48 protein-coding genes and 1 pseudogene (1 of these 49 only partly in view) are annotated in these 56,568 nt (G+C 72.1%); 22 read left to right on the top strand and 27 right to left on the bottom strand.

What is annotated here, in order from left to right; genetic code table 11:
* The 4 genes from AB0924_RS19610 to AB0924_RS19595 form a co-directional block, all read left to right on the top strand.
* Window positions 1-207, top strand: the 3' portion of a protein-coding gene (locus tag AB0924_RS19610) for a Wzz/FepE/Etk N-terminal domain-containing protein (RefSeq protein ID WP_366912029.1). It extends 666 nt beyond the left edge of the window; 207 of the gene's 873 nt are visible here — the last part of the coding sequence; its start codon lies off the left edge, out of view; its stop codon occupies window positions 205-207.
* Window positions 170-1,657: an oligosaccharide flippase family protein gene (locus tag AB0924_RS19605; RefSeq protein WP_366912028.1), complete on the top strand. Its 1,488-nt coding sequence runs from the start codon at window positions 170-172 to the stop codon at window positions 1,655-1,657. Before AB0924_RS19610 ends, AB0924_RS19605 begins: the two co-directional genes overlap by 38 nt.
* Window positions 1,658-1,968: 311 nt before the next feature.
* Complete coding sequence (locus AB0924_RS19600) at window positions 1,969-2,703, top strand: hypothetical protein (RefSeq protein WP_358929330.1); 735 nt, start codon at window positions 1,969-1,971, stop codon at window positions 2,701-2,703.
* 11 nt (window positions 2,704-2,714) lie between these two features.
* Window positions 2,715-3,506, top strand: coding sequence for a glycosyltransferase family 2 protein (locus AB0924_RS19595; RefSeq protein WP_366912027.1), 792 nt, complete (start codon window positions 2,715-2,717; stop codon window positions 3,504-3,506).
* 19 nt (window positions 3,507-3,525) lie between these two features.
* Here AB0924_RS19595 and AB0924_RS19590 read toward each other — a convergent pair whose 3' ends face one another.
* Together AB0924_RS19590 and AB0924_RS19585 are read right to left on the bottom strand one after the other, a co-directional pair.
* Window positions 3,526-4,437, bottom strand: a complete 912-nt coding sequence (locus AB0924_RS19590; protein WP_358929326.1) for a glycosyltransferase family 2 protein — start codon at window positions 4,435-4,437, stop codon at window positions 3,526-3,528.
* Window positions 4,434-6,461, bottom strand: coding sequence for an O-antigen ligase family protein (locus tag AB0924_RS19585; protein WP_358929324.1), 2,028 nt, complete (start codon window positions 6,459-6,461; stop codon window positions 4,434-4,436). Before AB0924_RS19585 ends, AB0924_RS19590 begins: the two co-directional genes overlap by 4 nt.
* A 71-nt stretch (window positions 6,462-6,532) precedes the next feature.
* On the opposite strand from AB0924_RS19585, the gene AB0924_RS19580 reads away from it, so the two are divergent.
* Window positions 6,533-7,189 (top strand): hypothetical protein, encoded by a 657-nt coding sequence (locus tag AB0924_RS19580; protein WP_358929322.1) that lies wholly within the window; start codon window positions 6,533-6,535, stop codon window positions 7,187-7,189.
* 17 nt (window positions 7,190-7,206) lie between these two features.
* On the opposite strand, the gene AB0924_RS19575 is transcribed toward AB0924_RS19580, so the two are convergent.
* From AB0924_RS19575 to AB0924_RS19540, 8 genes are all read right to left on the bottom strand, one after another.
* Window positions 7,207-8,253, bottom strand: a complete 1,047-nt coding sequence (locus AB0924_RS19575; RefSeq protein WP_358929320.1) for a glycosyltransferase — start codon at window positions 8,251-8,253, stop codon at window positions 7,207-7,209.
* A 70-nt stretch (window positions 8,254-8,323) separates the two neighbouring features.
* The gene (locus AB0924_RS19570) at window positions 8,324-11,929 is read right to left on the bottom strand and encodes a DUF4082 domain-containing protein (protein WP_366912025.1); all 3,606 of its coding nucleotides are present in this window, start codon (window positions 11,927-11,929) and stop codon (window positions 8,324-8,326) included.
* Between the two features lie 69 nt (window positions 11,930-11,998).
* Window positions 11,999-13,117, bottom strand: a complete 1,119-nt coding sequence (locus tag AB0924_RS19565; protein WP_358929316.1) for a DegT/DnrJ/EryC1/StrS family aminotransferase — start codon at window positions 13,115-13,117, stop codon at window positions 11,999-12,001.
* Window positions 13,114-13,824, bottom strand: coding sequence for an acetyltransferase (locus tag AB0924_RS19560; protein ID WP_358929314.1), 711 nt, complete (start codon window positions 13,822-13,824; stop codon window positions 13,114-13,116). The genes AB0924_RS19565 and AB0924_RS19560 overlap by 4 nt, the downstream gene beginning before the upstream one ends.
* A complete protein-coding gene (locus AB0924_RS19555) occupies window positions 13,821-14,960 on the bottom strand; it encodes a DegT/DnrJ/EryC1/StrS family aminotransferase (RefSeq protein ID WP_358929312.1) in 1,140 nt (379 codons plus the stop codon). Before AB0924_RS19555 ends, AB0924_RS19560 begins: the two co-directional genes overlap by 4 nt.
* Window positions 14,957-15,958 (bottom strand): NAD-dependent epimerase/dehydratase family protein, encoded by a 1,002-nt coding sequence (locus tag AB0924_RS19550; protein ID WP_366912023.1) that lies wholly within the window; start codon window positions 15,956-15,958, stop codon window positions 14,957-14,959. The genes AB0924_RS19555 and AB0924_RS19550 overlap by 4 nt, the downstream gene beginning before the upstream one ends.
* An 11-nt stretch (window positions 15,959-15,969) precedes the next feature.
* Entirely contained in the window at window positions 15,970-17,025 is a 1,056-nt protein-coding gene (locus tag AB0924_RS19545; RefSeq protein ID WP_358929308.1) for a Gfo/Idh/MocA family oxidoreductase, read from the bottom strand.
* Window positions 17,026-17,048: 23 nt separating this feature from the next.
* Window positions 17,049-18,356: an exopolysaccharide biosynthesis polyprenyl glycosylphosphotransferase gene (locus tag AB0924_RS19540; RefSeq protein ID WP_358929306.1), complete on the bottom strand. Its 1,308-nt coding sequence runs from the start codon at window positions 18,354-18,356 to the stop codon at window positions 17,049-17,051.
* A 478-nt stretch (window positions 18,357-18,834) separates the two neighbouring features.
* Between AB0924_RS19540 and AB0924_RS19535 the strand changes: the two genes are divergently transcribed.
* The 5 genes from AB0924_RS19535 (at window position 18,835) to AB0924_RS19515 (ending at window position 24,311) form a co-directional block, all read left to right on the top strand.
* Complete coding sequence (locus tag AB0924_RS19535) at window positions 18,835-19,683, top strand: glycosyltransferase family 2 protein (protein WP_358929304.1); 849 nt, start codon at window positions 18,835-18,837, stop codon at window positions 19,681-19,683.
* 26 nt (window positions 19,684-19,709) lie between these two features.
* Window positions 19,710-20,981 (top strand): MFS transporter, encoded by a 1,272-nt coding sequence (locus AB0924_RS19530; protein ID WP_358929302.1) that lies wholly within the window; start codon window positions 19,710-19,712, stop codon window positions 20,979-20,981.
* A gap of 23 nt (window positions 20,982-21,004) precedes the next feature.
* Window positions 21,005-22,027 carry a TolB-like translocation protein gene (locus AB0924_RS19525; protein WP_366912021.1) on the top strand — a complete coding sequence of 341 codons (1,023 nt, stop codon included), beginning with the start codon at window positions 21,005-21,007 and terminating at the stop codon, window positions 22,025-22,027.
* Window positions 22,028-22,242: 215 nt separating this feature from the next.
* Complete coding sequence (locus AB0924_RS19520; RefSeq protein ID WP_358929298.1) at window positions 22,243-22,698, top strand: DUF485 domain-containing protein; 456 nt, start codon at window positions 22,243-22,245, stop codon at window positions 22,696-22,698.
* Window positions 22,695-24,311, top strand: coding sequence for a cation acetate symporter (locus AB0924_RS19515; protein ID WP_358929296.1), 1,617 nt, complete (start codon window positions 22,695-22,697; stop codon window positions 24,309-24,311). Before AB0924_RS19520 ends, AB0924_RS19515 begins: the two co-directional genes overlap by 4 nt.
* A gap of 36 nt (window positions 24,312-24,347) precedes the next feature.
* On the opposite strand, the gene AB0924_RS19510 is transcribed toward AB0924_RS19515, so the two are convergent.
* Together AB0924_RS19510 and AB0924_RS19505 are read right to left on the bottom strand one after the other, a co-directional pair.
* Window positions 24,348-26,768, bottom strand: a complete 2,421-nt coding sequence (locus AB0924_RS19510; RefSeq protein WP_366912020.1) for a SpoIIE family protein phosphatase — start codon at window positions 26,766-26,768, stop codon at window positions 24,348-24,350.
* 240 nt (window positions 26,769-27,008) lie between these two features.
* Window positions 27,009-27,353 carry a helix-turn-helix domain-containing protein gene (locus tag AB0924_RS19505; protein ID WP_358929292.1) on the bottom strand — a complete coding sequence of 115 codons (345 nt, stop codon included), beginning with the start codon at window positions 27,351-27,353 and terminating at the stop codon, window positions 27,009-27,011.
* On the opposite strand from AB0924_RS19505, the gene AB0924_RS19500 reads away from it, so the two are divergent.
* Entirely contained in the window at window positions 27,339-27,821 is a 483-nt protein-coding gene (locus tag AB0924_RS19500; RefSeq protein ID WP_358929290.1) for an SDR family oxidoreductase, read from the top strand. The genes AB0924_RS19505 and AB0924_RS19500 overlap by 15 nt on opposite strands.
* A gap of 78 nt (window positions 27,822-27,899) precedes the next feature.
* Here AB0924_RS19500 and AB0924_RS19495 read toward each other — a convergent pair whose 3' ends face one another.
* Genes AB0924_RS19495 through AB0924_RS19475 form a run of 5 tightly spaced genes read right to left on the bottom strand, consistent with a single transcriptional unit; the run spans window position 27,900 to window position 32,767 of the window.
* Window positions 27,900-29,168, bottom strand: coding sequence for an ABC transporter substrate-binding protein (locus tag AB0924_RS19495; RefSeq protein WP_358929288.1), 1,269 nt, complete (start codon window positions 29,166-29,168; stop codon window positions 27,900-27,902).
* Window positions 29,169-29,173: 5 nt separating this feature from the next.
* Window positions 29,174-30,322, bottom strand: a complete 1,149-nt coding sequence (locus AB0924_RS19490) for a branched-chain amino acid ABC transporter permease (RefSeq protein ID WP_358929286.1) — start codon at window positions 30,320-30,322, stop codon at window positions 29,174-29,176.
* Window positions 30,319-31,200 (bottom strand): branched-chain amino acid ABC transporter permease, encoded by an 882-nt coding sequence (locus AB0924_RS19485; RefSeq protein ID WP_366912019.1) that lies wholly within the window; start codon window positions 31,198-31,200, stop codon window positions 30,319-30,321. Before AB0924_RS19485 ends, AB0924_RS19490 begins: the two co-directional genes overlap by 4 nt.
* 5 nt (window positions 31,201-31,205) lie before the next feature.
* A complete protein-coding gene (locus tag AB0924_RS19480) occupies window positions 31,206-32,012 on the bottom strand; it encodes an ABC transporter ATP-binding protein (protein ID WP_358929282.1) in 807 nt (268 codons plus the stop codon).
* Entirely contained in the window at window positions 32,009-32,767 is a 759-nt protein-coding gene (locus tag AB0924_RS19475; RefSeq protein ID WP_358929280.1) for an ABC transporter ATP-binding protein, read from the bottom strand. The genes AB0924_RS19480 and AB0924_RS19475 overlap by 4 nt, the downstream gene beginning before the upstream one ends.
* A 188-nt stretch (window positions 32,768-32,955) precedes the next feature.
* On the opposite strand from AB0924_RS19475, the gene AB0924_RS19470 reads away from it, so the two are divergent.
* The 3 genes from AB0924_RS19470 (at window position 32,956) to AB0924_RS19460 (ending at window position 37,442) form a co-directional block, all read left to right on the top strand.
* Window positions 32,956-34,251, top strand: coding sequence for a helix-turn-helix domain-containing protein (locus tag AB0924_RS19470; protein ID WP_358929278.1), 1,296 nt, complete (start codon window positions 32,956-32,958; stop codon window positions 34,249-34,251).
* Complete coding sequence (locus AB0924_RS19465) at window positions 34,248-34,913, top strand: TetR/AcrR family transcriptional regulator (RefSeq protein WP_358929276.1); 666 nt, start codon at window positions 34,248-34,250, stop codon at window positions 34,911-34,913. The genes AB0924_RS19470 and AB0924_RS19465 overlap by 4 nt, the downstream gene beginning before the upstream one ends.
* 1,638 nt (window positions 34,914-36,551) lie before the next feature.
* Window positions 36,552-37,442 carry a glycoside hydrolase family 19 protein gene (locus AB0924_RS19460; protein ID WP_366912018.1) on the top strand — a complete coding sequence of 297 codons (891 nt, stop codon included), beginning with the start codon at window positions 36,552-36,554 and terminating at the stop codon, window positions 37,440-37,442.
* 199 nt (window positions 37,443-37,641) lie between these two features.
* Here the strand turns inward: AB0924_RS19460 and AB0924_RS19455 are convergent, their stop codons facing one another.
* The 3 genes from AB0924_RS19455 to AB0924_RS19445 all read right to left on the bottom strand — a co-directional run bounded on the left by AB0924_RS19455 (window position 37,642) and on the right by AB0924_RS19445 (window position 40,525).
* Window positions 37,642-38,334 (bottom strand): TetR/AcrR family transcriptional regulator, encoded by a 693-nt coding sequence (locus AB0924_RS19455; protein WP_358929272.1) that lies wholly within the window; start codon window positions 38,332-38,334, stop codon window positions 37,642-37,644.
* 274 nt (window positions 38,335-38,608) lie between these two features.
* Entirely contained in the window at window positions 38,609-39,226 is a 618-nt protein-coding gene (locus AB0924_RS19450) for an HAD family phosphatase (protein ID WP_358929270.1), read from the bottom strand.
* Window positions 39,227-39,325: 99 nt separating this feature from the next.
* Window positions 39,326-40,525 carry an acetyl-CoA C-acyltransferase gene (locus AB0924_RS19445; protein ID WP_358929268.1) on the bottom strand — a complete coding sequence of 400 codons (1,200 nt, stop codon included), beginning with the start codon at window positions 40,523-40,525 and terminating at the stop codon, window positions 39,326-39,328.
* Window positions 40,526-40,833: 308 nt separating this feature from the next.
* On the opposite strand from AB0924_RS19445, the gene AB0924_RS19440 reads away from it, so the two are divergent.
* The 3 genes from AB0924_RS19440 (at window position 40,834) to AB0924_RS19430 (ending at window position 44,237) form a co-directional block, all read left to right on the top strand.
* Window positions 40,834-41,667: an alpha/beta hydrolase gene (locus tag AB0924_RS19440; protein ID WP_358929266.1), complete on the top strand. Its 834-nt coding sequence runs from the start codon at window positions 40,834-40,836 to the stop codon at window positions 41,665-41,667.
* 51 nt (window positions 41,668-41,718) lie between these two features.
* Entirely contained in the window at window positions 41,719-42,540 is an 822-nt protein-coding gene (locus AB0924_RS19435; RefSeq protein ID WP_366912017.1) for a hypothetical protein, read from the top strand.
* Between the two features lie 317 nt (window positions 42,541-42,857).
* Entirely contained in the window at window positions 42,858-44,237 is a 1,380-nt protein-coding gene (locus tag AB0924_RS19430) for an MFS transporter (protein WP_366912016.1), read from the top strand.
* A 53-nt stretch (window positions 44,238-44,290) separates the two neighbouring features.
* Here the strand turns inward: AB0924_RS19430 and AB0924_RS19425 are convergent, their stop codons facing one another.
* The 4 genes from AB0924_RS19425 to lnt all read right to left on the bottom strand — a co-directional run bounded on the left by AB0924_RS19425 (window position 44,291) and on the right by lnt (window position 49,353).
* Window positions 44,291-46,243: a helix-turn-helix domain-containing protein gene (locus AB0924_RS19425; protein WP_358929260.1), complete on the bottom strand. Its 1,953-nt coding sequence runs from the start codon at window positions 46,241-46,243 to the stop codon at window positions 44,291-44,293.
* A gap of 76 nt (window positions 46,244-46,319) precedes the next feature.
* Entirely contained in the window at window positions 46,320-47,141 is an 822-nt protein-coding gene (locus AB0924_RS19420) for a 3-hydroxybutyrate dehydrogenase (protein ID WP_366912015.1), read from the bottom strand.
* 55 nt (window positions 47,142-47,196) lie between these two features.
* Entirely contained in the window at window positions 47,197-47,676 is a 480-nt protein-coding gene (locus AB0924_RS19415) for an NUDIX domain-containing protein (protein WP_358929256.1), read from the bottom strand.
* Between the two features lie 66 nt (window positions 47,677-47,742).
* Window positions 47,743-49,353: an apolipoprotein N-acyltransferase gene (gene lnt, locus AB0924_RS19410; protein ID WP_366912014.1), complete on the bottom strand. Its 1,611-nt coding sequence runs from the start codon at window positions 49,351-49,353 to the stop codon at window positions 47,743-47,745.
* A 306-nt stretch (window positions 49,354-49,659) separates the two neighbouring features.
* Between lnt and AB0924_RS19405 the strand changes: the two genes are divergently transcribed.
* Window positions 49,660-50,625 (top strand): O-antigen polymerase, encoded by a 966-nt coding sequence (locus AB0924_RS19405; RefSeq protein WP_366912013.1) that lies wholly within the window; start codon window positions 49,660-49,662, stop codon window positions 50,623-50,625.
* 30 nt (window positions 50,626-50,655) lie between these two features.
* On the opposite strand, the gene AB0924_RS19400 is transcribed toward AB0924_RS19405, so the two are convergent.
* Entirely contained in the window at window positions 50,656-51,201 is a 546-nt protein-coding gene (locus tag AB0924_RS19400; protein ID WP_358929250.1) for a hypothetical protein, read from the bottom strand.
* Window positions 51,202-51,294: 93 nt separating this feature from the next.
* Window positions 51,295-52,089, bottom strand: a complete 795-nt coding sequence (locus tag AB0924_RS19395; protein ID WP_358929248.1) for an aspartate/glutamate racemase family protein — start codon at window positions 52,087-52,089, stop codon at window positions 51,295-51,297.
* A gap of 57 nt (window positions 52,090-52,146) precedes the next feature.
* Here AB0924_RS19395 and AB0924_RS19390 point away from each other — a divergent pair, with 57 nt between their 5' ends.
* Window positions 52,147-53,322, top strand: coding sequence for a glycosyltransferase (locus AB0924_RS19390; protein WP_366912011.1), 1,176 nt, complete (start codon window positions 52,147-52,149; stop codon window positions 53,320-53,322).
* A gap of 6 nt (window positions 53,323-53,328) precedes the next feature.
* Here the strand turns inward: AB0924_RS19390 and AB0924_RS19385 are convergent, their stop codons facing one another.
* Entirely contained in the window at window positions 53,329-54,624 is a 1,296-nt protein-coding gene (locus AB0924_RS19385) for a TerD family protein (protein WP_366912082.1), read from the bottom strand.
* Window positions 54,625-54,924: 300 nt separating this feature from the next.
* Here AB0924_RS19385 and AB0924_RS19380 point away from each other — a divergent pair, with 300 nt between their 5' ends.
* From AB0924_RS19380 to AB0924_RS19370, 3 genes and pseudogenes are all read left to right on the top strand, one after another.
* Window positions 54,925-55,362: a DUF6643 family protein gene (locus AB0924_RS19380; RefSeq protein ID WP_358929242.1), complete on the top strand. Its 438-nt coding sequence runs from the start codon at window positions 54,925-54,927 to the stop codon at window positions 55,360-55,362.
* A gap of 42 nt (window positions 55,363-55,404) precedes the next feature.
* Entirely contained in the window at window positions 55,405-56,229 is an 825-nt protein-coding gene (locus AB0924_RS19375; protein ID WP_366912010.1) for an MOSC N-terminal beta barrel domain-containing protein, read from the top strand.
* 154 nt (window positions 56,230-56,383) lie between these two features.
* A pseudogene (locus AB0924_RS19370) lies at window positions 56,384-56,568 on the top strand (hypothetical protein); the annotation flags it as partial.

The following is a 56,568-nucleotide window of genomic DNA, read 5'->3' as shown; positions in this document are numbered from 1 at the left end:
GCCGCCGGGCCCGCGGCCGAGGAATCGGCCGTGGAACGGACGATCGCACTCAGGACGCCGCCCAGCTGGTCGCGGTCCGCCGAGAACAGGCCCGCCGCGGAGCCGGGGGCCGGACGCGCCGCCATGGCCGTGGCGCCCGCCGCCGAGCCGCTCGACGAGGAGTCGACTCATGGACAGCGTTCGCACACCGGACAGCGAGACCGCTGAGCCGAGCGACACCCCCGCCTCCCCCTCTCTCGGGCGCAAGGTCCGTTCCGCGGCCCGGTGGAGTCTGATCAACACCGTGGTGATGCGCCTCGGCAACTTCGCCACCGGCATCCTGCTGGCGCGTTTCGCCCTCGGCCCCGCCGAATGGGGCGTCTACGGCATCGCCCAGACCGTGCTCCTGGTGCTGCTCTCCGCGAACGAGCTGGGCGTCGGCCTGGCCATCGTCCGCTGGGACGGCGACCCGCGCCGTTTCGCGCCGACCGTGCTGACCCTGGGCACCGCGTCCAGCGTCCTGCTGTACGCCGCCATCTTCGTCTCGGCGCCCACGGTGGCCGGGCTGCTGGACTCGCCCGGGGCCACGGGCGTGCTGCGGGTGATGTGCCTGTGCCTGGTGCTGGACGGGGTGGCCCAGGTCCCCGCCGGCTATCTGACCCGCGAGTTCGCCCAGGGCAAGCGGATGGTGATCGACGCGCTCAACTTCGTCCTCAGCACCACCGTGACGCTGGTGCTGGCCTTCGCCGGCTGGGGCGCGATGAGCTTCGCCTGGGGAGCGGTGGCCGGCAACGTCGCCGCGCTCCTCGGCTGCGCGCTCGCCGCCCCCGGCATGCTGCGGTTCGGCTGGGACCCCGGCCAGGCCCGCGCCCTGCTCAGGTTCGGCCTCCCGCTGGCCGGCGCGAGCCTGCTCGCGCTCGCCGTCGTCAACGTGGACACCATGGTCGTCGGTTCGTCCCTCGGCTCCGTCGCCCTCGGTTTCTACGTCCTGGCGTTCAACATGTCGGGCTGGCCGGTGCGCATCATCTCCGAGGCGGCCCGCCGCGTCTCCTTCGCCGGCTTCTCCCGCCTGGCAACCTCCCCGGAGGCCCTCGCCCAGGGCTTCAGCCGTGCCCTCGGCGTGCTGGTCACCGGCACCGTCCCGCTGTGCGTGCTGCTCGGCGGACTGGCCGCGCCGGTCGTCCGTCTCGTCTACGGGAGCACATGGGTGCCCGCCGCCTCGGCGCTGCCCTGGCTGATGGCCCTGGGCCTGGTCCGCATCGGCTGCGAACTCGCCTACGACTGCCTCGTCGCCGCCGGCCGGCGCCGCTCCCTCATCCTCGTCCAGGGCCTGTGGGTCATCGCTCTCGTCCCCGTCCTCGTCGCCGGCGCCCGCCTCGACGGCATCGTCGGCGTCTCCCAGGGACACGTCATCGTCGCGGCCGGACTTGTCGTCCCCGCATTTGTGTACGCCCTCGGCCGGGCCGGGATCGGCCCCGCCCACATCGTCAGGGCCTGCACGTGGCCCTTCCTCGGCGGAGCCGTGATGACCGTGGTGACCCTCGCCGCGAAGCGGCTCCTCGGCGACGGCATCGTCGCCCTCTTCGTCATCGGCGCCACCGCCCTGGCCTGTTATGTGGTGTGCGTCCTGCCCAGCCGCCGCTTCCTGCTCGGCGCCCGAACCCCGGAGGCCGCGTGACCAGGCTCCGTCAACTACTCGCCGTACTGTCCCTCTTACTCTGCGCCGCGTGTGCCTCGGGCGCCGACGCCGCACCGTCCGTCCACGGCACGTCCCGCGGCACCGCTCACCCGCCTCCCCCGGCGTCGGAGGCCCCCTCGTCATCGGAAGCCCGCTCACCGTCCCCGGCCGGCTCGTCGTCCGGGAGCCCCGTGCCCCGCGGGGCGTCGTCCCCGCGGCCCGCGGCGCCGGCGGCGCAAGCCGAAGCGGGCTTCCCCGACGCCCGCTCCACCGGCCCCCGCATCCCGCTCAAGCCGCACTCCACCGGGAACATGAGCGTCAAGACCGACGGCACCGTCATCCGGGGGTGGGACATCACCGGATCGCTCGACATCTACGCGGACGACGTCACCATCATCGACTCGAGGATCACCTCCACCAACTGGTGGGGGGTCAACCTGCGTCCGGGGCACAGCGGTCTGCGGATCCTGCACAGCACCATCACCGCCGTCCCCGGCAAGGGCCCCGACAACGGGGGCGTGGACTACGCGGTCTCCAACATGGGCGTCAGCCCCGTCGAGGTCGGCTGGTGCGACGTCTCCGTCTTCGGCAACGCCCTCTCCATGGGACAGGGCGACCTCCACGACAACTACGTCCACGACCTGGTGCCCTTCCGCAACGCCGGCGGCGAGTGGCAGCACACCGACGCCGTGATCAGCGGCGGCAGCAACAAGGGCAGCCTGGTCATCCGGCACAACACGCTGCTCAACTCCGTCCCCGTCGACCAGGGGGCCTCGGCCGCCATCGGGCTCTTCGCCGACACCGGCCCCGTCTCCAACACCGTCATCGACGGCAATCTGCTGGCCGGCGGCGCCTACGCCCTGTACGGGGGCGGCGAGGGCGCCACCGGCATCCAGGTCACGAACAACGTCTTCTCCACCCGGTACCACCGCAACTCCGGCCACTACGGCGCCGTCACCGCCTGGAACGCCGGTGGTGCCGGCAACGTCTGGCGCGGCAACCGGTTCACCCACGGGCACTCGATCGCCCCCGAGCCGGCCGGCTGAGGAAGAGGACCATGAGACGTATCGCCCGCGCCCCCTGGGAACTGCTCAAAGGCGCATTCGGCTGGCTCGTCCTGTTCGAGCTCCGCAACAAGGTCCTCCTCGCCCCCTCCGCGCTGCGACTGCGCCGCGTCGAGAGCGCCGAGACCCGTCGCCTCGCGGCCGCCACCGCTCCCCCGCCGGCCGCCCTCGTCGCGACGGTGATCGCCACCCACCGCCGCCCCGAGGAACTGCGGGCGGCCGTCCGCTCGGCGCTGGACCAGACCGTCCGCGACCAGGTCGTCATCGTCGTCGACGACGGCGCGGGCCTCCCCGGACTCCCGGACGACCCGCGGCTGTTCGCCGTATCGCTGGCGCGGAACACCGGAGTCGCCGGGGTGGTGCGCAACGTGGGCATCCGCCTGACCCGCTCGCGGTACGTGGCCTTCCTGGACGACGACAACCTGTGGGAGCCCGACCATCTGGAGCGGGCGCTGGCGGTGCTGGAGGCCCCCGGCGGGCCGGACGGCGTCTACACGGCGCTGCGCCGCGTCCTGCCGGACGGGACCGAACGGGACGTCCTGTCCGTGCCGTTCGACCGCCGCCGGGCCGCCCGCGAGTCCTTCCTGGACACCAACGCCTTCGTCGGGCGGCGCGACAGGGCCCTGCGCTTCAGCCGGCTGCGCCGCACCCCGGAGGTGATGCCCCGTGAGGACTGGGAGCTGGTCCACCGCTACAGCCGCCGCCACACCGTGCGCCACGTGCCGCACGCCACCGTGCGGTATCTGGTGAACCCCGGGAGTTTCTACACCACTTGGTCCGGCTGAGCACGAGGCCGGCCGCGCCTCACGGCCCGGGCGTGACCCGCAGCGCGCCCGGCCTGAGCAGCGCGGCCGCAGCGGCCCGGCTGGCCCGCCTGCCGAGGGCGGCGCGGGACGCCTCGCGCAGGAACACGGCCGCCCGGAAGCACACCGTCGCGCCGGGCCCGTGGCGCCGCCCGTACAGGCGCACACGGTTGAGTGTGAGCAGGGTCCACAGCCGGGGCGAGACCCGGGAGTCGCCGCCCAGGTGAACGGCCTCGGCCGTCGGCTCGAGCTGGGTGGCGTAGCCGCGGTCCCCCGCGCGCAGGCAGTACTCGGTCTCCTCGGAGTAGAGGAAGAAGGACTCGTCCCACGGCCCGCAGGCGGCCAGGCAGTCGGCCGAGAGGGCCATGAGCGCGCCGGTCGCCCAGTCCGCGCGCGTGGGCCGCGCGTAGGCGGCGGGGTCGGTGACCAGCTCGCTCAGGGCCGGGAAGCGCCCGGCCCGGCGGTTGCCGATGAGGGCCTCGCCGAGGGCCCGGGTCACGCTCGACTCGCGGCGCAGCGAGTGCAGGGGCGCCGCCCGGCCCTCCTCGTACAGGAGGGGGACGGCGATGCCCACCTGGGCACCGAGGGTGTCCACGAGGCGCTTGGCGCAGCCCTGCCGCATCCGGATGTCCGGGTTGCAGACCAGTACGGCAGCGTATCCGCCCTCCCACTCGCCGGCCGCCTTCAGTGCCGCGTTGACCCCGGCGGCGTACCCGGCGTTACGGCCGGTCTGGACGACCGTGGCGTCCGGGGCGAGCGACCGGAGCACCTCGACGGTGTCGTCGGCGGAGTCGTTGTCGGCGACGACGAGCCGCCAGTCGAGTCCGGCCATGCCCTCGGGCAGCGCGGCGAGGAACCCGGGCAGCACCGACGCGCTGTTCCAGGTGACGGCGATGACGGCAACGGGGCTCATCGGGTCTCCACGAGTTGGGGGAGCTGGGGTTCGGAGGTCTTGACGGGAGCCGGCTCGGCGGCGCCGGCCGCCTCGCCCCGGACGAAGCCGAGCAGGCTGCCACCCGCTCCCAGCAGCAGGAAGAACAGGCCGGCGAACATCGGGAAGCTGAGTGAGTCGAAGGTGGCGCTGACGACGAGCGCGACCAGCGACGACGCGAAGAACGCCTGCCCCAGTTCGCGGTCGGCCTCGGTACGGGCCAGCCGCCGGACGGCACCGCCCTGGTGGATGCCGGCGACGAACAGGACGAGCATGGCGAGGAGTCCGAGTGCGCCCATCTCGGCCAGGGTCAGCATGTACTGGTTGTCGGTGAAGAAGTACCGGTCCGGGGTGAAGGTGCCGAAGCCCCGCCCGAACAGCGGATGTTCCTCCAGATAGGGCACGATCGCGCTGTACTTGACCGTGCGGGCCTGGGTGCTGCTGTCGGAGTTGGACAGGAACGACGCGAACAGGCCGGTGATCGTGCCGATCAGCCCGGGGACGAGCACCTTGAAGACGGCCACGGAGGCCGTCATCACGCCGATCGCGGCCCAGCGCCGGGCCGGCTTCCAGCGGGGCACCATCACCAGGGCGACGAGCAGCAGGCCGATGATCGAGGTCCGCGACACCGTCAGGGGCAGCGCGCCGGCGATCAGCAGCACCGGACCCCAGCGGCGGGTCCAGTGGAGGTGGCGGCGCACCGGGTCGAAGGCCTGCTGGATGGCGAACGGCAGCAGGATCGCGAGCATGCCGCCGAACTCGAGCGGCTGGGCGGTGGTGGCCCGGGGCCGGGTGAAGGCACCGCGGTCCATGACGCTCACCTGGGCGACGCTGGTCTGCAGGCCGGGGATGTGGATGGAGTCGGCGATGTTGGTGCCCGAGAAGAAGTCGTAGAAGCCGATCGCGGCGACGACCGAGCCCAGGACCACCACCCGGCGCATCAGCACGTCGAGCCGGCCGCGCTCCTGTATGCCCGCCGAGGTCAGGACGACCAGCGACACCCACACCAGGAACCCGATGAGACCGCGGTCGGCGCCCAGGACCTCCGCGTGCGAGCTCTCACGTGCCGCGTCCGAGATGTAGGCCGCCAGGACGGCCAGCCCGAGCACGCACATCGCGACGCGCGCCAGCCTGGTTCCCCGCGCGGGCAGGACGCGGCCGCCGAGCCAGGTCGCGAGGTACCACAACAGGCCGAGCAGGGCGAAGACGTTGGCGGGGGTGCCGACGCCGCCGAGGGCGGGCAGGGCCAGGTTCGACGGGATGAAGAGGGCCAGTACGAGGTAGACGGTGAGGACCGCCGTGGCGTCGACCCGCCGGCCGAGCAGTCCTCTCCGGCGCCGTCCGGGGGCGCGGGCGTCCCGGGCCTGCGGGACGGCGCTCCTCGCGGCGTGCCGCCGGCGGCGGACCACCGCGACGCCCTCCATCAGTATCGACAGCAGGAAGGCGCTGACGACTCCGAGGATGACGACGGCCGCGATGTCCTGGTAGCGGTTCTTCGACTTCGCCACCGGGGTCTGCGGCAGGACGACGGGCGCCGTCTGCACGAAGTACGCGGGCGGGACCTTGGCCGCGGCCTGCAGGGCCTTGAGCTGCTCGCCGGCGAACTCGGTCAGGGTGTTGGTCTCCCTCAGCACCTTGGCCCGGTCGGTCCCGGTCACGCTGAGCGTGAGCAGCGGGCTGTCGGCCGTCGGCGCGAAGCCGGCCGTGTACGGGTCCGTGACGCCCCGGCCGCGCAGTTCCTTGGCGGCGTCGTTCGACTCCAGGGTCCTGATCAGCACGTCGGCCGTGACGATCAGCGAACCGCCCGCGTTCGAGATGGGGTTGCCGAAAGTGGGAGGCAGCCGGGAGACCGCCGAGGAGTCCAGCAGGGTGACCGAGCTCTGCGACTGGTAGGAGACGGGGACGGTCACGTACAGGTATCCGCCACAGACCAGGCTGAGCAGCGTGAGGGGCACGACGAAGTACCAACGTCTGCGCAGAATGGCCCAGATCTCACCAAGACTCATGAACCATCCCCCCATTCGGTGGCATCCCGCCGCGCGTCCTGCCAGTATCGGGGCTGACGGAAGGATCTCGTATGTCGCCCGGGAACGTCGCCGACGCACTGCTCCGCCGCTGGTACGTGGTGCTGGTCGCGCTGCTGCTGACGGCCGCCGCGGCGTACCAGGTGGTGCGTCCGGCACCGCAGTACACCGGGTCCGCGGTCGTCGTCCTGAAGCCGCCGGTGACCCGGAACCAGCCCAACCAGCTCACCAATCTGCAGCCGCCGCTCGCCCTGGTCTCCTACGGGGTCGTGCAGCAGCTCGAATCCCCCACCGGGGAGGAGGAGTTGAGGGCGGCTGGAGTCCAGGGGACCTACCGCCTCGTCCCCCGCAACAGCGGGACCAGCGCCACGCCCCGCTATCTGATCCCCTCCCTGCAGATCCAGTCGCAGGCCGGCGGGCCGGATGCCGCAGTGACGGCGGTGCGCCGCATCATCGACGTCTACACCCGGCACGTCGACGCGATGCAGTCGGCCCAGCGGGTGCCCTCCGGTTCGCGGATCACCGCCTCCGTGCTGACTTCGCCGAGCGCCGCCGAGGTACGGGGCGACCGGATCCGGGGCCTGGCCGGCACCGGCTTGCTGGGCATGGCCGGCGGCGTTCTCGGCGCGTTGTGGCTCGACCGGTACGTGATGAGCCGTCGCGAGGCAGCGCCCGGCCGGCACGCCGGCCCGGTCCCCGCGGCCGGCTGAGACGAACTGTTCCCTCATCAGATACCGCGGCGCTTCCAGGACTCCCACCACAGCAACTCCCGGCCGCGTTCGGCCACGGCCGACCACACCAGCGGCTGGAGGTACGGCATCGCCTTGGGGCCGATGCGCCGTCTGAGCCGCAGCGCGCGGTACTCCGGCAGCTTGCCGTACTCCGGCAGGCACTCCGCGGCGAAGCCGACGCACTCGTCGACCGGAACCACCTCCGTACGCCCCCGGTCGTAGGCACGGTAGGCCCGGCGCAGCGCGAAGCGGGCCAGCCGGGTGTGGACCTCGTCGGCGAGGCGGTCGGCGTGCGGCAGCCGGTCGGCGCATTTGGCGAGCACCGAGTCGAAGGCGACGAGGCGCTGGCGCAGGTCGTCCAGCTGTCCGCCGAAGTCGGTCGTGGACATGTTCTTGCCGTGGACGCGGTAGAAGGCCTGGTCGGCCCCGCGTATGTAGCCGACGTCGGCGTGCGCGGCGAGCCGCATCCACATCTCGATGTCGCCGGCGTGCGGCAGCGCCGGGTCGTAGCCGCCGACCTCGCGCTGGAGGCTGGTGCGGACGACGACCTCCGGTGAGGTGATGCAGCCGGTGCCCTCACGGAAGCGCCGCTCCAGCCACCACTGCCCGGGATAGACCACGGAGCCGGTGCCGCGGGTACGGGCCGGCGGCAGCGGTCCGCCGTGCTGGAAGCGCAGGGGGCGCCCGTAGGCGAAGCCCGCCTCGGGGTGGGCGTCCAGCAGCGCGGCGGCCCGTACCAGGGCGCCCGGCACCAGCCGGTCGTCGGCGGAGAGCAGGGCGACGTAGGTGCCGTCGGCCCAGTCCAGCAGGCCCTCGTTGTAGGTGGCGATGTGGCCCTTGTTGGTCGCGTGGACGCGGACCTCGATCCGCGGGTCGGCGGCGGCCAGCTTGTGCGCGGTCTCCGCCGAGTCGTCGGGCGAGGCGTCGTCGATGATGAGGACCCGGACGTCGACGCCGTCCTGCTCGTCCAGAACGCTGCTCACGCAGTCGGCCAGGAAGTGGCCGTACTTGTAGCAGGGGATCACAACACTGACGCTGCTCATCGGTGGGAATGCCAATCCCCGGCGGTGGCCCCCGGGTTCGCGGGGGCCACCACCGGTGCGCTGTGACGGGTCAGTTCTTCTTCTTGTGGACGGTCCTGGCGGTCAGGGTCCAGGTACGGGACTTCACCGCGTGGCGGTGCTTGTCCCGGGCCGTGACCGTGACCTTGAACCGGGTGCCGTCGGGCAGCGGGGCCGACAGGTGCACGGACACCTTGTGACCCGCCCGGTCGTAGGAGGTGACGGCCGTGACATGGAGCTTCCTGGCCGCCGCCGCCCGGGGACCGGACAGGACGGTCACGGTCGCCTTGACGGACGACACCGCGGTCTTCGCCGGCAGGGTGGTGACGAGCGGGCTGCCCGCGTCGGCGGTGTGCGTCAGCGTGGCCGCGTTGTCCTCGGAGGCGCCGGGCGCCGCCAGGGACGCGCCCGGGTTGTCGGCGGTGAAGACCGGGCTCACCCAGTAGTTCGCGGATCCGTAGGAACCGTTCGGGAAGGCCGGGTCGGCGCCGTACCGGTAGAGCCCGTTGTGGTGCGCGGTGGTGTCGGCGGTGCCGGTGAGCGGATAGGACTGGTGGGCCGCGGCGAAGTAGCCGCCGTCGACCGCGTAGTGGCCGTTCGGCGCGTGGTAGGAGACGACGTACGGGGTGTCGGCGCTGATGGCCACCGGCGTGGTGAAGGTCATCCGCTGCCAGCCCGAGGCCGTCTCGCCGGTGAAGGTGCCGGTGGCGAGCAGCGTGCCGTCGTCGGACCACAGGCTGCCGGTGTGGGTGCCGGTGTTGCCGGTGCCCTTGTAGAAGGTGACACCGGTGACCCAGCCGCTCGTCGAGGACGTGAACCGGGTGCCCAGCTCGACCGAGTTGGTGTCGCCGGTCATGTCGGTGGTGGCGGGTACGGCCGAGGCGCCCCACAGGGTGCAGGGGCAGGTGACCGCCGGCGGAGTGGTGCTGGTGGTGAAGCTCCAGGTCACCGGGTCCGCCATGGCGTTGCCCCACAGGTCGGAGGCCTGGACGGAGGCGGTGTACGTGGTGTGCAGCGCCAGTTCCGTCGACGGGGTGAAGGTCGCCTTGTTGGACGCGGGGAGCGTCCAGGTCCCCGGCACGGTGTCGCCGCCCGGGTCCTTCACGGTGAAGGTCAGGTTGTCGGAGTCGACGGCCGAGCTGAAGACGGCCGACACCGGTGCCGTGATCGACACGCCGGTCGCCCCGGACGTCGGGGAGGTCGAGCTGACGGTGGGCGGGGTGGTGCTGGCCGTCGAGGTGTCCAGCACCACGTCGACCCAGTAGTTGCTGCCCGAGGACTGCGAGGACGGGAAGGCGCTGGTGGAGCCGTAGTGGTAGACGCCGTTGCCGCCGTCGGTACCGGACTTCAGGGCTGTGAGCGGGGCGAGGCCCGCGTCACCGCCGGAGAAGTAGCCGCCGTCGTAGGAGTATCCGCCGTTGGGGGCGAAGTACGAGGCGACGTAAGTGGTGTTGGCCTTGACACTCACCGGGGTGGAGAAGTTCAGCTGCTGCCAGCCGGAGGCCGTCTCGCCGGTGAAGGTGCCGGTGGCCAGGCGGGTGCCGGAGGCGCTCCACAGGCTTCCGGTGTGGGTGCCGGTGTTGACGGGCGACTTGTAGAAGCGGACCGCGGTGATCGAACCGGCGGCCGTGGTGCGGAACTTGACGCCGAGCTCCACCGAGCTGCCGTCACCGCCGTTGACGGTGCCGGGCACGGCCGAGGCCGGCCAGACGGTGCACGGGCAGGCCTGCGGGCCGACGGTGAGCGGGACGGTGCTGACGGCGCCGATGTTGACGCTGTCGTCCACCGCGCGGACCTTGACGGACACGGCGCCGGGGGCGGTCGGGGTCCAGGTGTACTTCCACGACGCGAGGCCGGTGGCGGCCTTCCAGGTCTGGCCGCCGTCCGTGGACACCTCCACCCGGGCCACCACACCGCCGCCGGAGTCGGTGGCGGTGCCGGTGACGGTGACCGGCTTCAGCGCCGGGACGGTGACTCCGGAGGCCGGGGCCGTCACGGTGACGGCCGGGCCGGTGGTGTCGGTCGTGGCCGTCGCGGCGACCAGGTTGCTCTGCCGGGTCAGCGGCTGGACGCCCATGTCGGCGAAGACGTTCAGGGTCGCCTGCTGCATGCGGGCGTCCTCGGTGACCACGGTGTCGTCGGGGTTGTACGTCGGGATGTTGGTCAGTCCCCACGACCACTGCACGGTGCCCGCCCCGAACACCAGGGCGCCGGAGTCCTGGTCGCGGAACTCGACGAGGTTGTGCGTCGCCGTGCCGTTGCCGTAGACGTTGCCCCAGTCCGTGCGGAGCTTGCCGTCGTTGATGTCCACCGTGGTGGACGACACGTCGATCGCCCCGGCGGGCCGGGTGCTGTTGTCGATGTCGCTGTCCCACTCGTAGCCGAGGGTGCCCGTGGGGAAGGTGGCGGTCTGGCTCGACGTCAGGCCGGCGACGGACGTGTTGCGCCAGATCCGGTTCTTCCCGTACGAGCCGGGGACGGTGATGGCGTCGCTGCGGTAGCCGTTCACGGTGAACATGGAGCCGGTGAGGATGTTCGGCGGCTGGTAGTCCTGCCCGTACTGGGTGCTGGCGGGGTCCATCCAGGTGCCGGTCCAGATACCGCTGGGGTCGGCGACGCCGTTGTTCTGCGCCATCTTGGTCATCTTGTAGCAGACCAGGGTGCGGTTGGCCGTGTTCGCGCCGTCGATGCTCGGGGTGAGCCGGGTCTTCCAGAAGACCTCGTTGCCGCTGAAGAAGCCCTGCCGGACGCCGGCCTTGCGGGCCGCGAGGACGTTGGAGTACTGGCTCTGCGTCCAGTACTCGTCATGGCCGGAGGACAGGTAGACCTTGTGCTTCTTCAGCAGGGTGGCGCCGTTGGCCGACACGTCGACGCCGGACAGATAGCTGACGTCGTAGCCGTTGCGTTCCAGCCAGGACAGCATCATGTACTCGGAGCCGTAGATGCCGTTGTCGCCGCCGATGTCCAGCGGACGGTTGTAGCTGACCTCGTAGGCGCGGCCGTCCGGAGCGGGGCCGGCGCCGCCGTAGAGGTCCTGGCCGCCGTAGTCGTTGTAGGCCTGCCAGGTCTGGTCGCTGGTCTGCACGACGATGTCGGAGGTGCTGGAGTCGTTGCGGACCACGAACGGGTACGGCATCAGGCCGTCGCCGTCCGTCTGGGTGAGGTTGGCGATGTACAGGCCGGAGACGGCGTTGCTGGGCACCGTCCAGGTGGCGGTCACCGGCCAGTTGCCGCAGTCGACCAGTCCGGTGCCGCTCTTCTTGGTGCAACCGGCGGGGTTGGTCAGGTAGTTGGCCGGATAGGTGACGGCGGCCTGGGCCGCGGTGGACATCTCGCGCGCGCCGTCGCCGCCGTACCAGCCCAGGCGGTAGATCTCGACGCGGTACGAAACCTTCGACTGCACCTTGAACTGCACGGTGTCACCGGCCTGGACGCTCTCCTTGGTGGAGAAGCCCTTGATGTCACCGTAGGCGTTGGGCGAGAACCAGTCGGACTTCGGGTTGCCCGGCTTGGAGTTCTCGCAGACGACGGGGTTCGAACCCGTTCCGCACGGATCGGAGGCCGCGAGGGCGGTCCCCGCCTGCGGGAGCACCGCCCAGATCAACGCTGCTACGACGGCGAGGCGGCTGCCCCGGATCCGTCTGCTCCATTTTTTCATGTGTACCTCTCACGGTGCTGTGCAGGACCGACCCGTGCGGTCGGGGTGAAGCCGTGAAGCCGTGACCGGTCAGCCGCGCAGGGCGTGGGCGAGTGCGTCCACGACACGCTGCTGCTGGTCGGGGGTGATGTGCGGGTGGAGCGGGAGCGACAGGATCCGCTCCGCCGTCCGTTCGGCGTTCGGGAAGTCGCCCCGGGAGTGGCCGAGATGGCGGTATGCCGGGGTCAGGTGGACCGGTGCCGGGTAGTGCACCCCGGCGCCGATGCCCTCCGCGTTGAGCTTGCCGACGATGTCGTCGCGGTCGGCCCCGTCGACCTGGAGGACGTAGAGGTGCCATACGTGGACGTTGCCGGGTGCCGTCACCGGGAGCACGACCCGGCCGGCCGCGGCGAGGCCGGCGAGCAGTTCGTCGTAGCGGGCCGCGGCCGCCCGGCGGGCCGCGTTGCCGGCCGCGAGGCGCTTCAGCTTGGCCCGCAGGACGACGGCCTGCAGTCCGTCCAGCCGGCTGTTGAAACCGGGCACGTCGTGGCGGTACTTGGCGACGCCGCCGTGGTTCGCGATGGCGCGCACCAGGCCGTCCCGCTCCTCGTCGTCGGTGAGCACCGCGCCCGCGTCGCCGTAGGCACCCAGGTTCTTGCCCGGGTAGAAGCTGGTCGCCGCGATGCCGCCGCTGCCCGGCGAGCGGCCGTCGCGGGTGGCGCCCTGGCACTGTGCGGCGTCCTCCACCACTTGGACGTGCCGGGGCAGTTGGGCGGTGAGTGCCGTCACGTCGGCCATCTGGCCGTAGAGGTGGACCGGTACGACCGCGCGGGTGGCCGGGCCGACCGCGTCCAGCGCGGCCCGCGGGTCGAGCAGGTAGGTGTCGGGCAGGCAGTCGGCGAGGACCGGCCGGGCGCCGGTGCGGGCCACCGCGCCCGCGGTGGCGATGAAGGTGTTGGCGGGCACCACGACCTCGTCGCCGGGGCCCACTCCGCCCGCGCGCAGCGCCAGTTCGACGGCGTCCGTGCCGTTGGCGACGCCCGCGCAGTGCGCGACGCCGCCGAAGTCCGCGTACTCGCGCTCGAACAGGCGGACCTCCTCGCCGCCGATGAACGCGGTGCCCGCCAGGACACGTTCGAAGCCTGCCCGTACCTCGTCGGCGACCTCCTCGTGGGCCGCCTTGAGGTCCACGAGCGGTATCTGGTTCATGTGACTGGTCCCCCCAGTGCGTGCGTCGCGAAGTCGTCGTCCCGCGACGCGAGTCGGTCGAGCGCGGGCGCATCCGCCGTGCGCAGCCGCCGGGCCGGGCTCCCCACCCAGACCTCGCCCGGCGGTACATCGCCGAGCACGGCGCTCCCCATCCCGATCAGCGACCAGGCGCCGACCGTCGTGCCTTCCCTGATCAGGGCCCCGGAGCCCAGATAGGCGCCCCGCTCCACCCGTACGCCCCCGCCCAGGCGGGCGCCGGAGGCGATGGTGGCGCAGTCCTCGACCACGTCGTCGTGGGTGAGGACGGCCTGCGGCATCACCGCCACATGCGCGCCCACCCGCACCGCGGCGGTCAGCGCGCAGTGCGCGAGCAGGACCGAGCCGGGTCCGACCTCGGACGTCCTCGACACCGAGGCCGTCGGGTGGACCACGGTGGCGTACCGGTCCGCGGGCAGGCCGAGCCTCGCGACCAGCCGGGCGCGGGACGCGTAGTCCCGCGGGTTGCCCACGCAGACGACCACCCGGGCCCGGGGCAGGTCGTGGACCAGGTCGCAGCCGCCGAGGACGGGGACGCCGTCCACCTCGGTGCCGTGCAGGGCGGGGTTGTCGTCGAGGTGCCCGAGCAGCTCGGTGCCGCCCGCGTCCCGTACGGCCTGCGCGGTCTCCCGGGCGAAGCCGCCGGCGCCGATGATCAGCAGCCCGTTCATCTTCGGGCCTGTTCACGCAGGGCCGTCACGACGCGGTCCTGCTGGGCCTCGGTCATCGTGTGGAACAGCGGCAGGATCAGCGAGTCGCGGCTGATCCGCTCGGTGACCGGAAGCGGCGCGCGCGGGTGGCCGGCGTAGGCGGGTTCGAGGTGGGCCGCCATGATCCCGCGCCGGGCGGAGACCCCGGTTGCGGCGAGCGCCGCCAGCAGGTCGTCCCGGCCGACGGGGAAGCCCTCGTCCAGGAGCACCCAGTAGGACTGGAAGTTGCTCTGCCCGTGCGCGGGGTCGCGGACCGGGGTGAGGCCGGGGACGTCCCGCAGCAACCGGGCGTAGCGGGCGGCCAGTTCGCGACGGCGGACGATCATCGTGTCGAGCTTGCCGAGCTGGACCAGGCCGACCGCGGCCTGGATGTCCGTCATCCGGTAGTTGTAGCCGACCTCGAGGTAGCTCTCCAGGACCGGCTTGGCGCTGGCGTGACGCTGGGCCGCCGAGGCGTTCATCCCGTGCTCGCGCAGCCGGCGCAGGCGCTCGGCCCACGCGGCGTCGTCGGTGGTGACCATGCCGCCCTCGCCGGTGGTGACGACCTTGCGGGGGTGGAAGGACCAGGCGGCGATCAGTGCGCCGTGCCCCACGGGCTTGCCGCCGACGGTCGAGCCGATGGCACAGGCCGCGTCCTCCACCAGCGGCAGGTCCCAGTCGGCGCAGGCGGCCCGCAGGGCGTGCACGTCGGCCGGTACGCCGCCCTGGTGGACGGCGAGGACGGCCCTGGTGCGGGGGGTGCGGACGGCGTCGACGGTGGCCGTGGTCAGGTTGCCGGTGGCGGGCTCGACGTCGGCGAACACGGGCTCGGCGCCGACGTAGCGCACGGCGTTGGCGGTGGCGATGAACGACAGCGAGGGCACCACGACCTCGTCGCCGGGCCCGACGCCGAGCGCGACGAGGGACAGGTGCAGGGCCGTGGTGCACGAGCTGACCGCGACGGCGTGCTCGGCGCCCACCCGCTCCGCGAAGGCCCGCTCGAACGCGGCGACCCGGGGGCCCTGGGCGACCCATCCGGAGAGCACCGCCTCGGAGGCGGCCCGGGCCTCCTCCTCGCCGAGCCAGGGGATCATCACCGGGATGCGGTCGGTGCTCACCGGGCGGCCTCCCCCGCCGCGCGCTCCGCACGCCACCAGTCCACCAGGTCCCTGAGCCCGGTGCGCAGGTCGATCCGCGCCGTGAAGCCGAGCCGCTCGGCGGCGCTCGTGGTGTCCGCGAGCCGCCGGACCACCCCGTTCACCGCGCGGGCCGGCCCGTGCTCCGGCTCCAGGCCCTCGGCGCCCATCGCCTCCAGCAGGCCCTGGGCCAGCTCCTTCAGCGAAGTCTCCGTACCGCTCGCGACGTTGAAGACCTCGTCGGTCAGGTCCGACTCGGCGGCCAGCACGTTGGCCCTCGCGATGTCCCGGACGTCGACGAAGTCCATGGTCTGGCTGCCGTCACCGAGGATCAGCGGCGGCTCGCCCGACTCGATGCGCTCCATCCAGCGGATGAGCACCTCGGTGTAGAGGCCGTGGATGTCCATCCGGGGGCCGTAGACGTTGAAGTACCGCAGCGCCACGTAGTCGAGGCCGTACATGGCGTGGAAGCTGCGCAGCATGCCCTCGTTGAAGGCCTTGGCCGCGCCGTAGAACGTGTCGTTGTTGTAGGGGTGGTGGCGCTCGGTCGTGGGGAAGTCCTCGGCCATGCCGTAGACGGAGGCCGAGGACGAGGCGATCACCTTGCCGACCCCTGCCCCGACCGCCGCCTCCAGGACGTTGAAGGTGCCGTCGACCATGACCTCGTTGGCGAGCCGGGGCTCCTCCGCGCACTGCGTGATGCGGATCGCGGCGAGGTGGAACACCAGGTCGGCGCCGTCGGTGGCCTTCCGCACGGCGGCGGCGTCGCGGATGTCGCCCTCGACGACCTCGACGACGCCGCTGGCCAGGGCCCTGGCCAGGTTGCCCATCCGCCCGCGGACGAAGTTGTCCAGCACGACGATCTCACGGGCACCGCCCTCGGCCAGGAGGTCGACGAGATTGGACCCGATGGTCCCCGCCCCTCCGGTGACCAGGATCTTCTTGCCCCGTACGCTGCTCAACTGAAGTGCCCTCTCCATCGGTGGAACTGTCAATGCCCGGCGCGCAGGCCGACGACCGCGCCCCGGAACTCCAGGCTCCGGGAGGCCGCTTCGAGGATGTCCAGCACGCGCAGACCCGCCCGGCCGTCGGTCAGCGGTGCCCGGCCGCCGCTGATCGCGTCGGCGAACTCGTCGACCATGCTGCGCAGTGCTTCCTTCTCGCCGATCGCGGGGGCGACCATGTCGCCCGAGCGGTAGGAGACGAGCATGTCCCGGCGTTCGTCCGCGCCGATCTCCTGCGGCGCGGCCAGGTCCACCCCGCGGTCGTAGACCGCGACGCGCTGCACCGGGTTGAGGTCGTCCCAGATGAGGGTGCGCTTGGAGCCTCCCACCATGGTGGTGCGCACCTTGGTCGGGGAGAGCCAGTTGACGTGCACGTGGGCGATGGCCCCCGTGTTGAGCTGCAGCGTCAGATAGGCCACGCAGGCCTGTCCCGCGCCGATCGGGTCGGCCCCGTGGGCGGCGACGGCGACCGGCTCGACGTTGTCGGGGAGGATGAAGTCCAGGATCGACAGGTCGTGGGGGGCCAGGTCCCACAGGACGTCGATGTCCTTCTGGACGAGGCCGAGGTTGATCCGCACGGAGTCGACGAAGTGGATCTCGCCGAGTTCGCCGGAGCGGACCATGTCGCGGATGCGGCCCACGGCGGGTGTGTAGCAGTAGGTGTGGTCGCACATCAGGGTGAGCCCGCGCTCCTCCGCCTCGGCCACCAGGCGCATCCCGTCGGCGTAGGTGGCGGCGAGCGGCTTCTCCACCAGGACGTGCTTGCCGGCGCGCAGGGCGGCCAGGGCGATGTCGAGGTGGGTCCCGGCGGGGGTGGCCACGGCGACGGCCGCGACGTCGGGGTCGGCCAGGACGGCCGCGTAGTCCGAGGTGGCCTGGACCGTCGAGTAGCCGCCGAGGACCCGCCGGGCCCGGTCCACGTCGAGGTCGCACAGCCAGCGCAGCCGGAACCGCTCGCTGGCCTGGAAGTTGCGTACGAGGTTGGGGCCCCAGTAGCCGGCCCCGACGACCGCGACCCCCAGCGGATCCGTGGTCTGCGTCACTGTGTTCCTCTTCCTTCGGTTCATCAGTAGGCCCCCGCTCCGCGCACCACGGCGGACCCGGTGCGCAGCAGGATGGTCATGTCGAGGCCCATCGACCAGTTGTCCACGTATCCGAGGTCGAGCCGGACCGCCTCGTCCCAGGGCAGGTCGGAACGGCCGCTCACCTGCCACAGCCCGGTGAGGCCGGGCTTCACCAGGAGCCGGCGTTTGATGTCCGGCGTGTACTCCTCGACCTCCTCGGGCAGCGAGGGGCGGGGGCCGACGAGCGACATGTGGCCCCGCACCACGTTGATCAGCTGCGGGATCTCGTCGAGCGAGCTGCGACGCAGCACCGACCCGACCCGGGTGATCCGCGGGTCCTCCTTCACCTTGAACAGCAGGCCGTCGCTGTTCTGGTTGAGGTGCTCCAGTTCCGCCCGCAGGGCCTCGGAGTCCTCCCGCATCGTGCGGAACTTCAGCATGGTGAAGTGGTTTCCGTAGCGGCCCACCCGGCGCTGCCGGAACAGCGCGGGACCGGTGCTGTCCAGCCGGACGACCAGGGCGATCACCAGCATGGGCGGCAGGAGCACCACCAGCAGCGCCGCGGCGAGCGCCCGGTCCAGCAGTTCCTTGGGCAGCCGGGAGGCCCGGGAGAGGTTGGGCGCCTGTACCCGCATCAGCGGGACCCCGTTGGTGGGCCGTATCACCAGCCGGGAGGCGGACACGTCGGTCAGCACGGGTGCCAGCAGGAAGTCGACGTCCTGCACGGCCGCCGTCCAGGACATCCGGCGCAGCACGGTGGCGTCGAACTCGGGCGCCGGCAGCGCCACGACGGTCCCGATGCCCATGGCCCGGACGACGTCGTTCATGTCGCCGATCCCGCCGAGGACGGGGAGCCCCAGCTCACGGATCGCGACCGCGTTCTCCGGGTCGCTCAGGCACACGCCGGCGACCTGCAGCTCCTGTGCGCCGCCTGCCCTGCGCAGCACGGCGACCAGTTCGACGACGCCGTGCGACGGCCCGACCAGGAGCGTCGCGGTGCGGTCCCGGCCCCGTGCCCAGCCCCGGCGCAGCCGGCGGCGGAGCGCGTACCGGACCGACAGGGCGATCGCCGCGGCCGGCACCGCGGCCGCGATCATGTCGTGCAGCAGCCCCAGGTCGCGTGCGAACAGCCAGTACGCGCAGGCGGCCAGCGCCGGCAGGGCGACGGCCCCGCGCAGCACCCGCAGGTACTCCTCGGTTCCCAGGCCCAGGGCGCCCCGGTCGTAGGAGCGATGGGCCAGCATCGCCACGATCCACATCGGCGGCAGCACCAGGGCCACCGTCCAGCGGCCGTAGGCCCCGTGAATCATTAAGGCCGCGGCTACGGCCGCCAGGCCGTCCGCGACCAACAGGACCGCACGGTACTTCCGTTCCCAAGGTCTTCGGCGCGCTTCTGGACTCCTGTGCTCCAGAACCACCTGCTCATGCGTGACCTCAATGGTCATGCCCCCCCCACCACATGCGCGGCTACCCCTGACCGAGCGATGCGGACATACGGTCGCAAGTCCGCGGCCAGGGCCGGAACGGCGCCGGTGCGTCTCCTCAACACAACGGCGCCGGAAAACCAGGGAGCGGTGAGCGGTTCCCCAACCGCCTGACGCGCCCTGCATGTTGGCTGTTGCCTGTGCCGTATCCGGCTTACGAATCCGCGACTTGACCTTCCGTCAAGTCGCGGATGTCCCTCCCAAACCGGCCCGGCGGACCTCAATCTAGACCACGGGACGCAGTCGCGGGAACAGTTGGACGAAACACACGGCGCAATGACGACACCGACGGCATACTGCCCGGGTGACGAGCATCGTGATCCCGGCCCACAACGAGGCGCGCGTCCTCGGCCGGCTCCTCGATTCGCTGCTGGCGGACCCCGCCGGGGACGAGACCGACATCGTGGTCGTGTGCAACGGCTGCACGGACGACACCGCCCGGATCGCGGCCCAACGCGGGCCGCGCGTGAGGGTGGTGGAGATTCCGGTCCCGTCCAAGCACGCGGCCCTGCGGGCGGGTGACGACCACGCGCGCGGCTTCCCGCGGATCTACGTGGACGCCGACGTCGTGATCACGGGCGCCGACGTGCGGGCGCTGACCGGGCCCCTCGACGACGAGACCTCCGGCATCCTCGCCACCGCACCCGAACGGCAGCTCCCGCTGGCCGCCTGCGCCTGGCCGGTGCGGGCCTACTACCGCGTGTGGCAGCGGCTCCCGGCCGTGCGCGAGGGGCTGTTCGGCCGGGGCGTCATCGCGGTCTCCAAGGCCGGGTACGCCCGGATCGCGGCGCTGCCGCCGCTGATGGCGGACGATCTGGCCGCGTCCCTGGCGTTCGCCCCCGGGGAGCGGCTCGTGGTCGGTGCGGCCCGGGTCGTGGTCCACCCGCCGCGCACCTGGCCGGATCTGGTCAGGCGGCGGATCCGCGCCGCGGTGTCCACCGCCCAGGTCGAGAGGCACCGGGACCCGCGAGAGGCGTCGGCACGCACCGGCAGGGCGGATCTGCTGGCCATGGTCCGCGCGGAACCGCGCCTCCTCGCGGACGTCGTGGTCTTCGTCGCCGCCGCGGTCGTCGCCCGGCGGCGGGCGCGAAAGGCCATCGAGGCGGAGGACTTCGGCACCTGGCTGCGGGACGAGAGCAGCCGGCAGAACTGAACGCACCGCACCTGGAGTCCCCGATCATGTACCTCACCGACCGCTCCACACCCGCCCGGGCGGACACCGAGCGGGGCCGGACACGCGGCCCCGGACGCGGGGTCGCCCCGGTCGTGCTCGTGCTCGGCACGGTCAGCCTGATCACCGACATCTCCTCGGAGATGGTCACCGCCGTCCTGCCGCTCTATCTGGTCAGCCGACTCGGCTTCAGCCCGCTGGGGTTCGGCACCCTCGACGGTGTCTACAACGGCGTCAGCGCCCTGGTCCAGCTCACCGGCGGCCACCTCGCCGACCGGGTGCGCAACCACAAGCTGATGGCCGGCCTCGGCTACGGCCTGTCCGCGCTCTGCAAGCCGCTGCTGCTGCTCGCCGGCAGCCTCGGCACGCTCGGCACGGTCCTGGCCCTGGAACGTACCGGCAAGGGCCTGCGCACCGCCCCGCGCGACGCGATGATCTCGCTGTCCACGCCGGCCGCGAGCCAGGGCCGGGCCTTCGGCGTGCACCGGGCGATGGACACCACCGGCGCGATGCTCGGCCCGCTCGCGGCCTTTCTCATCCTGCGCGCGGCGGCCGACGGCTACGACGCGGTGTTCGGGGTGAGCGCGTGCGTCGCCGTGCTCGGCGTGCTCGTGCTGGTGCTGTTCGTACCCGGCAGGCGGCGCGGGGCGCGGCCGGAGCAGGCGGGCGGGCCGGACGGCAGGCCGCCGGTCCGGGTGCGCGAGGCCCTGGCGCTGCTGCGCCTGCCGCGCCTGCGGGCGCTCGCCGGCTGCGCCGCGCTCCTCGGCCTGACCACCGTCAGCGACGCCTTCGTCTATCTGCTCCTGCAGCGCCGCGCGGGCGTCGGCGAGCAGTGGTTCACGCTGCTGCCGCTGGGCACCGCCGCGGTGTTCCTGCTGCTCGCCGTGCCCGCCGGCGCGCTGGCGGACCGGATCGGGCGGCGCACCGTGTTCCTCGCCGGGCACCTGGGACTGCTCATCGCCTATGCCCTGCTGCTGTGGGCGCCGGCCACGCCCGTCCTGGCCCCCGCCGTGCTCGCCCTGCACGGCATGTTCTACGCGGCCACCGACGGTGTGCTCCCGGCCGCCCTCGCCGGCATCGTGCCCGAGGAGCTGCGCGCCAGCGGCCTCGCCATCGTCGGCACCAGCCAGGCGCTGGCCCGGTTCTGCTGCTCGCTGGCCTTCGGTGCCGCCTGGACGGTGTGGGGCGACGGCCCGGCGCTGGCCGGATCGGCGGTCGGCCTGCTGGCTTGCGCGGCCGTCGCGGCACTGGTGCTGCGGCCGGCCGGCGGGACCCGATGACCACCTCAGCCCCAAGGATCCGGATGACAACGCTCCACCGCCGTCTGCTCATACTCGTCGTGGCGGTCCTGCTGCTCGCGGGCCTGGGCACCGGCGTGGTCCTGCACGCCGCCTCCCGCGCCGACCGCGCCGACCGGCCGCAGGCGGGCGGTCCCGCCGTCGGCGAGGGCAGGCTGACGCTCGACCAGAAGAGCCGCCTGACGTTCGTCAACGCGGTCGCCGGCCCGCACCGCACCGCGGTCGCCTCGGTGCCGTCGGCCGATCCCGGCGGCCGGCGGGTCGCCTCGGACCTGAAGTGCGCGCGCTTCTACGCGGCGGCCGGCACCGGCGTCTGCCTCCAGTCCAACCCCGGCGTCCTCAAGCAGAGCAACCGCGCCCTGCTTCTGGACGCGAACCTCCGCACCCGGCGCGACTTCCCGCTCGCGGGCACGCCCAGCCGGGCCCGGGTCTCGCCCAGCGGCCGCTTCGCCGCCTGGACGGTCTTCGTCTCCGGCGAGTCCTACTCCTCCGCGTTCTTCTCCACCCGGACCTCGATCCTGGACACCCGCACCATGCGGCTGATCCCCAGCCTGGAGAAGTTCTCGGTTGTCAAGGACGGCAAGCCGTACCACGCGTCGGACATCAACTTCTGGGGCGTCACCTTCGCCTCCGACGACGACACCTTCTACGCCACCCTCAACACCGCCAACAAGACGTATCTGGTGCGAGGTTCGGTCTCGGGGCGTTCGGTGACCACGCTGGCCGAGAACGTGGAGTGCCCCTCGCTCTCCCCCGACGGCACCCGGGTCGCCTTCAAGAAGCGGGTCCTGTCCGGCGCCACGCTCTGGCACGAGTACGTCCTCGATCTGCGCACCCTGCGCCGCACGCCGCTGGCCGAGCGGCACAGCGTCGACGACCAGGCCACCTGGCTGGACGACCGCACCCTCGCCTACGCCCTGCCCGCCGACGGCGAGGTGGGCCGCAGCGACCTGTGGACCGTGCCCGCCGACGGCTCGGGAACCCCCCGCCTGCTGATCGCGGGGGCCTCCTCACCGGCGCCGCTGTAGCGGGGAACCCGCCGCTCCACAGGTGTCCGCGAGGCGCTTCTCGACCCCACCCGTTGATCCACCGCCGTCGGCCGATCGACACCCGGGGGCCGTGTCGACCCCAAAACGTGACCCACAGCAGGCTTACAGGCATTCCAACCAGTCGGTATGGTGCGCCGCCTGATGCGTTTCCCCGTTCACCTCCACGTATTCGTGGCGCAGTGGAAGGCCAGGCGATGACACACCCCGACGAGCACCAGTACCCACCACCCGGACCAACGGGATGGCCGCTGCCCCGCACCGGGCCCCAGGGATACGGACACGACGCCCCCGCACACGGCTGGTTCGGGGACGCCACCTGGGACGAGTCGTATGCGCACCAGGCTCCGCACCATGACGACCTGGCCACCCTCCGTTCGGCCTACCGCCTGCTCCGCCGGAGTTCCACGCTGGCCGCGCTCGGCTCGTTCGTGGTGTATGTCCTGCTGTCCTGCTGGGCGCCGGACCTGATGGGGTCCAGGATCGCCGGGGAGCTGAGCCTGGGAATGGTCCTGGGGGTCCTCCAACTCGTCGTCACCTTCGTGGCGGTCTTCTGGTACGGACGCAGCGCACAACGCTCGGTGGATCCGCTGGCCCGCGCCGTCAGGGAGCGGGCTGTCCCCGCCGGCCGGAACGCGGGAGTGGCGAGATGAACGACTTCGGTTCCGGGACGCAGGCCACCGTCCTCGTCCTGTTCACCGCCCTGGTCACCCTCACGCTGCTGATGTGCGTGATGGCGGGACCGGACCGCAACGACCTGACCAACTTCTACACCGGTTACCTCTCGCTCACCCCGCTCAAGAACGGCCTTGCCATCGCGGGTGACTACATCTCCGCGGCCACGGTGCTGAGCACCACCGGCATCGTCGCGCTCGCCGGCTACGACGGCTACGTCCTCGCGGTCAGCACGGCCCTGTCCCTGGTGCTGCTGATGTTCCTCCTGGCCGAACCCCTGCGCAACGCCGGCAGGTTCACCATGGGCGACGTCCTGGCCCGCAACATGCCGGCGCGGTCGGTGCGTGTCGCCTCCTGCGTGGTGACGCTTGCGGCGACCCTGCCCTTCCTGGTCGTTCAGCTCTCCGGGGCCGGGTCGCTGCTCACCTTCATCCTGACCCTCCCGCACGTTGCGGGCGCCCGGACGGCCTGCATCGTCATGGTCGGCAGCCTGATGATCATTTACGCGGCGCTCGGCGGTATGCGAGGCACCGCCTTCATCCAGATGATCAAGATCGTGCTCCTGCTCGGCACCAGCGCCGTCGTCGCCGCCCTGGTCCTGAACCGCTTCGACTGGAGCCTGGGCGACCTGCTCAGGGCCGCGCAGCACGGCAGCGGCGCGGGCCCCGCCTTCCTCCAGCAGGGCCTTCAGCTGGGCACCTCTGCCAGTGAGCGGCTGGACTTCTTCGGTCTCCAGATCACCGTGGTCCTCGGGGTGGCCTGCCTGCCCCACATCACGATGCGTCTGTACTCCGCGCAGGACGCGCCGGCGGTACGTCGCTCCATGTCGTGGGCGGTCGGCACGGTCACCACATTCTGCCTGTTCGTGATCGTCATGGGTACGGGCGCGGCGGCGCTGGTGGGATCGCGGTACATCACCGCGGCGGACCCGCAGGGCAGGACGTCGGTGCTCATGCTGTCGCAGGTGCTCGGCGGGGCATCCGGATCCGCGGGGACGACGATTCTCTACTCGGCTGTGGCGGGCATGATCTTCATCACCCTGCTGTCGTCGGTCGCGGGGATGACCCTGGCCGCGGCCTCGTCGCTCGCCCACGACCTGTTCGCCCATGCGGCGCGGCGGGGGCACGCGCAGCCGCGTACCGAGATGACGGTGGCGGTGTGGACGAGCGTGGCCGTGGGAACCCTCGCCATCGGACTCGCCATTCTGGTCCAGGACTGGAACGTCGGTGTACTCACCACGCTGGCCATCTGCATCGGGGCATCGGCGGTGGCACCCGCGCTCACCTACTCTCTGTTCTGGCGCGGATTCACGCGCACCGGCCTGCTGGCCGCCCTCTACGGCGGAGCGGGCTGCGCGCTGCTGCTGATGGTCGTGTCCAGAGCCGTTTCCGGCACACCGACCGCCGTCTTCCCGAACGCCGACTTCGACCTGTTCCCCATGCAGTCCACCGGACTGGTCTCCGTCCCGTTCGGCTACCTGGCGGGCTGGCTGGGCAGCCGTCTGGACCACCGGCGCCGCCCCGCTCACAGCCGCGAGAACCGGCGGCTGTACGAGGAGAGCGAGGCGCGGATGCTCGCCGCGGCCGAATGACCACGGCGGCGGGGCGGGCCGCGCAGGCGGAGACGGTCAGGCGAGCGTGCCGGCCAGTGATTGTTCGGTCCACACGGTCTTGCCCTCGCGGGTGTAGCGGGTGCCCCAGCGTTCCGACATCTGGGCCACCAGGAACAGGCCGCGGCCGCCCTCGTCGGTGGTCCGGGCGCGACGCAGGTGGGGTGAGGTGTGGCTGGTGTCGCTGACCTCGCACACCAGAGACCGTTCACGGATCAGCCGCAGGGTCGCGGGGCCACTGGCGTAGCGGTAGACGTTGGTGACCAGTTCGCTGGCGATCAACTCGGTCGTGAACGCCAAGTGCTCCAGCCCCCATTCGCGCAGCTTGGCCGAGGTCAGTTCCCGGGCCCGGGCGGCGCTGACAGGCTCCAGTGGCAGATTCCAGGAGGCGACATCGTCCGGTGGCAGCACGCGGGTGCGGGCGATCAGCAACGCGACGTCGTCGGTGGGGCCCGCGGGCACGAGTGAGTCGACCACCGCTTGGCATGTCCGTTCCAGCGCGGTCACGGGGCGGGTGAGCGCCGCGTACAGCTTGCTCAGGCCGAGGTCGGCATCGATGTGGCGTTCGCCGATGAGTCCATTGGTGTACAGGCACAGCAGGCTACCCTCGGCCAGTTCGACTTCCCGGGCCTCGAACGGCAGGCCGCCCAGGCCGAGCGGTGGGCCGACGGGCAGGTCGAGCAAGGCCACCTGGCCGTCCGGCGCGGTCACCACCGGCGGCGGGTGGCCCGCGCGGGCCACGGAGCAGCGCCCGGAGACCGGGTCGTACACGGCGTACAGGCAGGTGGCACCGATGACCTGCTCGCCGACGGGCCGTTCGCCGGATGCTTCCTGTTCCGCCGCCAGGAGGTCGACCAGGTCGTCGAGGCGGGAAAGGACCTCGTCCGGTTCCAGGTCGAGGCTGGCGAGCGTGTGGACGGCGGTACGCAGCCGGCCCATGGTGGCGGCGGCGTGGATTCCTCGTCCCACCACGTCGCCGACGACGAGGGCGACCCGCGCCCCGGACAGCGGAATGACGTCGAACCAGTCGCCGCCCAGGCCCGGGGCCGCGCTGGCCGGCAGGTAGCGCATGGCCACCTCGACGGCCGACTGGTCCGGAACCGCCCGGGGCAGAAGGCTGCTCTGCAAGGTGAACGCGGTCTGCTGCTGCTGGGTGAAGCGCCGGGCATTGTCGATGGCGACGGCGGCGCGCGAGGCGAGTTCCTGGGCGAGAGTGAGGTCGTCCGCCTCGAAGGAATCGGGGCGGCGCGAACGCCACAAGGCCATCACGCCCAGCACCAGACCACGCGCGGCAATGGGTACCACGATCAGCGAGTGGGCGCTGAGGTCCGGAGCGTGGGACCCCTGGCGGCCTTCCATCGAGAACCAGTCGGGCGGGAGAACAGGTTCCAGGACGGGCCGCCCCTCGGCCAGGCATCTGGCCTGGGGCGTGTCCGGCCCGAACTCCACCGGCTCGCCCGCAGGGTGGGGCGGCCCGGCTTGCTGGGCTCCGACGCTGCAGGCCCCCACCCGAACCACGGACCCTCCCAAGGCCTGCGCCGGTTCCTCACCACGCGTCACCGGCTGCAGCAGGTCCACCGACGCATGGTCGGCGAGGTGCGGCACCATCACCTCGGCGAGTTCCCGGGCGGTCTCCGCCACGTCGAGCGTGGTTCCGATGCGGCTGCCGGCCTGGTCGAGGAGCGCGAGCCGGTTCTGGGCCCGATGACGTTCGGTGATGTCCTCGATCATCTCGGCCACCCCCAGGACGCGGCCGGAGGGATCCTCCATCCGGAAGGACGAGACCAACGCGACCCGCTCTCGTGCCGGATCCTGCTCCAGGCGGGCGAACTGCTCGGAGTAGACCAACGGTCTTCCGGTCTCCATGACCTGGCGCACACGGTCCACGGCCTTGCGTGCGTCGTCGGGGAGGAGCATCTGCCCGGTGGGCAGCCCCCGGAAATCTGCCGCCGGGACGCCGGTGAAGCGTTCGATGGCCCGGTTGACCCGCAGAAGCCTCAGGTCGGGGCCGTGGACGACCAGGCCGATGGGGCACCGGCGGTACAACCCGTCGAGCACCGCCCGGTCCCTTTGCCACTCCAGGACGTCAACCGCGAGTGCCCCGACAAGAAACCACTCACGGATCCGGTCATCGCGTGACAGGGCGTGGGCCCTGACCCCCATCTCCACGAGCCGCCCGTCCCTGTGCCGCGCCTTCAGCACCCCGAACCAGCCGCCGGCTCTCCGGCAGCTCGCCGCGGCCTCCTTGGCAGCCGTCAGGTCACGAGGGTCGACAAGGACCTCGAACGCCGGACGACCGATCACGGCTGTGTCCGGATGGCCGAGCAGTTCCTGGGCCCGCCGGTTCCATCCGACCACGACTCCCCGGTCGTCGAGCACCGCCAGGGCGGCGAGGTGCGGGGTGAACGGATCGTCCTGGCCTTCGCTGAACTCCGTCATCCGCTTCTCCACCGCTTGACACCACCTTGTAGTCGGTCAGCGACGTTCCGCCGCGGGGCCCGGCCCCGGCCGGCGACCGGCGTGACGGCGTCCCGCACGGTGTGGTTCGGCTTCCTCCCATGCGTCCCGACCTGCTGCCGCAATGTAAGCCCATTGAACCCGGTGTGGGCTCGGCGGCATCGGCGGCCGGGTGGCACGGCGTGGCGGGCGCGGGGGGCCGCGGCGGGCACGGCGGCCCGCTCATGGAGCAGGTCCTGCCGGGCCTCGTGGAGGTGTCCTCAGCTCGCGCGCCGCCAGGGCCCAGCTGAGCTCCACCGCGGTGTCCGGAGCGTCCAGGCTGGTTCCGGTCAGCTCCTCGAAACGACGCAGCCGGTGGCGGACGGTGTTGACATGGACGTGCGCGCCGCGGGCGACTTCGCGGATGTGCCGTCCCGTCTCCAGGTATCCCCGCACCGACTCCTCGACGAGTGCACCGAACTCCCCCTCCGCCTCCAGGGGACGCAGATAGCGTTCGAGCAGCAACTCGGCGAGTTCCGGTTCGGCGACGACGGCCACCCGCCAGGACCGGTCATGCAGGTCGTACACGCCGCGCAGACCGTACGCACGGGCGGCTTCCAGCAGCCGGCCGGCGGCGCGGAAGGAGCGGTGCACCGCGGTCAGGTCCGTCGGCGGGCCGAGTCCCGCCGTCACCCCCAGGTCACCGATCTCCGGCTTCTCCTCGGATCCGTGGCCGGGCTGCGCGCGGCCACCGACTCGCCCGCCTACGACAGCTCCAAGGCAGGCCTGTTCGGTCTCACCCGCCATGTCGCCAAGGCAGGCGGACCGCGCGGAATCCGCGCGAACCTGGTCGTCCCGGGCCTGATCGACACCCCGATGGGCCGCCAGGCCTCGACCCGGCGGGCGTCGCGCTCCGCCTCGTTCGGCCGCATACCGCTCGGACGCCAGGGAACCGCCTGGGCAGTGGCCGCGGCCGTCACCTTCCCGCTCTCCGACCGCGCCTCCTGCATCACCGGGCAGAGTCTGGTGGTCGACGGAGGGTTGAACGCCGTCTGAGCACTCCGGTCTCCGGTGACGGGGCGAGGGCGGTCCCCCCGTGTCAGGGCATCGACCCGGACCGCCCCCGCCGGCTCACTACTGCAGTGGACCGAACTCCTTGCGGGTGTCCACCGGCTTGCCGAACAGCTGCCACCGCTCGCCCTTGAACCGCATCACCTGCATCGTCTCGAGCGGGAAGGCGTCGCCGTGCCCCGTGGACATGGTGACCCCGGGCAGCAGCAGGCCCACCTTCACGTTCTTCAGATCGCGCACCGCGTCCCGCAGCCCTTCCCTGGTCGGGCACTTCATCGCGTCCAGGGCCTCGTGCAGGCTGGAGGCCACGGCCCAGCCGTAGGCGTTGAACTGGTTGGCCGGGTCGGCGTCGGGGGCGTACTTGTGCATGGCGCTCGTATAGGTCTTCATCTCGGGGTCGTTCGCCCACTGCGGGTCGGCGGGATCCTTGAAGTAGGTCGCCGAGACCACGCCCTGGACGTTCTTGAACCCGACGGGCCGGAGCACGGCGGCGGACGAGGCCACGTTGTTCACGATGTGCAGCGGGTTCCACTTGGTGTTCCTGGCGTCCGCGGCGAGGGCCTGGCTGCCGAACTTCGGGGTGGTGACGTCCAGCAGCACGTCCGCCCTGGAACGCGCGAGGCTCGCCATCTGTGCGGAGACGGACGGATCGGTGACCTCGTAGCTCTCCTCGGCGACCACCTTGATGCCGCTGCCGGCGACGGCCTTCCTGAACCCGCCGAGCAGGTCCTTGCCGAAGTCGTCGTTCTGGTAGAGGACCGCGACCTCGGCCTTGGGCTTCGCGTCCTTGAGGTACTTGGCGTACACCCGCGCCTCGGCCACGTAGTTGGGCTGCCATCCGATCGTCCAGGGGTGCTTGTCGTCCATCCCCCAGGCGGAGGCGCCCGTGGCGACGAAGGGCTGCGGCACCTTCTGCTTGTCGAGGTAGTCCCACACGGCTGCGGTGGACGGGGTGCCCAGGGTCTGGAACACCGCGAAGACCTTCTCCTGCTCGACGAGTCTGCGGGCCTCCTCGACCGCCTTGGGCGGCTGGTAGCCGTCGTCGCGGACGATGAACTGCACCTTGCGGCCGTCTATGCCGCCCTTGTCGTTGACGTACTTGAAGTAGGCGGCCACGCCCTTGCTGATCGTGCCGTACGCCGAGGCAGGTCCCGACAGCGGGTAGATCCCGCCCAGCTTGATGGTCTTGTCGGTGATACCGGTGGTCTGCTGGCCCTTGCACTCGCCACCGGCGGCGGTGTCCTGGGCGTCCTGCCCTCGCTGGCTGCTGCAGGCGGTCGCGGTGAGCAGGGTGGCGGCAGCGGCCGCCACCAGAGCGGTGGTCTTGCGCATGTGATTCATTCCTTTTCCGTGCGGGGCGGTGCGCCCACGGGTTCGGCGGCGACTACCGGGCGGCCCGCGGGGTCGAGGGGCGCGGAGGGTCCGGCTTCGGCCTGGGAATCCGGCCGCGCATCGGGCGCGGATTCGGTCTCGGGCCCCCGGTCGGGGGTGGCGGTGGTGCGGGGCAGGCGGCGCGCGACAGCGCCCCGGACACGGCCGGGCAGGCCGGCCAGTCCCGTCGGGGCCACGAACATCGCCGCGATGATCAGCAGGCCGAACACCACTCCCGGTGCCGCCTCGCTCACGTCCTGGGACACGCTCGGCACGTACATCACGAACGCCGCGCCCAGCAGAGGCCCGTACAGCGAGGCGAGCCCTCCGACCACCAGGCCGGCCAGCAGGGTGATGGACAGAACAAAGCTGAAGGAGTCGGGCGAGACGAAGCCGATCACCCAGGTGTAGAGACACCCGGCGACACCCGCGAACATCGCGCTCCACGCGAAGGCGAGGGTCTTGTGCAGCGACAGCCGCACGCCCATGATCTCGGCGGCGCTCTCGTGGTCCCGCACGGCGCGCAGTGCCCGGCCGGCCCGGGACCGCAACAGGTTGCGGGCGAGCAGCAGGGCCATCGCGGTGACGGCGAGGACGACGAAGTACATCCACTGGTCCTCTGCCAGCCCGCTCCACGCGGGCGGCTGCAACTTGTCCACGGTCAGGCCCATGGAGCCGCCCGTCACCGGTTCGAGCCGCTTGAGCAAGGGCGGCAGGAACACCGCGAACGACAGGGTGACCAGGGCCAGGTACAGCCCACGCAGCCGTAGCGCGGGCACTCCGAACCCGAGGCCCAGCAGGAAGCAACCGGCGGCCGCGACCGGAAGTGTGGCCAGGTGGCCGGTGTCGTAACGATCGAGCATGACAGCCGTCGTGTAGGCCCCCGCCGCGAAGAACGCGCCGTGCCCGAGCGAGATCTGCCCGCCGAAGCCGACCAGCAGGTTCAGGCCGGCCAGCGCCACGGTGTACAGGAGCACCATGGTCAGTTGGAAGACCTGGAAGGGGGCGAAGTAGAACGGAGCGCCGACGGCCACTGCCGTCGCGACCAGCACGGTGAGCGCGGCCCGCAGCCGCCGGACGCGGTCCGTGCCGAGTGTTGCGACGATCGTGCTCATGCGCGCTCCACCGCCGCTCGTCCGAAGAGGCCCTGAGGCCGCACGAGCAGCACCGCCAGGATGATCACCAGGGGGACGCCGACTTTCAGGTCCTCACCGATCACGTCCACGTACGCCCCGGTCAGCGTCTCGGCGACACCCACGAACAGGCCGCCGACGACCGCACCGACCGGGCTGTCGAAGCCTCCGAGGGTGGCCGCGGCGAACGCGTAGATCAGCACTCCGCCCATCATGTTGGGCTCGAGGAACAGCACCGGGGCGACGAGCACGCCCGAGACCGCGCCGACCGCGGCGGCCAGCCCCCAGCCGAGCATCAGCACCCGGCTCACCCGGATGCCCGAGAGCCGGGCGGAGGCCGGGTTGCCGGCGACCGCCCGCATCACCAGGCCGACAGAGGTGTGCCGGAACAGCAGATACAGCAGGCCCATCACGACGGCCACGACACCGATGATGCCGAGCGCCGACCAGTCCACGCGCACCCCGGCCAGGTCGAGCCCGCCGTCGGGGAACGGCTGCGGGAAGTCCTTCACGGTGAACGACCAGATCAAGCCGGCCAACGCGTTGACGAAGACGAACAGGCCGACCGTGACGATGACCACCGTCAGCTCGGGCGCGTCCCGCACGGGGCGGATGACGATCCGCTCGACCAGCATGCCGCCGGTGAAGGACACCGCGAGGGTGACCGGCAGCGCCAGCCAGAACGGCATCCCGGACGCCACCAGCTGCCAGGCGACGTACGCCGAGAGCATCGCCAGCTCGCCCTGCGCGAAGTTGACGATCCCCGTGAATTGGTGGATCAGCACCAGGGCCAGCGCCAGGCTGGCGTACACCGCGCCGGAGCCCAGTCCTTCCACCACTTGCTGCAGAAGATCGGTCATGGCGCTCACCCGGCCTTCGGGGAGAGGACGGAGACACCGAGGTACACCTCGGCGACCTGTCCGTCCTCGCGGATCCGCTGAGCCGGTCCGGACAGCACCAGGCGGCCGGCCTCCAATACGTGTGCCCGGTGCGCGATGTCCAGCGCGAGCTGGGCGTTCTGCTCGACGACGACCACGGTGGTGCGTTCCTCCTCGTTGACGGCACGGACGATCTCGAACAGCTCGCGGGTGATCAGCGGCGCGAGCCCCAGGGACGGCTCGTCCAGGAGCAGCAGCGAGGGCCGCAGCATCAGCGCCCTGCCGACGGCGAGCATCTGCTGCTCGCCGCCGCTGAGGCTGCCTGCGGCCTGACGCGACCGCTGGCGCAGCTTGGGGAAGTAGCCGTAGACCCGTTCGAGGTCGGCCGCCACGGCCACCCGCCCGGCGCTGCCCCGCCACCGGTGGCCGGTGCGCAGATGGGCGCCGATGCGCAGGTTCTCCTCGACGGTCAGGTCGTTGAAGGTCCCCCGGCCTTCGGGGACATGTGCCACGCCGAGCCGGGCGGCCTGCTCGGGCGAGCGGCCCAGCAGTTCCGTACCGTTCAGAGTCACCGAGCCACGGCCGCGGACCATGCCGCTCAGCGCCCGCAGCGTCGTGGTCTTCCCCGCGCCGTTGGGCCCGAGGAGCGCGCACACCTCGCCGCGGGCGACGGCGAAGTCGAGGCCCTGGAGCACGTGGGCCTGGCCGTACCCGGCGTGCAGGCCGGAGACGTTCAGGAAGTCCGGTCCCGCGCCGGCCTGGGCCTCGGCGCCGACTGGGGTGGGCTCGCTCATGCGGCCACCCCCAGGTACGCCTCCACGACCGCCGGGTCGCGCTGGATCTGTTCCGGCGAGCCCTCGGCGATCTTGCGGCCGAAGTCGAGGCAGACCACCTTGTCGCACAGGCCCATCACGAACCCCATGTGATGTTCGACCACCACGAGGGTGAGGTCGAAGTCCTGGCGCACCGACCGGACCAGATCCGCGAATTGGCCGACCTCGCCGTGGCTGAGCCCGTTGACGGGTTCGTCGAGCAACAGCAGCCGGGGCCGTACCGCGAGCGCCCGGGCGAGTTCGACGCGTTTGAGTGTGCCGAACGGCAGGCCGTGGGCGGGGTGATCGGCGACGTCCGCCAGACCGAGGCGCCGTAGCAGGTCGTCTGCCTGGTCACGTAGCTCCCTCTCCTCCCGCCGGACGCGGGGCAGCCGGAGCGCCGCGGCGAGGTGTCCGGTGCGCCCCCGGCTGTGGGCGCCGACCATGACGTTCTCCCGGACCGTGAGCTGCGGGAACAGGCCCAGGTTCTGGAAGGTACGGGCGATGCCGCGCCCGGCCACGGCGTGCGGCGGGAGGGCCAGCAGGTCCTCCTCCTCGAACCGCACGTCTCCCCCGTCGGGGGCGCAGCGCCTGGTGAGGCAGTTGAACAAGGTGGTCTTGCCGGCTCCGTTCGGCCCGATGAGCCCTACGGCGGTGCCCGGCTCGACGGTGAAAGCGACACCGTCCAGTGCCGTGATCCCGCCGAAGCGCACGGTGATACCGTCGACCGCGAGCATGAGTGACGCCCCTTCCGACGTGCTGGGGTGTGGGCGAGCGTCACAGTAGGTGGGGGCGTTCCAGGCGCACATTGGGTGTGAGCACCCAACTTCCCGGTCCTCGGATTGTGCGCCGCGCACAGGTGCCGGTAGATGTCTCACGCCAGGCCTGTTGACGGAGCACGAGGCGGACGGCGACGATCGGCTCCATGCCTCGCGGTCCTGCCCTGGACACTCCACCACCCTCCGAACCACTCCGCCGGGAGCGGTGGCGGATCCTGCTCGCCGTGCACGACCGGGTGGAGGAGGTGGCGGAGACCGCCGTCGAGGTGATGCGCGCGGAGATCCCGTCGTACGCACTGCAGGACGAGCGGTTCTTCGACGAGGTGCGGGAGCAGGTGCTCGAGCACTACCGGATGCAGCTGGCGGTGCTGGCCGGCGACCGCGACATCGCTTCCGATGACCTGATCTTCAGCCGCGCCGCAGCCATGCGCCGAGCACGCGCCGGATTCGCCCTGGAGGACTGGATCAGCGCCTTCCGGGTCGGCCGGCAGGTGATGTGGGACGCGTTGCTGGACTGTGCGGGCGCGTCCGCCGAGGCCCAGCAGGCCGCGCTGTCCCTCGTCACCCCGCTGATGCGGTACGTCGACTACGCCAGCACCCATGCCGCGCAGGCATACGTCGAGTACCAGCAGCACGTGGTGGCGGACGCGGACCGGGAGCGACGGGATCTCCTGGACCAGCTCCTGGCCGGCCTCGCGCCGACGCGCGGTCCGCTGTCCGCCGCGGCGCAGGCGTACGGCATCGGTCCGCGCTCGTCGATGATGGCGGTCGTGGCGGTGGGCGTCGGCGACACTCGCACCGGGGACCTCACTTCGGCCGAGCACGGGTATGCCACCAGCGCGTCGATCAGCGTCGCCGGGCCCTGGGCCGGCAGAACCCTGGTCGTGGTGCGCCACGGCGAGGTGGTGGCCGTGCCCGTGGTCCGGGCCGGCATGAACGCAGACGACATATGCGCCCACTTCGAGGCCGTGCAACGGCGGCTCGCGCAGGAGGGAACGACGCTCTCCATGGGCATCAGCACGGTCGCACAGGGCGCGTCCGAACTGCCGCGCGTCTACGACGAGGCACGGGCCGCCCTCGACCTGGTGCCGAGCGGGGGCGGGGTGGCGGCGCTGCCGCGGCTTTCCCCCTTCGACTACCTGGCGCTGCGCGCCGACGACCTCGCCCGCAAGCTGGTCGATCCCCGTGTGCGGGCGCTCCTGGAGGAGGACCGCAGACGCGGCGACACCTTGGCCGGCACCATACGGGCCTTCGCGGAGGCGGACCTCAATCTGCGGATGGCCGCCGACCGGCTGCGGGTTCATCACAACACGGCGCACTACCGGTTGCGCCGGATCGAGGAGCGCACCGGCCGCAATCCGCGCCGGATCGCCGACCTCCTGGAGCTGCTGGTCGCCCTCGCCATCCGCGACGGCGCCGGGGAAAGTGAGGATTGCTCGTGAGCGGCATCGTGGAATCCGCCGGGACCGAGGCGGCACGGCAACCGCCGGGCGGACAGGGGCGCACGGTCCTGCCGGCGGGGCACGGCGGGGAGGACCGGACGGTCCGGCAAGTGCTGCTGGACGCCGCGCTGGAGGTGTTCACCGAGCGCGGTTACACCGGCGCCGGCCTCACCGAGATCGCGGCGCGCTCCGGCATTCCGGCAGGCTCCCTCTTCCAGCACTACGGCGGAAAGCGAGGGCTCTACCTCGCCCTGTGGGAGGAGTTCCGGGAGGAGCAGGAGCACCGGACCGCGGCCACGCTGACCGCCGAGCGCGGGCGTGGCGTGGACGACCCGATCGCCCTCTTCGTGGCGGGAGCCAGGGCGTACCTGGAGGGTGCCTGGGACAACCGGCGGCTCGCCAGGCTCCTCGCGGAGGACGACGGCCCGGCGGGCTTCGACACGCTGCGCCGCCAGTGGGACCGCGCGTGGGTACGGCGCAACGCCCGGCTCCTGGAGGTGGACGAGCGTCGACGCGCCGGCCGGGTCCGGGTGAGCGTGCTGACCACCGTCATCGGAGGGGCGGCGCGTGAGCTGGGCGACTGCGGGGACGAGACGGAGGCCCGGGAGATCGTGGACGAGGTGTGCGGAATCCTGGTCCATCTGTCGGCTCCGCCCGGCTGAAACGCCCGTCGCACGCCTTCGGGGCGGAGGGTCTCAGCCGAGTGGAGCCGGCCAAGCCACTGAGGCGTCACCGCGATCACCGCCTGTTGCGATCCAGAGGGCGCACAACTGCCTTACCCACACCATCAGTTGATGGAGGCCCATCCGTGGGCGACCTGCTGCCCGAAAGCGATCGGCGGACCTGCTTCGTGCTCGCGATTGCCGGTGCGGCAGGCAGTCGTGGAGGTGCCGCGCGAAGGGGAGCCTCGCCGGTGTCTCAGCCACCGGCTTCCCCTCTGCTGCTCGGTGAGCCACTACTGCTGGGAGAGGCACTGATGCTGCCGGAAGGGCTGGCGGAGGGCCTCGCGGAAGGGGCTGCCGTGCGCGAGGGCGAGCCGGGGCGGCGGCCACTGGAGGCTCGGGGGGTCGGCTTCGCCTTCGCCGGTGGTGGCACGCTGGTGGCGACGGGAGGCCGAGAGACCGGTGACGTGCTGCGAGTCACCGTTGGCAGAGGACGCCGGATCCCCTCACTGTTTCGGTCCCGGACGCCCTTTCGGCCCGGGTGCGTGGTCACATGCTCCGGTGAAGCCTGATCAGGAACGCGGACCCCGGGCTCTTCGGGGGATGGCTGTTCCGGGATCGAGGCTGCCCGTGGGGCTGTCGACTGAGGTGACACCGATACGGCGGCCAGGCCCCCGAGGACGGTGAAGGCGGCTGCGGCAAGAGACCGGACGGCATACTTCTTCAGCCGCGCCGGACGGTCGTACGGGTCAGCCGACAGATCTTGCGAGGCAGCCGGTGGCCCGAGAAGGGGCGACCCGGAGGAGCTCGGTCCCCCACTCGAGCGGACCTCCGGCATCGCGGCGTCGACGGCCGGAGCACCGTCTCTCGGATGGCTCGGCTGTGTCATGCCGGGGTCGTATGCCCCGCACTCCGGGCACGTCACGGCGCCGTTGAGCGTGCGGCTGCACGGGATGCAGTAGTCCATGAAGCGACCGTTTCAGTCCTTGAGTTGACGAGAGCAAAGGTGCACCCAGTCCCTGCGGCAGTCGGCGGCGGGGAGACGCCACTTGGTTTGTTTCGGACCGATCTTCGACATGTGCGAACCTCACTTACCGGTCTGCAGGTGGGTCACCGGTTACCGGGATCAACGCGGCGCGTCGAATAAGCGCTCACACGCAGGCAGAAAAGTGGGGCATGTAACTCTGCCCGGCGGGACGTTGACGACCGGGACGGCGCGGCGGCCTCGGCGTACGAGCCGACCGGCCGCGCACTCGATCCGGGCCGAGTGCTGCTCACTTCCCGCGGCTCGACGTCCCCCGCGCGCCGATTCTTCACACCTGCGACGCCCAGGGCGGGGTGGCCGGGCGGAGCAGAGTCCCCCAACCGCACCGCCGCAGCCGGTCGTCACGCGTGTGGATCGGCGTCCTCCCGGGTTCCGCGGGATGCGCCCGCAGGAACACGCACAGCCCTCCGGGCGGAGGGAGTCGACTGGTCTACACCCTTGACTGGTACAGACCAAAGCGGTTGTATGTGCCTCCCTACCCCCCACCACGGCCGCGCCCACGCCGTGGCCGGTCCCACCGGCACGTGCTACGAGGTCCCGCTTCGCGCTGCCCTTGTCCGGGTGCGGCCGTGCTCCGCAGAGGAGTTGATCCTGTGTCGAAACGCCGCCTCTCCGCCGTGGTCGCCGCACTCGCCCTGGGAATCGCCGTGCCTGTCCTGCTGCCGGCCACGGACGCGTCCGCCGCCGGGTGTTCGAGCTACCCGAGCTGGGTTGCTGGAAGGCCGTACACGACCGGCGACATCGTGCGGTACACCGACGGCAAGGCTTACATCGCAGAACACGACAACCCGGGCTACGACCCGATCATCAGCACCTGGTACTGGGAGCCGTACGCCTGCGACAGCGGCCCCCAGGTCCCCGTCGGCACCTTCGTGGTGAGCGAGGCCCAGTTCAACCAGATGTTCCCGAACCGGAATCCCTTCTACACGTACAGCGGCCTCACCGCCGCTCTCGGCGCCTACCCCGCTTTCGCGAACAGCGGCAGCGACACGGTCAGGAAGCAGGAGGCCGCGGCCTTCCTCGCCAACGTCAGCCACGAGACCGGTGGTCTGCAGTACGTGGTCGAGCAGAACACCGCCAACTACCCGCACTACTGCGACTGGAGCCAGCCGTACGGATGTCCGGCCGGCCAGGCGGCCTACTACGGGCGCGGCCCCATCCAGCTCAGCTGGAACTTCAACTACAAAGCCGCGGGCGACGCGCTCGGTATCGACCTCCTCAACAACCCGTGGCTGGTGCAGAATGACGCGGCTGTGGCCTGGAAGACGGCACTCTGGTACTGGAACACCCAGTCCGGACCCGGCACCATGACGCCCCACAACGCCATGGTCAACAGCGTCGGCTTCGGCCAGACGATCCGCAGTATCAACGGCTCCCTCGAGTGCGACGGCAAGAATCCGGCGCAGGTCCAGAGCCGCGTGGACGCCTATCAGCGGTTCGCGCAGATCCTCGGGACGCCACCCGGCGGCAATCTCTACTGCTGAGCGCCATACCCGACTTCGTGAAGCGATGTGCAGCTCGCGCGGGCGCACGCCGAGCCGCCGGCCTCAGGGGTACGAGCGGCTCGGCGGACGGATCGTCACCGAACTCGGTTCCGTGCGAACGGCCATGCTCCGGACGCGAGGGTCACGTCGGCGGAGGAGACGAGAGGCAGAGGAGATACCCGGCCAGCAGACAGGCCGATCAGCGGTGGCCGGGGAACCGAAGGGCGTTCGCCCAGAGCCGGGTGACCGCGGACACGAGTTCCTCGAAGTGGACCGGCGCGCCTTCTTCTTGTCCTTCACAGAGTACGAAGGCGTTGTAGGCCATGACGCTGACCATGCCCGAAAGCGCGCGGGAGGCCATCATCGGATCGATCTCACCGTCGGCGACACCCCGCGCCTGCAGGTCGGCGATGCCGCGGGCGTTGCGGCGGATGAACGCGTCCCCGCGCCGCCTTCGGAACTCACGGAACTCGGGCTCCACCTGGGCGACCTGCTCAAGAAGTGCCATCATCTTCGCGTTCCGTCTGTACGCCTCGAGATACGCGCGATTGCTCGCCTCGAGCACCGCGTAGGGATCGTCGGTACCCTCCACCCGGCCCATGCCGGGGTGCATCATGTCCTCCTGTGCCTCCAGGAGGACGGCTGCCAGCACCTCTTCCTTGTTGGCGAAGTAGGTGTAGAAGGAGCCCGCCGCGCAACGAGCCTCTTTGGTGATGTCGGTCAGGCGGGTGTCGAGGTAGCCGTCTCGCTCGAACACCTTCCGCGCGGCCTTTACCAGAGCAGCCCGTGTCCGTGCTCCGCGCTGCGTCGTCGGCGGCTCACGAAGGTGCGAGACAGGCGCCATGGGCGGTGCCGGCTCGCCGTCGATCTCCTCGGGCGTGGGGGTGTCCATCCTCGGAACCCTACTTGAATCCGACACCATGGTCATAAGCCCCCGGAGCCCCGTCGCTGCGGCGGACGGGGGACGTTCATGGCCGGCGGGCGGCGCCATCGCGGGCGCGGTGCGCGAGCCGGGACCGTACGGTCGATGGACCGCTTGAGGACCGTACGCTCGGTCTCGCCTTCGCATTTCGGTTGGTTCGACCCGGCCTCGACGCCAAGCCCTCGGACGGCGTGGTCAAGGACGCCGTGGGGGCCGATCTCACCGCGTCCGACAGGCCGGTCCGTCAGGCGGTGATCCCGTAACGTTCGGCGAGTTGGCGCCGGGTGTCGGCGGCACTGGTGTGCAGCACGCCTCCGATTCCGATGCGCGCCGCTCCGTCGAGGTTCTGCTGCAGATCGTCGATCATGACGGCCTCCTCCGGGTCGACGCCGAGGCGTTCACAGGCGATCGCGTAGATCCGCCGGGACGGCTTGCGGATTCCCACCTCGGCGGAGATGACGACCACGTCGGCGACAGCGGCGAGGTCCACGCCGTCGTAGGTTCCGGTACCGAACGAGTTGGACACCAGTGCAACAGGACGGCCGGCGGCACGGAACTCACCGAGCAGCGCGAGCATGTCCTGGTCGATCGACATTCCCGCTTGCATCCGGGCCGTGAGACCCTCGGCCGGTACGCGGGCGCCGTGGGCGCGAAGACGCTCGGCGAATCCACGCTCGAAGGCTTCGGCGTCGATACGACCGCATTCGTGGTCGGCCAGGAGAGCCCGTGAGCGCTGGTCCCGGCCCAGGAGATGCAGCGGCAGGCGTGGATCGCCGCCGAGCGAGGCGCCGAAGTCGGTGAAAGCCCGAAGCACACTGGAGGTGATGACACCGCCGAAGTCCACCAGGACCGCGGTTCGCATCCTCTCCACCACGTCCGACATGCTGTCCAGCCTCTCTCCTCGGTTCGCTGCCGCCCCCGAGCGGACGGCAGCCGTGTCTCGCCCGCAGGGATGCGGATCTCAGGCGACTTCGAACAGTCCGGCCGCGCCCATTCCGCCGCCGACGCACATCGAGATCACCACATACCGGGCACCGCGGCGCTTGCCCTCGACAAGGGCATGCCCCACCAGGCGGGCACCGGTCATTCCGTAGGGATGGCCGACCGAGATCGCACCGCCGTTGACGTTGAACCGCTCCGGGTCGATGTGCAGTTCGTCGCGGCAGTACAGCGCCTGGGAAGCGAACGCCTCGTTGAGCTCCCACAGGCCGATGTCGTCGACGCCGAGGTTGTGCTGCTTCAGCAGCTTCGGAATGGCGAACACCGGGCCGATGCCCATCTCGTCCGGACCGCAACCGGCGACGGTCATACCCCGGTAGACGCCCAGCGGTTCCAGACCGCGGCGCTCGGCCTCCATCGCCTCCATCAACACCGATGCCGAGGCTCCGTCCGACAGTTGCGAGGAATTGCCGGCCGTCACGCTGGAGTGCGCGCTCACCTGACCGTCGGGCAGGACCGGAACCAAGCCGGCCAGGCCTTCGAGCGTCGTCGAGGCGCGGTTGCCCTCGTCCCGGGTCAGGGTGACCTCCTCGTCCCGCACCTCCCCGGACTGCTTGTCGAGGACCTTCTTGACGCTGGTGAGCGCGACGATCTCCTGGTCGAACCGGCCGGCCTCCTGCGCCGCGGCGGTGCGCCGCTGTGACAGCAGGGCGAACTCGTCCTGGCGCTCCCGGCTCACGCCGTAGCGTTCGGCGACGATCTCCGCCGTCTGCAGCATCGGCATGTAGATGCTCGGCTTGTGTCCGACCAGCCAGGGATCCGCCGCGCGGTGGGTGTTCATGTGGTCGTTCTGCACCAGGGAAATCGACTCGACACCGCCGCCGACGGCGACCTGCATACCGTCCGCGACGATCTGCTTGGCGGCCGTCGCGATGGCCATCAGGCCCGAGGAGCACTGCCGGTCGATCGTCATCCCCGACACGCCGTCCGGAAGCCCGGCCCGAAGAGCGGCCTGGCGCGCGACGTTGAAACCGGCGGACCCCTGCTGGACCGCGCAACCGAAGATCACGTCCTCGACCTCGCCTCCCTCCAGCCCCGCGCGCCGCACCGCGTGCCCAAGGGCATGGGCGGCGAGTTCCTGCGCCTGCGTGTCATTGAACGCGCCGCGGTAAGCCTTGCCGATCGGCGTCCGCGCCGTCGAGACGATGACTGCTTCCCTCATGTGGCCTCACTGCTTCCTGTGGGTCCCGCGGGTCCGGGAGATCGGGGGCGTCGTCCGGGCTCCGTGAGCCGGGCTCGCTGCCGGCGAGCCGGCCGAACGCCAACGGGGGCGCCGTGAGCGGTCGTCGACCGTCTCCCTCGTCGAGCGATGAGGTGAGCCATGACCGCGGTAGGTGACGGAGCCGGTCGCCCCACCGGTTGTATCTGAATTCGGCGTCATGTTCAATCAGGGTTTCCCGGCGCTCGCGGCCTTGACAGCCCGCCTCCGCGGCTGAAGGCTACCGACCAGTCGGTATGAAGAGGTGGGTCGTGACCGATGTGAGCATCCTCACCGGTGCGGGCGTGTTCGACGCGACCGTGGCGGGTCCGCCCGAGGGCCGCCCGGTGCTGCTTCTGCACGGCTTCCCGCAGACGCGGCTGGCGTGGCGGCGGCAGATCGCGGCACTGGCCGCGCACGGCTACCGGGTGGCGGCGCCCGACCAGCGTGGATACTCCCGGGGCGCCCGCCCGCAGCGGCCCGAGGACTATCGCGTCGATCGCCTCGTCGACGACGTGGTCGCGATCACCGAGAAACTGGGCTGGGCGGCGTTCGACCTGGTCGGGCACGACTGGGGAGGAGCGGTGGCCTGGTGGACCGCTCACGCCCACCCCGGCCGCGTGCGCACCCTGACCGTTGTCTCGACCCCTCACCCCGGCGCTCTGGCCACCGCGCTGCGCACCGACCGGGATCAGCGCGAACGCTCGCACTACATGATCGACTGGCGCGAAACACCCGCGACCGAGGAGCGCATGCTCGCCCACGACGCCCAAGTGCTTCGCGCCGTCTACGCCGGAAAGGTCCCGCGGGACAGTACCGAGGCCTACGTACGGCACCTGTCCCGGCCGGGCGCTCTCACCGCGGCGCTGAACTGGTACCGGGCCGGCCGCCCCGACGGCGCGATCGGCGTGATCGACGTGCCCACGCTGTATGTCTGGAGCACGGACGACAGCGCGTTCGGCCCGGTGGCCGCGCAGGAGACCGGGCAGTGGGTCAGGGGGCCGTACCGGTTCGAGACCCTTCAGGGCGTCAGCCACTGGGTCCCCGAGGAGGCGCCCGAGACGCTGAGCGGCCTGCTGCTCGAACACCTGCGAACGCACCGTTAGCAGAAACCGCGGCGCATGCCCCGTGCGTCGACTCTCCGAAGAGGTGACCTCATGAAGACAGCGCGTGCGGCCTGGCGTCGCCTGGAGCCCGTACACGGCATGATCTACTTCATTCCCGAGGCAAGGCGAAGGTACGCGGAGCTCGGACTCAGCGGACGCGCCGGGTACTTCGCCTCCCGCAGCGCCGCCTTCGGCCGAGCATCCGCCGAGCTGGTCATCTCGACCTTCTACAACTTCAACCCCGATTTCGTACGCCAGGCGGTAGCGGGGGCCTGGGACGCGACGGAGCCACAGCAGGTGCTGGACGCACGGTACGCCGCGGCGGGCGAAGGCCTGCGGCGGGCGGGAATCCACGAGCTGCCCCACTTGGAGGAGGTCCTGACGCTGACCCGCCGGGCGGCCGAGGCGGCCTGCGAACACACGCAGGGCCGCCCGCTGTTCGCCGCGCATGCCGCGCTGCCCTGGCCACAGGAACCGGTGCTGCAGCTGTGGCACGCCCAGACGGTGCTCCGGGAGTTCCGTGGAGACGGCCATGTCGCGTGCCTGCTGAGCGAGGGCGTCGGAGGCCTGGAGGCACTGATTCTGCACGCCGCCACCGGTGAGGTTCCCGTCGACTTCCTCCGGGCGAGCCGCGCCTGGCCCGAGGACGAGTGGGCCGCCACCCGGGAGCGCCTGCGCGAGCGAGGTCTTCTCGACGGCGACTCCCTCAGCGCGCAAGGCGCACTCCTGCGCGGGCACATCGAGGACCGCACGGACCGTCTGGCCCTTCCCGCCTACGCCGCCCTGAGTGAAGCCGAGTGCGAGCGTCTCGCCGAACTGGCCCGCCCGTTCGGCCACGCCGTCGTCGAGGCCGGCCTTCTCAAGATCGGCTGACCGACGCCCCACGCCCTGGGAACGAGCGGCGGAGCCGGCCTCTGGGCACGCACCCGTCGGGGGAAGCACTGCTGACCAAGGACTACCAGCCGAGCGGTCCGTGGACCTTGCCGGCGAGGCCGACCGCGGCGACGGGAACCACCCCGAATCGCGCGCCCCGGACGGCACTCGCTTCGCCCTTCCGTGAGCTGGCATGGTGGCCACACGCATAGCCAAGCCTCGAACTGTGTTGCCCCACCACATGTGCGCCTGACGTGCGTCTTCCTACCGTGTGCCGACACGTACCCGTCCCCACCGCACACGAGGAAGTGGCGCACATGGCATCCCGAGCAGCATCCGCTCCCCCACCCCCCGCCAGCCTCCCCCGTATCGTCGCCGCCAGCCTCATCGGTACCACCATCGAGTGGTACGACTTCTTCCTTTACGGTTCCGCCGCCGCGCTGGTGTTCAACAAGCTCTTCTTCCCGGACTCCGACCCGCTCGTCGGAACGCTGCTGTCCTTCCTGACGTACGCCGTCGGGTTCGCGGCCCGCCCGCTGGGGGCCCTGGTGTTCGGTCACTACGGTGACCGGCTGGGGCGCAAGAAGCTGCTGGTGCTGAGCCTGCTGATGATGGGCGGGGCTACCTTCGCCATCGGTCTGCTGCCCACCCACGCCACCGTCGGCTCCGCCGCGCCGGTGCTGCTGACCACGCTGCGCCTGGTGCAGGGTTTCGCGCTCGGCGGTGAGTGGGGCGGTGCCGTCCTGCTGGTCTCCGAGCACGGGGACGCGCGGCGGCGCGGGTTCTGGGCCTCGTGGCCGCAGACGGGGGCGCCGGCCGGGCAGTTGCTGGCGACCGGTGTGCTGTCGCTGCTCACCGCCGTGCTCTCGGACAACGCCTTCGGCACCTGGGGATGGCGGATACCGTTCCTGCTCTCCGGTGCGCTGGTGATGGTCGGTCTGTGGATCCGCCTCTCCGTGGACGAGTCCCCCGTCTTCAAGGAGGCGCTGCAGCGGGCCGAGGCCCGGCGCGCCGAGAAGCCGGAGAAGCTGCCGCTCGTCTCCGTACTGCGCCACCACTGGAAGGACGTGCTCGTCGCCATGGGTGCCCGCATGGCGGAGAACATCAGCTACTACGTCATCACCGCGTTCATCCTCGTCTACGCCACCACGTCCGCCGGCGTCTCGAAGCAGACCGCGCTGAACGCCGTACTCATCGCCTCCGCCGTGCACTTCGCCGTGATCCCGGCCTGGGGCGCGCTCTCCGACCGGGTCGGACGGCGGCCCGTGTACCTGCTGGGCGCGGCCGGCGTCGGGCTGTGGATGTTCCCGTTCTTCTCGCTCATCGACACCGGCTCCTTCGGGTACCTGCTGCTGGCGGTCACCGTCGGGCTGGTGCTGCACGGGGCCATGTACGCGCCCCAGGCGGCCTTCTTCGCCGAGATGTTCGCGACCCGGATGCGGTACTCCGGCGCGTCCATCGGTGCCCAGTTCGCCTCCGTGGCCGCCGGTGCGCCCGCACCGCTGATCGCCACGGCGCTGCTGGCCGACTACGACAGCTCCACTCCGATCGCCCTGTACGTGATCGCGGCGGCCGTGCTCACCCTGATCGCCGTGGGTGTGGCCAAGGAGACCCGGCACCGGGACCTCGCCGAGGTGGAGGCCCGCGACGGCGGCACCGCCGAGACGAACCCGGCGGCCACGGCGGGCACCGTCTGACCAGGCCGTACGGCTCGCTCACCACACTGACCGGCTCCCCTCGCGGGGGCCGGTCAGTGCCGTTCCGGGGTCGCCAGCCGGTGCAGTCGCAGGGCGAGCTGGATCTCCAGGGCGCGGGCCGGTGTCTGCCAGTCCTCGCCCAGCAGCCGGCCCACCCGCTCCAGCCGCTGGGCGACCGTGTTCACGTGCACGTGGAGGGCGTCCTTGGTGCGGGCCGGGCTCATTCCGCAGGCGAAGTAGGCGTCCAGGGTGTGCAGCAGCTCCGTGCCGCGGCGCTCGTCGTAGTCGACGACGGGGCCGACGGTGCGGCCGACGAAGCCGCCCACGTCCCGGTCGCCGGCCAGGAGCAGGCCGAGGAAGCCGAAGTCCTCGGCCGCCGCGCCGTCGCCGCCCCGGCCCAGCAGGCGCAGCGCGTCAAGGCAGCGGCTCCCCTCGGCGTAGGCGGCGGCCACGGTGTCGTGGTGCACGGTGAGATCGGTGACCGGGGCGGAGGCGCCGACGGTGACGGGCTGGTGGACCGCCGTGCCGAGGTGGCGGGCGGTCCGGCGCGCCAGCTCCGTGGCGCTGTCGCCGGCGGCGAGCGGGAGCAGCAGGACCGTGCCGCCGTCCCGGGCGGCGGCCAGGCCGTGCCGGGTGGCGGCGAGGTGGGAGGCGGCGGACCACAGGCGCCGCCGGGCGGCGGCCTCCTCGTCCGCGTCGGCGGCCGGCCCGTCGAGCCGGGCGGCGAGGACGACATGGGTGGCGTCCAGGTCGGCGTGCAGCCGGGCGGCGCGTTCGCGCAGCAGGCGCGGATCGCGGTCGCGGGCGTCCAGGAGGTCGTCCAGCAGTTCGCCCCGCACCCGGTGTTCGGCCTCGGCGGCGGAGCGGCGGGCCAGCAGGAGCAGCGAGGTGACCATCGCCGCGCGTTCCAGGGTGCGCTGGTCGACCGGGTCGAGGTCCGGGTGGCCGCGCAGCACGAGCGCGCCGAGGAGTTCGCCACCCGCGGCGACCGCGGCGATCCAGTCGCCCTGGTGCCGTACCGCGTGCCCCTCGGTCCTCGACGCCTTCAGGGCACCGGCCGGAGCCGTGCCTGCCTCGGTGAACTCGACCGTGCCGTCGATGACCTGGGAGACGGCCGCGGCCACGTCGTGGACCCCGCCGCCGCGCAGCACCAGTTCGGCGAGCCGGTCGTGCACCTCGGAGGCACGCTCGATGACCGCGCTGCGGTCCCGGATGATCTCGTTGGCCCGCTCCAGACCGGCCAGCGCCGAGCGGGTCTCGGTGAGCAGGTTGGCGGTGTCGATGGCGGCCGCGGCGAGCGCGGCGAAGGAGCCGAGCAGGGCGATCTGCCCGCGTTCGAAGACGCGGGCGCGCCGGTCGGCGGCGAAGAGGACGCCGATGACGTTGGGGCCGAGCATCAGTGGTACGCCGAGGATGGCGATCAGGCCCTCGTCCTCGACACCGGCGTCGATTGCGCGGGTGTGCTGGAAGCGGGCGTCCTTGAAGTAGTCGTCGGTGACGTACGGCCGCGCGGTCTGGGCGACCAGTCCGCCGAGTCCCTCGCCCATGCCGAGGCGCAGTTGCTGGAAGCGGGCGGCCACGGAGCCCTCGGTCACGCGCATGTAGGTGTCGCCGCGTGCCGGGTCGTTGAGGCTGAGGTAGGCCACGTCCGTGCCCAGCAGGGAGCGGGCGCGCTGCACGATGGCCTGCAGGACGGCGTCCAGGTCCCGGAGGCCGGCCAGGTCGTGGGCGGTCTCGAACAACGCCGACAGCTCGGCCTCGCGGCGGCGGCGCCCCTCCAGTTCGGAGCGGACCCGCAGGGCGAGCAGCTTGGCCCGTTCCAGCGCGGCGACCCGGTCGGCCGGCTGTCCCCCGGCGCGGGCGAGCAGCACCGGCTGCTCGTAGGCCTCCACCGGGGCGTCGCGGGCCAGCAGCTCGAGGTACGGGGCGCCCGCGCCGTCGTCGGGCGCCCCCGTGGCGCCCTCGGAGGCGGGGGGTCCGGCCGGCTGGACGTGATCGCGAGACATGGTCACAGGATTCCGCATCGGCGGCCCGGCCTGCCGGGCCTGTGGAAAACTCCCGGGCCCGGCGGCGCCGGCCCGCTCAGTGGGCCGTCCACCCGCCGTCGAGGACGAGGGAGGTGCCGGTGACGAAGGAGGCCTGGGGGCCGCACAGGTAGGCCACGGCGTCGGCCACCTCCTCGGGTTCGATGAGCCGCTGGACGGCGCTGTCCTTCAGCAGGATCTCGGACAGGACGCGTTCCTCGGGGATGCCGTGGGCCTGCGCCTGGTCGGCGATCTGCTTCTCGACCAGGGGGGTGCGCACATAGGCGGGGTTCACGCAGTTGGAGGTCACCCCGTGCGGGGCGCCTTCCAGCGCGGCCGTCTTGGACAGGCCTTCGAGGCCGTGCTTGGCCGCCACGTAGGCGGACTTGAAGGCCGAGGCGCGCAGTCCGTGCACGGAGGAGACGTTGACGATCCGCCCCCACCCTTGCGCGTACATGTGCGGCAGGGCGCCCCGGATGAGCCGGAACGGTGCCTCCAGCATCACGGTCAGCACGGTGTGGAAGACCTCGGGCGGGAACTGCTCCAGAGGACGGACCAGTTGCAGTCCGGCGTTGTTGACCAGGACGTCGGTGCCGGCGGCGACGCGCTCGGCGGCGTCGAGGTCGGTGAGGTCCAGGGCGTGGGGTACGACCGTGCCCGAGAGGTCACCGGCCCGCTGGGCGAGTTCCGCCAGCTCGGCGAGGCCCGCCGCGTCCCGGTCGACCGCTCTCACCTCGGCGCCGGCGGCGGCGAGCCGCAGCGCGCAGGCGCGCCCGATGCCGCTGGCGGCGCCGGTGACGAGGGCGGTGCGGCCGCCCAGGTCGAGGGAGTGGTGCGGGGCGGGGGGCTGGGCGGCCGGTGGCGGGCTGGACGTGGTCATGAGCCGACGATAGGCGGGGGCCCACCCGTCACCACATGTGGTCACCACCCACACTTCAGCCGATAGTCATAGGGTCGAACCATGTGGGTGCCTCGGACATCGCCTGCTTGATCCGGAAGAGCCCGAACTCGTTCAGGTCCGGCAGCGCGTCCACCGTGAACCAACCCACCTCCAGCGACTCGTCGTCGTTGACCCGGGCCTCGCCGCCCACGGCACGGCAGCGGAAGGTGATGTCCATGTACTGGCAGACGTCCCCGTTGGTGTAGGTGACCGGCTCCAGGGCCTGGACGAGGACGACCCGCTCCGGGACGCATGTCACCGCCGTCTCCTCGAACACCTCCCGCACCGCGCAGGCCGCGGGCTGCTCGCCCGGGTCCGGGATGCCCCCGATCACCGACCACTTGCGGGTGTCGGACCGCCGGCCCAGCAGCACTCTGCCGTCGTCGTCGAAGACGATCGCGGTGACCCCGGGGAGCCACAGCAGCTGCTGACCGGCGCTGGCCCGGAGGGTACGGATGAAGTCAGGAGTAGCCATGGACCGACCCTAACGGGCCGGTCCACGGCTCCCCCGCATGTCAGGCGGCGTACGGACGTCGTACGGCTACGCGCCACCGGCGCGCCGGGCGCGCACGCCGGAGCCGATCGCCCAGCCGAGTCCGCCCGCGGCGACCAGCACCAGGGCGATCTCCGGCAGGATGCCGAGCCGGGTCGCGGGCGTCTCGGAAGTGCGCAGCGGCACCTTCTGCACCAGGTACGCGGGCACGAACATGCCGGTCTTCTGGGTGATCCTGCCGTCCGGCATGATGATGGCGCTGACGCCGCTGGTGACCGGCACGGTCACGGTCCGGCTGTGCTCGACGGCACGGACCCGGGACATGGCGAGCTGCTGGTAGGTCATCTCGCTGCGGTCGAAGGTGGCGTTGTTGCTCGGCACCGAGATCATCTCCGCGCCGTGTGTGACGGTGTCCCGGACCGCCCAGTCGAAGGCGGCCTCGTAGCAGGTGGCGAGGCCGACCCTGGCGCCGCCGAAGTCGAAGACGCCCGGCTCGCTGCCCCGGCTGAAGTCCTGGCGGACCATGCCGGTCCAGTCCTTGTTGATCGCGCCGACCAGGCCGCGCAGCGGAAGGTACTCGCCGAACGGCTGAACCTGCCGCTTGTCGTAGGTCTGGGTCGGCCCCTTGACCGGGTCCCACAGGATCTGCTCGTTGAGCAGCCTGCCGTCCTTCTCCACGACACCGCCGACCGAGATCGGCACCCCGACGGCCCTGGCCGCCTCGTTGATGACGGCGGCCGCGTCCGGGTTGGTGAAGGGGTCGATGTCGGAGGAGTTCTCCGGCCACAGCACGTAGTCGGGCTTCGCCGCCTTGCCCGCCTTGATGTCGGCGGCGAGCGCGAGGGTCTCGCGCGCGTGGTGGTCGAGCACGGCCCGGCGCTGGGCGCTGAACTCCAGACCGGAGCGGGGGACGTTGCCCTGGATGACCGCGATGGTCGCGGTGCCGTCCTGCGCCTTGTCGCTCACCAGCGGCCGGGCGGCGACCGCTCCGGCCACCGGGACGGCGACGCTCAGCAGGGCGGCGGCCGCCGCCCCGCACCGCAGCGTCCGGGTGCGGCGCCGTTCGGCGACCAGACGCCCCGCCTCGTACAGGCCGAAACCGCACAGGACGACGGCGAAGCCGAGCACCGGGGTGCCGCCCACCGCGGCGAGCGGCAGGAAGACGCCGTCCGCCTGACCGAAGGCGATCTTGCCCCAGGGGAAGCCGCGGAAGGGCACGCGCGCGCGCACCGCCTCGCCGGCGATCCACAGGGCGGCCGCCCACACCGGCCAGGCCGGCAGTCTCGACACCGCCGCCACACCGACGCCGACCAGGCCCACGAAGACCGCCTCGATGGCGACGAGGGCGAGCCAGGGTCCGGGACCGACCTCCACGCCCGTCCACACCAGCAACGGCAGCAGGAAGCCGAGTCCGAAGAGGTAGCCGAGGCCGAGGGCCGCCTTCCAGCCACGGCCGCGCAGCACCCAGGCGAAGCCGGCGAAGGCGGGCAGGGCCAGCCACCACAGGGGGCGCGGCGGGAAGCTGACGTAGAGCAGCGCTCCGCACAGGGCGGAGGCGGCGGCCGGGAGCAGGCGCAGCAGCCGGCTGCCGGGCGCGGTGTGCGCGGAGGGCGGCCTGAGCTGGTCGGACTGGTCCACGGAAGTTGCGGTGACGGTCACCCGGGGAGTGTACGGCGGTCGCCCTCGATGCCGACAGCGCCGTCCAGGACGTCCCGGCCGCCTCCGGCGTCCCGTCGCCGGTCACGTGTTGCCGCGCGACTCGTCCACAAATCGGCCATCAGCCGTTAACGTGTGCCCAGCCTCAGCGGTGCGGCCGGTCCGGTGCGCGCGGCCGGGGACCGCCACAGGTCGGGGGACCTGGGTAAGAGGGGCTACGGGGTGGGGTCGACGGGAATGGGATCCGCGGCCGGCGTGGCCGGCGCCGACTGCCGGCAGGCCGGACGAAACGTTTCTGACGGGGTGGGCATGATCCTCCTCGGGGCGTGTGCCGCCTGGTCGCTGATCACGGCGGCCGCTCATGAGGGGCGGCCCGAGGGCGTGCTGCTCGCGGTGCTCGCCCTGGCCGCGGGCTATGCCGCGGGGCGGATCTCCGGGTCGCTGCTGCCGGTGGCCGCGCCGGCGGTCGGTGCGGTCGTGGGAGCGGCCCTGCCGCTGGTGATGCCCGACCTCTCCCCCGGCTCCCGGTACGCCGTCCCGCTGGGGCACGCCGGAGCCACCGCCGCGCTGCTGGCGCTGGCGGCCGGAGCGGCCTGCTGTGCCGCCTGGTCGGCGCACCGGCCGGCGACCCGGCTCGGACTGCGGCTGCTGGCCGCCGGTATCGCGCTGACCGGCGCCGCGACGGGTTCGGCCGTCGGCTGCGCGGCCGGCGCGGCCGTTCTGCTGTGCTCGCTCGCGGCGGGTGCGATGCCCCGCCGGGGCGCGGGTGTCGCCGGGCTGGCCCTCGCGGCGGCCGTACCCGCGGCGGCGGTCTGGGCGGTGGCGGCGGACGCGCTGCCCGCCGGTCTCACCGAGGCCCTGCGGGACCGGTTCACCGCGAGCCGGCTCGGGCTGTGGCGGGACGCCCTGCGGCTGGCCGGCCACGACACCCTGCTCGGTGTCGGCCCCGGCCGCTTCGGCGAGTTCGGTGCGGCCGGGCCGCCGGGAGCACCGGCCGACGGCAGACCGCACTCGGCCCCGCTCCAGCAGGCGGCCGAGCAGGGCCTGATCGGGGTGCTGCTGCTGGTCGCCGTGCACGGCTGGATACTGCACGCCCTGTGGCGCTCCCCGCGCTCCACCCCGGTGGTCCTCACCGCGGGCGCGGCACTGACCGCGCTCGCCGGGCTCGCCGCGGTCGGCGACGCGCTCAGCTTCACCACGGTCACGGCGGGCGCCGGTCTGCTGGCGGGGTGGGCGACGGCACGGGCGTGGGCCGGGGACGGCACGGAGCCGTAGCGCATCCGTACGGGCGGAGCCGGCCGTGTGTCAGCTGGTGGTGCCCGGTGTGATTGCCCGCAGCCGGGCTCTGATGACGCGGACCGCGGACTCCGCGTTGTCCACGGTGATCGTGAAGGTGTGGCCGTCCCACAGCCGGAGCACGATGCCCTCGCCGCGGCGGACGACGACCGCGGTGCCCTTCTCGGGGCGCCAGCGGTAGCCCCAGCCGCCCCAGTTGCAGGGCGTGACGAGGGCGGCGAAGTCGGCTCCGGCGACCTCGGAGAGCGGGATGCGGCGGCGCGGCACTCCGATGTGGCCGCAGCGCACCTCGAGGCAGTCCTTCTCGAGTTTCAGGTCGACGTGCACGAAGGCCAGCGTGCCGAAGAGGACCAGCAGGCCGGCCGCGATGCAGCCGACGACGGACATGGCCAGCGCGGCGACGCCGGAGGTCCAGGCGGACTCCACGGCCAGTTCGACGCCCAGCGCCATGCAGGCGGCGCCCACCAGCGCCAGCAGCCACTGGACCCGGTTGGTGGCGCGTCCGGTCCAGACATCGGGGTGCGAGGCGTCCTCGGCGTGGCGGTGCTCGCTCATGGATATGAGGTTACTCAGGTTTCGGTGCGCGGGTGGCGCGGGCGGAGGGTGACTCCTCCGGGCGGCCCGGACACCGGCCGTGGCCGCCCCGGGTCAGTACCGGTCGGCGAGCGGGCCGGCGGACGGCAGCAGCCGCCCCTCGGGATAGAGCAGCGCGGCCGCGGGCAGCGCGCCCTCGCGGCCGCTCAGCAGCACCGTCAGCGTGCCCTCGGCCGGGGCCTCGGGGGCGGCCTGCTCGCCGAGGCGGCGCAGGGCCTGGGCGGCGACCGCCCCGGCGGAGCCGTGCAGGGCGAGCGGCGTGGCGCTTCCATCGCGTACGGCGGCGCGGATGCGGTCCGCCACCAGTTCGTAGTGGGTGCAGCCCAGGACGATGGTCGTGACGTCGTCCGGGGTCAGCGCGGCCGCGGCGGCGACGGCGGTGTCGATGGCCGCCTCGTCGGCGTGCTCCACGGCCTCCGCCAGCCCCCAGCAGGGCACCTCGGTGACCCGGACGCCGCCGGCGAACTCCTGGATGAGACCGCGCTGGTAGGGGCTGCCGGTGGTGGCGGGCGTGGCCCAGATGGCGACCGGGCCGCCGCCGGCGACGGCCGGCTTGATCGCCGGGACCGTGCCGATCACCGGGATGCCGGGCTCCAGCCGGGCACGGACGGCGGGCAGCGCGTGCACGGTGGCGGTGTTGCAGCCGATGATCAGGGCGTCGGGCCGGTGGGCCGCGGCGGCGTCGGCGACGGCCAGGGCCCGTGTGGTGAGGTCCTCGGTGGTGCGCGGCCCCCAGGGCATGCCGTCGGGGTCGAGGGAGAGGACGAGATCCGCGTCGGGCCGCAGGCGCCGTACCGCGGCGGTGGCCGCCAGCAGGCCGATTCCGGAGTCCATGAGCGCGATCTTCACCCGGCCACGATAGACGATGGGCTCCGATCGGCCGGCCGGGTGGGGCAGACTGCGCCCGTGAGCACCCTCGTGTGGATCGCCGTCGTCTCCCTCGCTGCCTGGTGCTGGCTGCTGCTGTGCCAGGGCTTCTTCTGGCGCACGGACGTCCGGTTGCCACCGCGCCGCGATTCCGGTGACTGGCCGTCGGTGTGCGTCGTGGTGCCGGCCCGGGACGAGGCCGTGGTGCTGCCCGCGAGTCTGCCGTCGCTGCTCGCCCAGGACTATCCGGGGCGCGCCGGGATCGTCCTCGTGGACGACGGGAGCACGGACGGCACCGGGGAGCTGGCCCGCAAGCTGTCGCGCCGGCACGGGGGGCTGCCGCTGACGGTGGACTCCCCCGGCGAGCCGCCGGCGGGCTGGACGGGCAAGCTCTGGGCGGTGCGCCACGGCATCGCCCTCGCACGCGCGCGTGACCCGGAGTACCTGCTCCTGACGGACGCCGACATCGCGCACGCGCCGGACAGCCTGCGGGAGCTGGTGGCGGCCGCCCGCACCGGCGGCTTCGACGTGGTGTCGCAGATGGCGCGGCTGCGGGTGGAGAGCCTGTGGGAGCGGCTCGTGGTGCCGGCGTTCGTCTACTTCTTCGCGCAGCTCTACCCGTTCCGCCGGATCGGCCGGAGGGGATCGCGTACGGCGGCAGCGGCGGGCGGCTGCGTGCTGCTGCGCGCGGACATGGCGGAGCGGGCGGGCATCCCGGACGCCATCCGGCACGCCGTCATCGACGACGTCGCTCTCGCGCGCGCGGTGAAGCGCGCCGGCGGTCATGTCTGGCTGGGTCTGGCCGACCGGGTGGACAGCGTGCGGCCCTATCCGCGGCTGCACGACCTGTGGCGGATGGTCTCGCGCAGCGCCTACGCCCAGTTGCGGCACAGCCCGGCGCTGCTGCTCGGGACGGTCGCCGGGCTCGCCCTGGTGTACCTGGTGCCGCCCGCCGCCGTGCTGACGGGGGCGGCCGCCGGCAGCACGGCCACGGCGGCGGCCGGCGCGCTCGCGTGGGCGGTGATGGCGGGAACGTACCTGCCCATGCTCCGTTACTACCGGCAGCCGCCGTGGCTCGCGCCGCTGCTGCCGTTCACCGCTCTTCTCTATCTCCTCATGACGGTGGACTCGGCCGTGCAGCACTACCGGGGGCGGGGTGCGGCCTGGAAGGGCCGCACGTACGCGCGTCCAGAGGTGCGGCCCGACGAGGGCTGACCCGGCTCACTTGCGGCCGGGTGTCCAGTTCATGCCCCAGCCGTAGGCGCGGTCCACGGTCCGCTGCGGGCTCACCCCCCGGTCGGGCACCAGGTACCGCGCCTCGCGCTGGACGACGAGGTCGCCGCCCGTGTTGGTGATCAGTGCGAGCGCGCAGACCGTGGACGGGACCGTGCACTCGTCCAGGGAGAAGTCGATCGGGGCGCCGTGCTGGGGCTGGAGGGTGACCGTGGCGTGCAGGTCCGCGAAGGAGGCGGCGCCCTCGTAGATGGTGACGAAGACGAGGACGCGCCGGAAGTCCTGCTTGTGGTCGAGGTTGACGGTCAGGTTCTCGCCGTTGGCCACCGCGCCGGTGCGGTCGTCGCCGTCCAGGTGGATGTAGGGCGGACGGTTCAGCGATCCGAAGGCGTTGCCGAGGGCCTGTACGACGCCCTTGCGCCCGTCGGCGAGTTCGTACAGGGCGCACAGGTCGAGGTCGACGTCGCCCTGGCCGCCACCCCATCGGCCGCGCCGGCCCGGGAACTGCCCCCGCACCTTCCAGTTCAGGTTGACCCGCATGGCCCCGGAGGTGCCGCCTTGCTTGGCCAGCGAGACGGAGGGGGCGGCCTTGGTGAGGGTGACCTTGGAGAGTCGGACCGGCGCGGCGGCGGCCGGGGGCGGCGGCAGCGGGACCGGCGCGGTGACCGGCGGGGGCATGGTCGACGGGGGCGCGACGGGCGGGGAAGGCGGGGTCGCGGGCGACGGGGGCGGCGTGGCCGGCGAGTGCCGCGCCGTGTGCTGCCGCGGTTCGTCGACGGTGATACCGAAGTCCGTTGCCAGTCCCTCGAGTCCGCTGCTGTAGCCCTGGCCGACGGCGCGGAACTTCCAGCCGCCCTGGCGCCGGTAGAACTCGCCGAGCAGGAAGGCGGTCTCGGAGGTCGCGCCGGGGCTGTCGAAGCGGGCGACCACCGCGCCGCCGCCGTCCTCGGTCACCTCGATGTAGAGGCCGGGGACCTGCCCGAACGTCCCGCCGTCGGCCGAGGCCGCGAGGACGATCCGGTCGACCCCGCTCTCCACGCGCGCGAGATCGACGAGCAGGGTGTCGGTGACCCGCTCACCGGTGGTCCGCTTGCCCTCGTGCCGGACCGCGCCGGAGGTGTGCGCGGGCTGGTTGTAGAAGACGAAGTCCCCGTCGGTGCGGACCTTTCCGGCCGCGAGCAGCAGCGCCGAGGCGTCCGCGTCGGGCACCTGGGGCCCCGGGCGCCAGCCCAATTCGACGCGGAGGGCCGTGGTCGGCACCGGCGCATTCGATCCTTTCGACATTGTCATGTCCGCCCCCATCGCGTGTCGGTGTGCGTCCCGGCCGTTCCCGGGCACCCCGGGTGATCGCTACCCGCCCAACCTATTCCCGGCGGCGGCGACCGCACATGCGGAGCACAGGAAGATCGCCGGTCAACCGCCGGTAACCCGCCAGGAACTCGGCTTTTACACGATCCAAACCCTGATCGGCGTCCTTTTTTGCCGAGTTCGCTCGCATTGGGGATCCCACGTCACTGCCGACACGGAAAACAACCCTCTTATCGGTCTCCCCAACCAGCACATCGTGGGCTTAACTTATGTGCCATGACCTCCCCCCGCTCCACTTATGGCGGCGGCTACTACTCCGCCTCCTTCCCGGACACTCCGATCTACGACTCCCTCGTGGCCGAGCGGGGTACCCCGCAGATCGCCCCGATCCGGGTCCCCGCCGCGTACGACACGGGCAGCCACCTGCCCGCGCTGCCGTCGGCGCTGCCCGCCCTTCCGGCGGGCCCTTCGTATCAGTCCCCCGGCTACGGCTACCCACAGGCGCCGCAGCCCGCCCCGCTGCAGCAGGCGCCCACGGCGTACATCCCGCAGCAGGCGAGCGCGCCGCGCGGTTATCCCGGCCCGCAGGCGCCGCAGCAGCAGCGCCCGATGGCCGGCGGCACGGGGTACGAGGCGATGCGCCCGGCCGCCCCGCGGCCCGCGGCGGCTCCGTACCAGGATCCGTACAACAACCAGCAGTACCGCGGCTACTGACCTGCGGCCCCGGCCGCCGCTGCCACCTGGCACGATGGCCGCATGGGGAACGCACGACTGCGGTCGATCCACGTCCATCCGGTCAAGGCGTTCCGGGGCGTCTCGCCCCGGGAGGCCGTGGTGGAGCCCTGGGGGCTGGCCGGGGACCGACGCTGGACGCTGATCGACGACGGGGGAAAGGTCGTCACACAACGCGAGCAGCCGCGTCTCGCGCTTGCCGCCGCCGAGCCCATGCCCGGCGGCGGCATTCGCCTGTCGGCGCCCGGACGTGAACCGCTGGAGGTCGCGGTCCCGGAACCGGCCGCCACCGTGCCGGTGAACATCTTCGGCACGAAGGTGGCGGCGGTCCCGGCGTCCGGCTCCGCTCACGCGTGGTGTTCCGGCCATCTGGGCGCCGGCGTCCGACTGGTCCACATGGACGATCCGGCCGCCCGCCGCCCGCTGGACCCCCGGTACGCGCGGCCGGGCGAGACGGTGAGCTTTGCCGACGGCTATCCCCTGCTGGTCACCACCGTCGCCTCCCTCGACGCCCTGAACGAACTGATGGCACGGGGCGATCACGCCGCCGAGGGTCCGCTGCCGATGAACCGCTTCCGGCCGAGCGTGGTCGTCGAGGGCACCGAGCCATGGGCGGAGGACGACTGGTCCGGCCTCTCCATCGGCGAAGTGCCCTTTCGGGTCGCCAAGGCCTGCGCCCGCTGCGTGGTGACCACGACCGACCAGGACACCGCCCGGCGCGGCCGCGAGCCCCTGCACACCCTGGCCCGGCACCGCAGGACCGGCGGCCGGCTGCTGTTCGGCCAGAACCTGGTGCCGCTCGGGCCCGGCACCATCCGGGTGGGTGACCCGGTACGGGTGTCGTCGTGACTCGTGGGAACCCCGGCGCGGGGCCCGGTCGTTGGGACACCATGAGAAATGCGTGAACGGCCCGGGCCGGAAGTGAGGTCACTCGCTCCCGGCCCGGGCCCGGGGGTGTGTGGCTCCTCGGGGGACCGCCGGGGAGCGGAAGGGGGTGGGGAACGTGCGGGCCATCGCGGGCCTGTGGCGCTGGCGGCGCAATCCGCTGCGCCGGGCGACCGATCTGACCGAGGCCTGGGTGGCCCTCGTGGCACTGGTGCTGATCGCCGTGGCCGCGCCGGTGACGGGCACCCTGATAGGGGTGACGGCGCAGGACTCCCTGCAGCGCTCCGCGCGGGAGCAGCAGCA

The organism is Streptomyces sp. NPDC047869 (genome assembly GCF_040704065.1).
GTDB lineage: Bacteria > Actinomycetota > Actinomycetes > Streptomycetales > Streptomycetaceae > Streptomyces.
The sequence above is the reverse complement of the archived record's forward strand: the minus strand, read 5'-3'. Positions and strand labels throughout refer to the sequence as shown.

Excerpts from the sequence above, each read along its gene's own strand:
- AB0924_RS19445 (WP_358929268.1), bottom strand. The coding sequence starts at position 40,525 with ATGAGGGAAGCAGTCATCGTCTCGACGGCGCGGACGCCGATCGGCAAG.
- AB0924_RS19500 (WP_358929290.1), top strand. The coding sequence starts at position 27,339 with ATGCAGGTCGTACACGCCGCGCAGACCGTACGCACGGGCGGCTTCCAG.
- AB0924_RS19420 (WP_366912015.1), bottom strand. The coding sequence starts at position 47,141 with ATGACCACGTCCAGCCCGCCACCGGCCGCCCAGCCCCCCGCCCCGCAC.
- AB0924_RS19475 (WP_358929280.1), bottom strand. The coding sequence starts at position 32,767 with ATGCTCGCGGTCGACGGTATCACCGTGCGCTTCGGCGGGATCACGGCA.
- AB0924_RS19575 (WP_358929320.1), bottom strand. The coding sequence starts at position 8,253 with ATGAGCAGCGTCAGTGTTGTGATCCCCTGCTACAAGTACGGCCACTTC.
- AB0924_RS19415 (WP_358929256.1), bottom strand. The coding sequence starts at position 47,676 with ATGGCTACTCCTGACTTCATCCGTACCCTCCGGGCCAGCGCCGGTCAG.
- AB0924_RS19550 (WP_366912023.1), bottom strand. The coding sequence starts at position 15,958 with ATGGAGAGGGCACTTCAGTTGAGCAGCGTACGGGGCAAGAAGATCCTG.
- AB0924_RS19480 (WP_358929282.1), bottom strand. The coding sequence starts at position 32,012 with ATGAGCGAGCCCACCCCAGTCGGCGCCGAGGCCCAGGCCGGCGCGGGA.
- AB0924_RS19590 (WP_358929326.1), bottom strand. The coding sequence starts at position 4,437 with ATGAGCCCCGTTGCCGTCATCGCCGTCACCTGGAACAGCGCGTCGGTG.
- AB0924_RS19425 (WP_358929260.1), bottom strand. The coding sequence starts at position 46,243 with ATGTCTCGCGATCACGTCCAGCCGGCCGGACCCCCCGCCTCCGAGGGC.
- AB0924_RS19580 (WP_358929322.1), top strand. The coding sequence starts at position 6,533 with ATGTCGCCCGGGAACGTCGCCGACGCACTGCTCCGCCGCTGGTACGTG.
- AB0924_RS19455 (WP_358929272.1), bottom strand. The coding sequence starts at position 38,334 with ATGGACACCCCCACGCCCGAGGAGATCGACGGCGAGCCGGCACCGCCC.
- AB0924_RS19435 (WP_366912017.1), top strand. The coding sequence starts at position 41,719 with ATGAAGACAGCGCGTGCGGCCTGGCGTCGCCTGGAGCCCGTACACGGC.
- AB0924_RS19380 (WP_358929242.1), top strand. The coding sequence starts at position 54,925 with ATGACCTCCCCCCGCTCCACTTATGGCGGCGGCTACTACTCCGCCTCC.
- AB0924_RS19540 (WP_358929306.1), bottom strand. The coding sequence starts at position 18,356 with ATGATTCACGGGGCCTACGGCCGCTGGACGGTGGCCCTGGTGCTGCCG.
- AB0924_RS19450 (WP_358929270.1), bottom strand. The coding sequence starts at position 39,226 with ATGCGAACCGCGGTCCTGGTGGACTTCGGCGGTGTCATCACCTCCAGT.
- AB0924_RS19485 (WP_366912019.1), bottom strand. The coding sequence starts at position 31,200 with ATGACCGATCTTCTGCAGCAAGTGGTGGAAGGACTGGGCTCCGGCGCG.
- AB0924_RS19600 (WP_358929330.1), top strand. The coding sequence starts at position 1,969 with ATGAGCGTCAAGACCGACGGCACCGTCATCCGGGGGTGGGACATCACC.
- AB0924_RS19400 (WP_358929250.1), bottom strand. The coding sequence starts at position 51,201 with ATGAGCGAGCACCGCCACGCCGAGGACGCCTCGCACCCCGATGTCTGG.
- AB0924_RS19605 (WP_366912028.1), top strand. The coding sequence starts at position 170 with ATGGACAGCGTTCGCACACCGGACAGCGAGACCGCTGAGCCGAGCGAC.
- AB0924_RS19560 (WP_358929314.1), bottom strand. The coding sequence starts at position 13,824 with ATGAACGGGCTGCTGATCATCGGCGCCGGCGGCTTCGCCCGGGAGACC.
- AB0924_RS19375 (WP_366912010.1), top strand. The coding sequence starts at position 55,405 with ATGGGGAACGCACGACTGCGGTCGATCCACGTCCATCCGGTCAAGGCG.
- AB0924_RS19585 (WP_358929324.1), bottom strand. The coding sequence starts at position 6,461 with ATGAGTCTTGGTGAGATCTGGGCCATTCTGCGCAGACGTTGGTACTTC.
- AB0924_RS19510 (WP_366912020.1), bottom strand. The coding sequence starts at position 26,768 with ATGACGGAGTTCAGCGAAGGCCAGGACGATCCGTTCACCCCGCACCTC.
- AB0924_RS19490 (WP_358929286.1), bottom strand. The coding sequence starts at position 30,322 with ATGAGCACGATCGTCGCAACACTCGGCACGGACCGCGTCCGGCGGCTG.
- AB0924_RS19405 (WP_366912013.1), top strand. The coding sequence starts at position 49,660 with ATGATCCTCCTCGGGGCGTGTGCCGCCTGGTCGCTGATCACGGCGGCC.
- AB0924_RS19565 (WP_358929316.1), bottom strand. The coding sequence starts at position 13,117 with ATGAACCAGATACCGCTCGTGGACCTCAAGGCGGCCCACGAGGAGGTC.
- AB0924_RS19470 (WP_358929278.1), top strand. The coding sequence starts at position 32,956 with ATGCCTCGCGGTCCTGCCCTGGACACTCCACCACCCTCCGAACCACTC.
- AB0924_RS19570 (WP_366912025.1), bottom strand. The coding sequence starts at position 11,929 with ATGAAAAAATGGAGCAGACGGATCCGGGGCAGCCGCCTCGCCGTCGTA.
- AB0924_RS19495 (WP_358929288.1), bottom strand. The coding sequence starts at position 29,168 with ATGCGCAAGACCACCGCTCTGGTGGCGGCCGCTGCCGCCACCCTGCTC.
- AB0924_RS19520 (WP_358929298.1), top strand. The coding sequence starts at position 22,243 with ATGACACACCCCGACGAGCACCAGTACCCACCACCCGGACCAACGGGA.
- AB0924_RS19595 (WP_366912027.1), top strand. The coding sequence starts at position 2,715 with ATGAGACGTATCGCCCGCGCCCCCTGGGAACTGCTCAAAGGCGCATTC.
- AB0924_RS19430 (WP_366912016.1), top strand. The coding sequence starts at position 42,858 with ATGGCATCCCGAGCAGCATCCGCTCCCCCACCCCCCGCCAGCCTCCCC.
- AB0924_RS19385 (WP_366912082.1), bottom strand. The coding sequence starts at position 54,624 with ATGTCGAAAGGATCGAATGCGCCGGTGCCGACCACGGCCCTCCGCGTC.
- AB0924_RS19515 (WP_358929296.1), top strand. The coding sequence starts at position 22,695 with ATGAACGACTTCGGTTCCGGGACGCAGGCCACCGTCCTCGTCCTGTTC.
- AB0924_RS19525 (WP_366912021.1), top strand. The coding sequence starts at position 21,005 with ATGACAACGCTCCACCGCCGTCTGCTCATACTCGTCGTGGCGGTCCTG.
- AB0924_RS19530 (WP_358929302.1), top strand. The coding sequence starts at position 19,710 with ATGTACCTCACCGACCGCTCCACACCCGCCCGGGCGGACACCGAGCGG.